We start from the raw sequence: 57,671 nt of genomic DNA on the forward strand, positions 1-57,671 counted from the left end.
AGGTTTATCGTTGACCATTTGTTTAAATATTAAAACCTTGCGATATGAACAAGAAAGTTATTTCTGATTTTCAGAAGATGATAGATGTCAATACACCTATCATCTATATCAACGACTATGATTTTGTACGTATAGACGAAATTATAGTTGAGATAGTGGGCAATAGTAAGGTATTTGAATGGAATCCTGCAACAGGCACAACCAACTTTAAAACGAAAGAAAGTCAAGGCTTGGGAGAGAATGATACACTGGAGCAATTCTTGCGTGATAAATATACTATTGATGTCAATCTAAAGGAAAAGTTCTTGGTGTTGAAGGATATTCAAGATTTTATTGAAGAGCCGGCAATCAAGTCATTGCTTCAGTTGATAGCCCAACGTAAGTTGTATGATAGGGATTACAACACAACCGTCATTATAGTTTCTTCTGTTCTTAAAGTACCGCAAGAATTGGAGAAGTATGTGTCCTACTTGGAAATTCCGTTTCCGGAAGATGATGAAATCAATCAGCTTATAGACGAGCATGTAGAGGTGAACTGCTATGACAATTTCAAAGATGAGGACAGAAAGAAACTGATGCCATCTTTGAAGGGTATGACGAGCTTTGAGATAGACCGAATGCTTGATATGGCGATGAGCAGCAATGGCTCGTTGAGTGCAGAGGATACTGAAATGATTCTTCAACAGAAGAAGGCGATGGTTAAAAAGTCTGGCTTGTTGGAATTGATTGACACTCCTGCGTCCTTGAATGACATCGGTGGTTTGGATGTTTTGAAGGATTATCTGCTGAATAAGTCGCGAGTGATTGCTGACCTGCCTAAAGCTATTGACTTTGGCGTGTCGATACCAAAAGGTGTGTTTATCGTAGGTATGCCAGGTTGTGGAAAATCTCTTTGTGCGAAGGCATCTGCTGCATTGTTTAACACTCCTTTGCTGAAACTCGACATGGGCAGTATGATGGGAAAGTATGTAGGTGAGAGTGAAGGCAACTTGCGTAAGGCTATTAAAATTGCTGAGGCTGCTGCGCCTTGTGTACTATGGATTGACGAGATAGAGAAAGCCTTTTCTGGTGTCGACGGCAACAACGACATCATGACTCGTATGTTCGGCTATTTCCTTTCGTGGATGCAGGAGAAGAAGAGTTGTGTTTATGTTATAGCCACTGCCAACAAAATAAAAGATCTACCTCTTGAGTTGAAGCGTAAAGGACGCTTTGACGAAATATTCTGTGTTAACTTGCCGAACAAAGAAGAACGAAAGAAAATATTCAAAATCCATATTGGCAAAAAGAATAAAAGCCTTGACGAAGCGGCATTAAATTCTGTCTGTCAGATAACCGAAGGTTTTAATGGCGCAGACATTGAGTCTGTTGTGAACGAGGCAATGGAGAAATGTTTTATAGATAGTCTGGATAATAAAGGCACAGCCTTTGATGGGAAGCTTTTTAAGGATATCGCAAGTAAGACTATACCTCAGTTCGGGATAATGAACTCTATCTAAAGGCTTTATAATGTTTTTATATAAGGGATACAGAGGCTTGGCAACCATCTATATATCTTGGATGGTTGCTGAGACAAAATCCTCCTGTAAAATATGCAATGTTAGAAAAGACTAAGCTGTTTCGTATCTTCGATAACGTATCCAGTAAGTGCCTTGGGCTTGTTGTCAAAGAAACAGTATGCCCCTAATGCAGAAATAATATTTATGATGAAATTCGCAACAGACCTGTGACGTGAATGTACTATCTGAGCCGTATTTTTCAACAGGTCATTAATCGTTTCAATGATGTATCTTTTGCGTAGCATCATCTTGTCATAGAACGGCATTAGTTTGTTCTTCATGTTCACTCTCAGTCCTGTTACCAACTGGATGCCTTCCTCAAAAAGCGAATCGAAGAGTTTTTGCGAGATATAGCCTTTGTCAGCAAACAGCTTGCCATACAGACGTTTAGCCAACACATCGAATACCGCTGGATCTTTGTCGCTGACGTTTGCACCAGTGAGAACAAAAGCAATTATCTCACCTCTATCATTACAAGCCAGATGTAGCTTGAACCCATGACACCATCCCATTGTTCCCTTTCCGTTTGTGGCAATGCCTTTGAACACTTTGTTGGCATAACGCCTGAGATTGTGGCATATTGGTATCATGGTTGAATCAACAAAGGTTATACCTGTACATCTGCCAAAAGCACGGAGATTCAGGAAGAACATGAGAGGGAAGAATACGCGACTTTCAAGTTCTACAAAACGGTTATAAGACACCGCATTTGGAAAATATGACTTCAAAGTTCCTCTAATAAAGAATAGGTAATAATGCTTGAAGTTTCGGAACGAGCCGAAATGGAAATACAGCAAAATCGTCATGATTTCACTATCAGATAAAGAGGCTTTACGTCGTCTGCGCTTTACTCCATCTTCACCCAAAAGCAATTTTCCTGCATTTTCAGCATCAAAAACTTTGTAAAATTCATCAATAATACAAAATAATTCTGTAACTTTGTCCTTGGTAATCTCCATAATGATATCTTTTTATGTTTGTAACTAATTGGATTTCAACTACAAAGATACAAAAAATATCGGAGATTACCAACTTTTTTAGGCACTATTTCTTATCCCGAACTGAGGTAAGACTATAAGCATTTCAGAATCAGATAAGCAACAGATTGAGAATATGAAGAAAGCATTCAAGGAGAATAACTTTAAGGATGCTACAACTGGTGATATAACAACCTAAAAAATGAAGCATTATGGCAAAGAATGAAAATAAAATATTGGATGAACTGAGACGAAGAGGCAAGATTTATGAAGATCCTGCTCCTAAAGTCGGAGGCTTTACTGGCTGGTTGATAAGCTTGTTTACCAAGAAAAAGTAAGCCGCATATACTTTTTTCTTGATGTTCTGTCACCATTTGACATATCTATATAGTTATTTCGCAGCCGAAATCAAATGTATAACTATATAAGGTAAAGTAAAAATGGAAAAGAACATCAGGAAAAAAGTGTGTTGGTTGGCTGCGGTATTGAGTGCCGTGCTGGTTGTGTTATTTGGCTATTGGTTCTTCTTGAACCCTCATGGCTATTGGCAAAAGAAGAAGGAGGCAGAGAAGAATGAATATAAGGATAGGAGGATGCTTTGGCGGAAGTCGGAGAAAATGACCATGCAACAGATGTTGTCGGACATGACGCTAATGGCTAAGGGGGATTCGGTCCTGGTTTGTTGGCTAACTGGTCTCTCGCTTCCTGTTTATCGTGACTTCATTCATGGTACTGCGCAACCTACAAGGAATGCTTGGGCTGAGACAAGATATTGGTATATGTCTTCTCTCGCTAAAGGCAGAGAATGGATGGAGGAACGTGCCAAGACGAGGATTCACAAGAGCCTGATCTTTGTGGAAACGAGTAGATTTCAGGTGCAGAAGGATTCCTTGAAGGATTATCGTAAAGAGAAACTTACTCCAACTGAGATTAGAAACAACAAGATGTATCTAAAAGATAGTTGTCTGTATAGATGAAATCATAGCATAAATAAAGTATAACGAAATATGAATAAAATTATAGGGCTTCTTGGAATGGTTTTCATGTTCCTACCCTGGCGACTAATCGTTGCAATAGTGGCTGCAGTATTGTTTGTCAACATCAATGGTACGGAATTGTATGGATGGCAAGCAGGTTTGGCGCATGGATTGTTCTTCCTGCCTAATCTGGTGAGGCATCTCTTTGACGGCGATGTCCTTTTTAAGGCTACCAATTGTACTACAGGTTATCATGTTGCCTGGTGGATAGCTACAGTCGGTTCGTGCATTGGTTGGCTCGTTGATGCAACCTTCTCTTTTATGAAGGCATCGGTATTTGTAGGTAGTGATAAAGAATAAATAAAAATAAATACGATGAATAGTATGGTTAATAAAAAAGCTGCAAAGCGTGAGAAGATGATGAACATGCCATCATATCGTCTGATGGTAGGTACGGCGAAGTATATGGACAAGTGGTTCTTGGATCCTATCCTTGGCTTCATCCTTCCTGTCGGTATTGGTGATGCTTTGACGAGCGTGTTTGCATTCCCATTTATCTATTACAGTCTTTGTGTGGTTAAGTCGATTCCGCTGACTTTGGCTGTCATCTATAATATCTTGATGGATGTGCTGATTGGTGCCATACCTTTCTATATAGGTGATGTGCTGGATGTATTCAAGCGTTCGTATGTAGAGAACCTGAGATTGGTTACCGGGTATATCGAGGATGATAAGGAGATTATCAATAAGGTGAATAAGAAGGCATTCTGGACGGCTGTGTTCATCGTCGTGCTTTGCTGGTTGATTTATGTGGTGATATCATGGGCCATTCGCTTGGGAACCATGGCTTATGATTGGATAGTTTCATTATTTTAAAATATGAATAGCAACATTTTCTTTCAACCCTTCGTTGGCAAGGATTATGCCAACGGGGGGATATTCGGCAAGCGAATCATGATATTGGGCGAGAGTCATTATTGTGATGAGAGTTGTGCGGATTGCGGTGATTGCCGTCTGCATCGGGAGTGTATGAACTTTACGCAGCAGGTGCTTGGTGATTATCTCAATGAGAATAAGGAACGGCAGAACTGGATGCGGACTTTCCTGAAGTTTGAGCGTTCGTTAGTGGGTGAGGAGACAGATCAGACGATGAGGCTGAAGATCTGGAACTCGGTCATCTTCTTCAACTATCTGCAAGTGGCGATGGGTGGTCCTCGTGAGGCAGGCACTGGGGAGCAATATCGCCAAGCAGGCAAGGCTTTCTTTGAGGTTATCGAAAAGTATCAGCCGGAGTATGTCATCGTCTGGGGCAAGCGACTTTGGAACAATCTTCCTAATGTTGGCTGGCAGGATGGCGACGACATCGTAGTGGATGGTTATCCTGTTGCTACAGGTGCTTACCTTCTGAGTAATGGCAAACAGGTGAAAGTGATGGCGGTGAATCATCCTTCCGTAGGCTACTCCTGGGACTATTGGCACAAGGTGATACAAAGATTTTTGAGATAATTTTCTCGCTTGTGTCACGATTTGACATACCCAACCTGTACCTTTGCAGCTGTAAACATAAAACAAGAAATTATGGCACAGATTACAATCAATATCCAGACTTTGGACTGGACAATGGGGGAGACCGTAGGCTTGCACTTGATGCTGAAGAAAGGCAGCAAGGCAAGAATCGCTTGGGGCGATGGAAAGGTACAGGTCGTGACAGGTAAACAGAAACCTGCTTCCGAAAAGATGGCTTGGGTGGAGGCAGGTCATGCCTATCCGGAGAAGGGCATGTACTACACCATTACCATCTGTTCGGAAGAGGAGGATGCCATTATCGGATTTGATGGATGTGGCATGTTCGAGGTGAAAACCTTAGATGTGATTCTCACGGAATGTCCTAACTTGCGTATCTTGGGCTATTCTGGGTATGGCGAGGAGAAACTTGACGTGAGCAAGAATCCTTTGCTGGAGTTCATCGACTTCCACGAGATAAGAAACGAGAAGTTGGATTTCTCTGCTAATCCACTCTTGGAGGAGTTGCATATCGAGGGTGCCAAGGACTTGGTGTCTTTGAATTTGAGTAAGAACGACAAGTTGCGTCGCTTGGACATCTTCATGTGTCACAATCTCCAGCATCTTGCCCTGAGCAATCAGTCACAACTGAATGAGGTGGATTTCGCTCTCACTCATCTCCGTCCCAAAGACTTGGAGTATTTGGAGAAGACGTTGAAGCGAAACTCTCCCTACAAGATACGGGGAGGAAGTTTTGGCGATGATAAGATAATAGAAGTTAGTAATGGTGAAATCGTAGGTGAAGATGAAGGAAAATTGGATTCAACTTATCGATACAATTGAGAAAGATCCGTTTGAAACGGAGGCTTTCTTCGCTTTGATGGAGTATGTGGGCGAAGCGTCGGATGATGACAAGCGCAGAGTTGTACAAGAAGTAGAGCGTCGCATCAAGATGATTGCCCGTTATGATGCGGACAAGAGTTTCCGCTTCCGTAAGTTCAGTGAACAGGAGCGGGAGGTGCTTGATTCCCTTTGGAGTACTCGGGTAAAGATTCTCAATGTGATGATGTTAAATCCTACAGAGGAAGAAATCGAGCGTTTGGGACATCAGAACGATAAACTTCATGAACTGTCGAAGGATGCCTTTGCGCAAGGTCGCAACCTCTGGAAGTCTTTGTTGCACTCACCGAGCTTGATGGCAAACGAGGATTATTATGATGTGGAGGAGCACGTTGATTTCAGTTGGAATGATGAGGATTCCGTCCTCAAGATGGATAATGATGACTATTATGGCTCAGACTTCGAGTATATGCTCCATTTTCATTGCAATTTTAGGGATAGTGGGCGGTATTCGTATGGGGAACCTTTAGTGGCTGATGATGGGACCAACTGGAATTTGGATTATCTCGACAATCAGGCTTTCGACAGATTTTGCATCTGCCATCTCCTTCACTCGCTCCATAGTCATGAGCATTACTCTTTGCCAGACATCCTCCGTATGGATGATTTTTGGACGGATGTCAGCTTGAGATATGAGCGAGAGGTGTATCAATGGAAAAAAGGAAACGTATTCTTTAAAGAGGAAGTAAATGGAAAAGGAATGGAAAAAACTGATAGATGATGTAGAGAACGACCGTAGCTATAGTTCGGAGCCTCACTTCAAATTTATAGACTTTATAAGAGAAAAGTCTACGATAGAGGATAAGCGTGCCATCGTGCAAGAGGTGGAACGTCGTATCAAGAAGGTGGTGAATCGTGAGGATAATAATCCAGATGGGTTCTTCCGTAACTTCAGTGATACGGAGCGGGATTTGCTGGACGATTTGCTCGGGCTTCGTGAGGTGACGCTCGACGAGATGATGCTTCATCCTACTGCTGCCGAGGTGGAACGATTGAGCAAGTTGAACGACAAACTCTACAAGCTCACCTTGGAGTGTTTTGAGCAGTGCCGTAACCTTTGGCTTACGCTCTACCGTTCGCCATACAAGGTGGACGACCGTTTCAGGTACGACTTGGACAGTACGCTTCGATTCGAGTATGCTGACAAAGACTCGGTCTTGCATCTGGAGAATGATGACTATTACGGTTCCGACTTCGACTATATGATTCATCTGACAGATGAGTTGCTCAGTACAGGACATTGCAAGATGGATACCATCGTGAATGGTGCGTCTGCCAACTTTTTCGGCAACGAAGAGGATACGTTGAGAGAGTTGACTGATACGCTCGACGATGGCACGTCGTGGGCGGAAGGCTATCTGCACAACAAGGCGTACGACCATTTGTGTATCTGTTATGCGATGCATGCCTTGCATACTCATGAGCCTTGGTGCCTGCCAGATATTCTTCGTATGGATGACTTCACGGTGAGTGTGGAACTGAAATACGACCGCAATATATCCGAACAGCGAGATATTCGTTATGCTGATGATGGAAATGAAACCGACCCTCATTGGTCTGAGGATGTGCCTTGCTTGGGTAGAACACAAAAAGGCTGAGACCTTGACATAATAAAACAAGAAGTTTAACGATATATATAAAAATAGAAGATTATGAAGTTAGCAGAAGCATTGAGTATCAGAGCCGACTTGCAGAAGAGAGTGGCTCAACTGAAAGAACGTATCAAGGAGAGCGCCAAGGTACAGGAGGGCGATGAACCTTGCGATAACGTGGAGGAACTGTACAAGGAACTGGATGAAGCACTCGTCCAGTTGGAAGACTTGATTTATCGCATCAACATCACCAACGTTCAGATAGTTCAGGACGGAGACTCCTTGACTCGATTGATAGCCAAGAGAGACGTCTTGTCGATGCGTGTCAAGGCATTGAAAGAGGTGGTGAACTACGTAGCTGCCAACGATACTCGCTTTGGCAGAAATGAACTGAAATATGTTAGAACCATAGATATAAAGGCTCTTCGCAAGGAGGCTGATACCTATGCCAAGCAGTATCGGGAACTCGACCTGAAAATTCAGAGTTTGAACTGGACTGTAGATTTGGTGGATTTGCAAGACTTGCCCCGATAATGGAGCGAGGATTGAAATTTTCATTAAGTAGATTAAAATTTTCGGAGAAAAGATAGAGGCAGCAAGAAACTGACATCAGGCAATAGGTCTGTGTTAGCATTATTAAAAATTCATGTGTTTCATGCAAAGAGACGAGTTTGTTCACAGTTCATTTCAAGCATCGGGCACAAGAGTATCGCGCATTGGTATATGACAAAAGTCAGAAACGCCAGCATTTAGCATTACCATTTTGTTGGCTATCTTTTCTCCTTTTCTTTTTAGGCATTTCTCGTAAATATTCATTAGATTTTTAGAGATTATGGACAATCGTGTAAAATTCTATAGTTGGCTGATAGGCCTCTTGGATCGTAAGCATCTTACCTTTGAGGAGATTGCTAATGAGTGGCGTGATGCCAACGCTAATCAGGATGAAGATGAGCTGGACAAACGTACCTTTCATCGTTATCGTGAAAATATCCAGTCGCAGTTTGGCATTACTGTGGAATGCGACAAGAGCGACGGCTATCGGTATTATCTGAAGCGTGATCCGATCGCTAATGATGATGTGACGGAATGGATGCTGAGTTCCCTGCGGTTGGCTTCGCTTGGTGATATGCTGAAGTATCATAACAAGGTGATGCTTGATACGCCGCCATATAACACGGAATATCTGGATGATATTCTTGCAGCGATAGATAAGCAATATCTGCTGAAGTTTAAGTATGTTTCGGGATTTGGAGCGGAGAGTGATATTATTCTGCAACCGGCTTTCGTGAGATATTTCAAACAACGGTGGTACGTTGTGGGAGTGAAAGTGAAGAGTGAAGAACGAAGAGTGAAGAATTCAAGTGCTGAGGTTGATGGAGATGCTGATTTGAATGCTGAGGTTGATGAGAAGAAGCTCGTTCGCTGTCTTCCTTTCGACCGCATCAGTTTCCTGAAGCTTATTTGCGAGAAGCATCCGTTGCCGGCAAAGATGAAGAAGTTCCTGACTCCAGAGAATTATTATGAAGATTGCTTTGGCATCTATCGGATGGAAGATGTGCCGGTGGAGAAAATCCGCATCCGTGCCTTCTATCCGGAATACAACTACATCGAGGAGGTTCCGCTGCATGAGAGTCAGCAGAAAGTAAAGGAGTCGAAAGATGGAATGTATCGGGAGTATACCCTCACCGTCCGTCCCAGCCGTGATTTCCTTCAGGAACTGTTATGGCATGGCAGAAATATCATCGTACTGAAGCCTGAAAGCTTGAGGCTGGAGATGATTGGTATCTTAAAGGATATGGCGAAGAGCTATGAAACGGGCGAATGCCTGAATGGGGAGGAATAAAAGAATCCTCAGATTGGGAACACACTGTGTGCCCAATCTGAGGATACGATGACTGTCTCCTTACCAAGATACTTTTCTATCTTGTCGATATATGATTGACGAATAATAGTTTCCATATTACTTATAAATGAAATTTTCTGCAAATATACGATTTTTATCTTTTATAATGGATGAAAATCCTAAATATTTTGCTTTTATCTTCTATAAAAGATAAAAAATGGCGTTTTATTCTCATTTTATGATAATCATAAAGTGATTATTTATCTTCCTTCAGATACCAGTCTTTAATGTATCCGGAATAATGCTTGGCAAATTCTTCGGCTTGGCCAGGAGCACAGACCTTCACTTTTTTGGCTGGAATACCCGCCCAAATCTCATGTGCAGGAACCTTGGTGCCATGGGTAACTACAGCACCTGCAGCAATAATAGCCCCTTCTCCAATGTCAGCCTTGTCAAGCACAGTGGCATTCATGCCGATGAGTGCCCCTTTTCTAACGGTAGCTCCATGAACGATGGCCCCATGTCCCACAGATACATCATCCTCCAAAATGCAAGGCATCGTACCGGTTTGATGGATGCAGGCGCAATCCTGCACATTTACCCTGTTTCCACATCTGATGGCATCCACGTCAGAGCGCAATACCGCACTATACCAGATGCTGCAGTCATCACCAAGAATACAGTCGCCGGTCAGTACGGCATTCTCAGCGATAAAACAATTCTTTCCCCATTGAGGTGTTTTTCCTTCTACAGTCTTTATAATAGCCATATTGAATATATATTTAAATTTTGGTGCAAAGGTAGCAAAAAATATTGGAATCACCTTATACTATTTCAGATACTTCTTCAGCCACAAATCGAAGAACTTGTCATATACCACGTAGGCATCATTCTGCTGGGTGATGAACTCCTTCTCCAGCAATCCCTTCAGAGCTGAGTTCACTGAGCTTGGTGACGGGAGATGATATTTCTTGGCGAAAGCTCCGCTCTTTACGCTTCTGGCTTTGCCCTCTGCAGAGATGGCGATGAAGACGTTGCGCTGCTTTTCTGGCATCTGGCGCAGAAGGGTCTCGTAGGTGTCTGATGCCATGTTGAGATTGTAGTTGATGGCATCATCTACCATATCCAGAGTGCAGGTACCTTGTTCGGGAGTCTTGAGGAAGAGGACATTCATTACTCGCTGGATGTATGAGGTGATACCATCGAAACGGGTGAAGAGTTCTTTGATAATGGCAGTATCTAGATGTTTGTTGTGCTCCTCGAACTTGGTTGTGGCAAACTCCTTGTATTTCTCAATATCCAGCGGCTTTAGGTTCATCAGTGTTACGCTCTGATAGAAAGGGCGGGCAGGGGATGTGAACATCTCTGCCATTAGATGGCGATGAGAACCCGAGAAGATGAAGTGGGCATTGGTGCATCGCTGGATATAGGTACGGAGCAATGCCTCTATCCGATTATCGGCATAGTTGGTGATTTGCTGAAACTCGTCGATGGCAACAAGACATGGCTTGTCGGCTTGGTTGAGATAAGAGAATATCTCATCAAGCGTAATTTCGGGATTTACTATGTTGCCGATGCCTATTCCCCAAACAGGAGCCCCGTTGATATCGAAAGAGATTTCTGAACGGAGAGAAGAGAGTGCTATCAGGAATTTCTCCCAAGCGCTTCTGCCTTTAGGGCGAAGTTCATCAATAATGGCTTTGCCGAACATATTGACCAGATCGCTGACGGAGTTGGTTGAATAGATGTCTATGATAAAAGTATAATAATCTTTTTGGATGACTGGCTGGGCAAAGCAATGGTGAATCAGCTCTGTCTTTCCGATGCGTCGAGGGGAAATCAGAGCCATGTTATTCTCATTGGTCAGCATCTCTGTGATGTGCTGGGTTTCTTCCTTACGGTCGCAGAAGTATTCCGGACCGGCATAACCGTTCGTGACAAAAGGATTTTTCATTACCATATCTATACCTTATTATATATTCTACGGCTGCAAAGATACAACTTTTATTCCAATTATCATAAAGTGATTATCATAAAATGATAATGAAATGTAGAATTTTATCTTTATCGTGGATAAAAACTGGAAATTAACTGCTTTTGTTCATAACATCACTTTTTTTTTGTTAAAACATGCAAGCAATTCATTTCTTTTATTTATCTTTGCAATCGAAGGTGGGGCAAGTGATAACAAGGCCTATCTTCTATAAAGGTATCTCAATTATGGCAAAAGAACTTATCAATAGACTGAAGTTTCTTTGCCCCTGAATAAAGACACATTATAATTATATATATATATGAAGGATGTGATTTTTGAAAATACGCTGATGAATGTCGGTGACGGCACTAAAGACGGATACTTGTGCCATGCCTACTGCCATGAAGGGGAATGCAGTTTCTCTTTCAATGGCAAGAGATATGTCATGAGGGGAGGCGACTGCCTGATAGTGCGTCGCAGCGATTTGCTGAAAGACATACGGGAGAGCAGCGCCTTTAAGGTTGATGTATTTTATGCCACTCCTCAGTTCATCGCAATAAGCACACCGCATAGCAACTATGGTACCCGTGGAGGATTGTCCTTATTTAACAATCCGATCATGCACCTTACGCCGGAAATGCAGCAGGTGTGCGCACTCGATTTCGATAATATCCGCCGTCGTCTTGCTTTAACGACTCACAAGTTTCATCGCGATGCAATGATCAATGCCGTTCAGGCGATTATTATCGACTTCTTTGATTTCCATGCCACGCTCTATGGCACTGACGACACCGTTACTCAACTCTATTCCTCTCTGATGAACAGGTTTCTGGCTTTGCTCGAACGTGGCGACTATCGCAAGAACCGTGAGATTGGGTATTATGCCGACCTCCTTTGTGTTACTCCGAAATACTTATCAGAAGTATCGAAGAAGGTAAGTGGCTATCCGGCAGCCTTTTGGATAACACGTTATACATCGCTCGATATTGCCCGTCTGCTCAAGAGCAAGCATCTTACCTTTACAGAGATATCTGACTTGTTTGGCTTTTCGTCAGAGTCGTATTTCAGCCGATACGTACAGAAATATCTTGGAGCACCGCCTTCAAGTTTTGTTGAATAGGCAGTGAATCAATCTTTTTCGGAAAAATTGTAAATAATCCCCGAAATCTGTGTCCAAGCAGTTTCGGGGATTGTCTGTATCTTTGCACCCGAAATCAGACACATTGAATTATGGAAGAAAAAGTTTTGACACGCCGCACGGCTCTCAAGATTATGGGAAGTGCTGCATTGGCTACAGTGATGGCAACATCAGGAGCTTCTGCCCTCACTTCTTGCATCGAAGGCAGGAAGAAGAGAGTGGTATTGTATTTCACAGGCACAGGCAACTGCCTCTATGTCGCTCGCCAACTTGCTGGTAAAGAGGGTGAGATACTCAGCATCCCGCAACTTATGCGCAAGAAGCAGTTCGAGATTGAGGCAGATGAGATAGGACTGGTATATCCTATCTATGGTCACATGCCGCCCAATATGGTGCGTGAGTTCATCAAGAAGGCACAACTGAAAGCTGAATACAAGTTTGCCGTGCTGATCTATGGTATGCGCAAGTGCAACGCCGTGGAGATATGGGATGGGATTTCCCGAAAAGCGGGCAATGTATTCGATTATATTGGTACTATCGTCATGGTGGACAACTGGCTGCCCAACTTCGACATGAACGATCAGATGAAGATAGACAAGCACATACCAGAGAATTTGGCAAAGATAACTTCTGACCTCAGCAACCGCCGCCGTTGGCATGAGCCGGTGACACAAGAAGAGCGTCGGCAGCATGAAGGCTTCATGAGTCTGAGCGGTCTCGATCCTGAAGTAGGATTTCTGATGAAGGCTGATAGGAGTTTCAGGGTGACAGATGACTGTATCCACTGTGGTATATGCACATACGTCTGTCCTCGCGGCAACTATCAACTTACCGGTCAAGGGGTAAAGATGCAGGGCGACTGCGAGTTTTGCTTTGCTTGCATCCAGAACTGTCCACAACGGGCGATACAGTTCAAGAAGAATGAGGACGGCACATGGCCAGATGGTTCGGAGAAGAACCCTAATGCACGCTATCGCAATGAGAACGTGTCGCTGATGGAGTTAAAGTTGGCCAACAACCAGAAAGTATGACAATAATGCCCCGATGATTATGTTACGTAAAATTAGAATAACCCTTGCCGTACTGTTCTTCGTAGCGGTCACGGCATTGTTCCTCGATTTCACTGGTACAGTTCATGCTTATCTCGGTTGGACAGCAAAAATGCAGTTTCTGCCTGCCCTGATGGCAATGAATGTGGGAGTTGTATCACTGCTACTGCTGCTGACCTTAGTTATAGGCAGGGTGTATTGTTCCGTCGTCTGCCCATTAGGGGTGATGCAGGACATCATGTCGTGGCTGAGCGGAAGGCGCAAGAAGAAAAAGTACCGCTTCACCTATTCTAAGGAAGTTAGATGGTTGAGATATAGTGCGCTATGTCTGTTCATAGTCAGTGTGATACTAGGCATACATGCCATTGTGGTGTTGCTTGCTCCCTACAGTTCTTATGGTCGCATTGCCTCCAACCTCTTTGCGCCTGTCTACGACTGGGGCAACAACCTTTTGGCAATGTTGACCGAACGTGCTGAAAGCTATGCTTTCTACGAGACGGATGTTTGGATAAAGGGCGCAACATCCTTTGCCGTTGCCACCATCACTTTTATTATTGTAGGTATATTGGCATGGAGAAACGGCCGAACCTATTGTAACACGATATGCCCTGTGGGCACTGTGCTCGGCTTCTTTTCTCGTTTTTCACTATTCCATCCTGCCATAGACAAGACAAGGTGCAAGAACTGTAGTCTATGTTCACGCCGTTGCAAGGCTGCCTGTATCGACTACGCACACCACCAGATTGACCTAAGTCGTTGTGTGGCATGTATGGACTGCATAGATACCTGCAAACACGGAGCGATAAAACTGAGGAGAAGAACGTTCTCGGGAATCAGCGGCAGGAAAGACAAGGAAAATGTGCCGTCTTCAACATCTTCAGTAAATGACAAACAGATAGACAACGCGCGTCGCAGTTTCCTTTCTGCTACAGCTTTGGTAGCCGTCACTTTGGCAGTAAAAGCACAGCAGAAGAAGGTGGATGGTGGACTTGCGGTCATTGAAGATAAGCAGAGACCTCAGCGTGCCACACCTATACTGCCAGCAGGTTCACTGTCTGCACAGCATTTTGCCGGGGCTTGCACGGCCTGCCAGTTGTGCGTTTCGGCATGTCCCAATGAGGTGTTGCGCCCTTCCACCAATCTGCATACGTTTATGCAGCCCGAGATGTCATACGAGCGTGGCTACTGCAGTCCGGAGTGCAACCGTTGTTCCGAGGTATGTCCTGCGAAAGCCATCACTCCGATTGGCATTGCTGAAAAGTCATCCACACGCATAGGCCATGCAGTATGGATTAAGAAGAATTGCATCCCCATAGCCGACGGTGTATCTTGCGGCAACTGCGCCCGTCATTGTCCGTCGGGAGCCATACTGATGGTGCCTTCTGACAGTGAAAACCCTGATTCACTGAAGATTCCTGTAATCAATGCAAAGAGGTGTATCGGCTGTGGCGCATGTGAGAATCTATGTCCTGCCCGTCCGTTCAGTGCCATCTACGTGGAGGGGCATGAGCTACACAGCAAATAAGCCTCAATCGCCATGTATCACAATTCAGAATTTTCGCATCGGCATCTCTGGCATGGCACTGCAAGTGGCAGGTGGCTATTACTTCATCAAATATATACAAAAAAATAAAGTTGTAAAGAAATGAAAACATTATTATTTATTGGAGGCATTGGTATGCAGGAAGTGCTGCTTATCGCATTGGTTATATTGCTGTTCTTTGGCGGTAAGAAAATTCCGGAACTCATGAAGGGACTTGGCAAGGGTATCAAGTCGTTCAAGGAAGGAATGAGTGAGGTGACTAAAGACATGGAGGACGAAAAGAAGGATGGAAACAAATCTGAGCTTTTGGGATCATCTCGACCAGCTGCGGACGACAATCATTAAGATTATATGTGTGGCTGTCATAACAGGAATCATCGCATTCTTTTTCAAAGATGAGTTGTTTGGCCTGTTGCTTGCACCCCGTACATCTGGCTTCATCACCTATAGGCTGCTTGAAGCCCTATGTTCCTGGGTGGGAATATCTCAGCCAGACACGTTCGAGGTATTGCTCGTCAACACAGGACTGGCAGAACAGTTCATAATACACGTCAAGACAGCCATGTGCATGGGTGTGCTGTGCTCCTCGCCTTACATTGTCTGCGAGCTATTCCGTTATGTCTCTCCAGCCCTATACGACTATGAGCGTCGCTATGCAGTGGCAGTGATCAGTAGTGGCTATGTGATGTTTATGATTGGTGTCGTGGTGTCATATCTGCTCATCTTTCCGCTCACATTCCGTTTTCTTGGCACTTATCAGGTGAGTGTAGATGTAGCCAATATGGTTACCTTGCAGTCATATATGAGTACGCTCATGATGATGAGTCTTACTATGGGTTTGGTTTTCGAGTTGCCAGTGGTTATCTGGTTGCTCTCACGCATGGGAATAGTCTCATCAGGCTTTCTCAGGAAATACCGCCGTCATGCAGTAGTAATCATCCTTGTTATTGCAGCTGTCATCACTCCAACCTCTGATATCTTTACGCTGTTGTTGGTATCACTACCAATGTACATGCTTTATGAAATCAGTATTTTAATCAGTAAACAAAAAAAGTAATATACAATGGAATATTTAAAATTGAACAATGGTGTTATGATGCCACAAATAGGATATGGTGTCTATCAGATAGCACCGGATGTGTGTGAACGTCATGTGGCTGAGGCATTGAGCGTGGGCTACAGAATGATTGACACGGCTCAGGCTTACCACAACGAAGACGGTGTGGGTAGAGCTGTGGCTGACTGTGGAATCAGTCGCGACGAGATTTTCCTCGTTAGCAAAGTGTGGATTTCCAACTACGGCTATGACAAGGCGAAAGCTTCCATCGAGGAAAGCCTTAGCCGACTACGCACTGACTACATTGACCTTATGCTCCTCCATCAACCTTTCTGCGATCGTTATGGCGCATACCGTGCTCTGCAGGATGCCTATCGAGAAGGTAAAGTGAGAGCTATAGGCGTGGCAAACTTCTATCCCGACCACTTCATCGACCTTGCTGAGAACATGGATATCGTTCCGGCAGTAAACCAAGTGGAGACGCATGTGTTCTGCCAACAGCAGAAGGCGCAAGTCATCATGCGGGGATATAGCACCCAAATCATGTCATGGGGACCATTTGCCGAAGGTCGCAACAATCTTTTCGGGAATGCCACACTGAAAGAGATTGCAGAGCGACATAATAAGACTGTTGCTCAAGTTGCCCTTCGCTGGCTGCTGCAACGGGGCGTTGTCATTATCCCTAAGACAACCCACGTTGAACGCATGAAAGAAAATTATGACATCTTCGATTTCGTTCTGTCTGATGATGATATGGACTTAATCGCTACCCTCGATACAGGCAAAAGCCTCTTCTTTGACCATCACTCGGCAGAGGCGGCAAGGATGTTTATGGGGTGGAAATAACAAGAAGATTATATTATGAAAACGATGAAGAAAATATTAATTTTGATGTTGGGCATATTGACTATCATCAGCTGCTTGGCAGGTACAAAAAAAAGTGACTCTAATAACAATGAAGTAGAAATGGAAAAGATTCTCTTTATCAACGGAAGCCCAAACCGCGACGGCAATACCGCCGCTTTGGCAAAGGTGCTGCTTGAAGGCAGAAAGTATGAAACGATTAATCTCAACGACTATCGCCTCAACTTCTATGGTCAGAAGCTTGAGGGAGACCAGCTTGACGAGGTAATAGCCAAAATGAAGGAGGCAGATATAGTCGTGATGGGTTCGCCAGTTTATTGGCACAACATCTGCGCCTCGGTGCGCACGCTGATGGAACGTTTCTACGGCTATGTGCCAGATGGGGAGTTCAAGGGCAAACACCTGTTCTTCGTATATCAGGGTGCTGCTCCCACAAAGATGATGATAGATGATGGCGAATACAGCATGAGCCGATTTGCTGGTATGTATGGTTTCTCCTACGAGGGCATGGCTACCTGCAAAAGCGAGGCTAAAACATTAAAAGGTAAGTTGAAATGAAGAAGATTATCATGACAATGGTAGGCTGCATCTGGATGATGGCAGCCTACGCACAGGGACCGATGGTCCGATTGAGTAATGGTATTGAGATGCCACAGTTTGGCATCGGAACATTTGCAGTGCCTTCAAATGAGGCTTGCAAGGAAGCTGTACTTACGGCTTTGCGTGCTGGATATAGACATATCGACACGGCTCATGCCTATATGGATGAACGTGGCGTTGGCGATGCCGTAAATGAATTCATTACAGAAGGAGGTTGCAAGCGTGAGGATATTTGGGTGACGAGCAAGATATGGCCGTCGGAATATGCTGACCCTACAGCCATCGACCGCATGCTTCGCCGACTTAACCTTGATTATGTTGACCTTGTATATCCGCATCAGCCTGTAGGAGACATCAAGGCGGCATGGCATAACTTGGAGTTAGCTGTGAAGCAAGGCAAGGTGCGCACTCTTGGTCTCAGCAACTTTGAAGTGCCTGGAGCTGAGGAGTGGTTTCAGTGGTGTGTGGATTCCACTGAGATAAAACCAGTAATCATGCAGATGGAATGTCACCCGTATGCACAGCGCATCCAGAAGCGCAAGTTGGCAGAGAAATACGGCATGAAGGTGGAGTGTTGGTTCCCCCTTGGCGGAGCCATGAGCCAGGGTGCATTGCTCAAAGACCCTGTAATCATGAAGATTGCCAAGGCACATCATGTAAGTCCTGCGCAAGTGATCCTCAGATGGGAGATACAGGAAGGACTGCTGACCATTCCTGGAGCCACCAATCCTGATTATATCCACGAGAACATCGCAGCTGCACAAGGCGAGGTTGGCGGCAAACCGTTCGCCCTCATGGCAAAGGATATGAAGCAGATAAGGAAACTGAATAAGGAGCAGCGTTTCTTCAATGCCGCATACGGAGAAAGGATGAACTACCTCAAATGGAACGTTGCAGATTCTATTGAGCGAGCAGAGGCAGAGCTCACAGCCCTCTCTGCAAAAAAATGGGAGTGGATGGCGGAGAAGAACGTCACTGAACTCGCCCGACTATTCCACAAAGATGCCATGTTCGTACACATGGGTGGAGCATGGGGACGAACGGCTGAACTTATGACAATAGAAAAAGGTTCCATCTGGTACAAACATACCGATATACATCGTGTTGAGCCGCGTATCAGTGGAAACACCGCCGTGGTATATAGCGAACTACAGTTGACGAGCGAGGTAGGAGGTCATGAGGTCTCATTCCCATTCTATGTCAGTGAAGTCTATATCAAAGAAGGAGAAGATTGGAAACTCCTCACATTGGCTTTTACCAAGAAATCGTAGAAATTCCGGCAAACAATAATCATATGATAGCCGATACCTATCAGACGATGATGACAGAGAGTGGAAGTTCTCCGTAGTCCCATGTGAAGACATTGGACAAAAGCGGTGACGAATAGCTAGAAGAAGTGAGTGACGAAGAGTATCATAACATACATCAGTAAAGAAAAACTTAACCGTGTCTGCCTTGTATATACTTATCACTCAGTGGTATATATCAAGGCGACACGGCTGAGTTTCGGGTGTAGGTTTGCATCACTTCCTTCAAGAATGCCAACCTGTCGAGATGCGTTATCAGATAGTTCTTCTCCATGTGACTTTTGCTATAGTAGTTCCTGCCGCCAATCCTCCAAATCTTTCCTTATTTATGCTTCTGGTAATAAGCAATGCCACGCGTTACATTTTCCTTTACGGCTTTGCTGGAGAAGGTGGCACCCGTAACGCCATCTACATGGGCTGTAGCAGCCTTGCTGGCTTTCATGCCATTCCATTTGTTGAGCAGACCCTGTTTTACTTTATTGAAGTAGTTGGGAGTCTCCTGGTTGGCAAGCGGCTTGATTTCTACAATTTTACCTTTCTTGATATAGATAGAAAGGGGCGTATTTTTCATCGGATTTTCTCCTGTTATTCTTATTATTAATTTATATACCCAACAAGTATGACACTAAAATGGAGTTAATTCGACACGAAAAGAGTCATGGTTTCTTTAAGGAGAATTTTAATGAGTTGACTGGCAAGTGTTATCCAACAAGTAGTTTCGTGGATTATCGGTCAGATGTAGAAGTGCCATTGCCTATGATTTATCAGAGTGGCTATCTTGCGATAAAGGATTGGAACATGAATATGGTATCTTTTGGATTTTCCGAATGATGAGGTAAAAAATGGTTTCCTTACTTTGATGGCTACTAGCTATTTACAGCCAAAAGAGTCGACTGATGCTTTTGTTTTACAAGTGGTGAGTGCTATGGACGTGGGCGATTGTAAACAGTTGGAGAAACTGCTCACTTCCTGAAGCAGATAGAGGATATGGACTACGCCAGGGAATATGCGGCAGATGGCAGAAAGTTTTATCAGATAGGCTGCAACTTCTCGTCGAAGACGGGAAGCATTGGTGGGTGGAAAATGAAGTAGGTGATTTGCAAGAATATCCTGAAGATGTAGTGATGCGGCTTTGTTAAGAATGAATCTTCTTTACATTAGCTTGCCTGAGATTCTCGTATTTTCAGACGTTTATTATTTCTTTGAGAATATCGTAAATATGAAGAAAACCGGAAAGGTGTTGGTAATCAGGCGCTTGTGATTTTCTGACAAGATGGTGGCGTTGAGGAAAATCTATAGTTGTACGACTATAACCCCTATAGTTGTACAACCATAACTCTATAGTTGTACAACTATAGCATGTATAGTCGTACAACTGTAACTTTATAGTCGTACAACTATAGGTCTTATTCTTAATAGAGAGCAGAAAACAGAGGATTCAGGCCTCTCAATCCTCTTATTTTTGTCGCTAGATTCAAAAAATGTAGGTATATGAATTATGAGTATAAATTTTGACGGGAGGTATCTTTACAGTTATGATTTGAACTAAAAATGGAGGAATAATGATATGAATACAACAAAGTTAAGAAGAAGCGTTGCGCCGTTGGAATGCTTCTAAGGCTGAGCCGATAAATATTCGTTCATTGTCTGTTATCTTTTTTAAAAAGAACAGAAGATAACTGAATTTAATATATTACATCCACAAGCTTTTGCAGGTGACCCAGAAGTTGTGGTTATCATAAATCATTTATATTCCTTCTGTCAGAAACTTGCGAAGATGCAGGTGCGTGATGCCGTCATCATCATTTTTGGTGAGCAGAGGAGTCATGGAGATAACGTACTTCGGATAGTTGTCTTTGATGGCACGGAGATTGCCAAACTCACGCTCTCTGGTTGCATCGTCAGCTATGATGTAGGAAGCTTGCACGTAGATGCGTTCGCCTCCTGGCTTGGTACAAACAAAGTCGATTTCTCCAGCTTGCAGTTGTCCTACATAAATTTGATAGCCCAAGCGTATGAGGTTCTGATAGATGGTGTTATTTCAATGATATTATCACCAAGGCAACAAAAATATTGAAATTATGCGCAGGTTTCGCATAAAAAATAGTATCTTTGCATTCAATAAACAAATAACATTATGAATATCAAGAACATCCATTTGGCCTATTATAGCGCCACTTTTTCAACAAGGCGCATCGTTCGTGAGATAGCTTCCCAGTTTGAGAAGCCTATCAAGGAGTATGACATCACTTCTGATGTTCCGAAGAATGATATTTCGCTCGATAGCGATGGCGACCTGCTGATTGTGGGCGTGCCTTCCTATGCCGGAAGAGTTCCGGAAATGGCAGCCCGCTCTTTGAAGCGCTTTCTTGGGAACAATACCCCAGTCATTATTGTGTGTGTCTATGGCAACAGAGCATACGATGATACGCTCATAGAAATGAAGGATATAGTGGAAGCACACGGCTTCAAGCTGGTATCTGCTGCAGCCGTCGTAGCCCAGCACTCCATATTTCCAAAAGTGGCAGAAGGGAGACCGGATGCGGATGATATGGAAAAGCTCCATAGCTTTGCAGCAAGGAGTAATGACATTCTATCCCAGATTTCAAAGATGTCTGCCGTCAGTCGTCTGATGGTGAATGGTAATCGCCCTTATCGTGATACCAAGTTGATTCCTCTGCATCCTGAAGGAAGCAAGAGCAAATGTACATCCTGTCATGCCTGTGTAAAGATGTGCCCGGTGGGAGCTATCTCCATGGAGGAACCTTACAAGACAAACGAAAAGAAATGTATCTCTTGTGGAAGATGCATCGTGGTTTGTCCTGAGCATGCCCGCCATTTCGGAGGACTGCTGTACAAGACTGCCAGCTGGAAATTTGAGAAGGACTATGCTGAGCCTAAGCAGCCCGAGTTTTTCTATGTAAAAAGTTGAATGAATAGATACTGATAGCTATTAGCAGATAATAAAACTCGGTTTCTTACCACAAATAATAGGATAAAAAACAACGGAAAAAGGGTTGCAATCCTCGAAAAGATGGATTGCAACCCTTTATACATTATTATATATAAGAGTTAAGATAACTCTATCATATACTTTTGGGGGAACTTATTACAGCTGAGCCAACTCTACAACCTTATCTACTGCAGCGCTCAAGCCGTCCTTGTTCTTACCGCCAGCCTGAGCATAGTGAGGCTGACCGCCACCGCCGCCCTGAATCAACTTGGCAGCTTCGCGAATCATCTTACCAGCGTTCAAACCGTGATCCTTAACCATATCATCGCTGAACATCACGCTGAGCATAGGTTTATCGTTGAAGTAAGAACCTACTACGCAGATCATGTTCTCTGACAATGCCTCGCGAACCTTGAATACCAAATCCTTGGCAGCTGCTGGCTCCATTGGCAATACGGCGGTAACAACCTTCACGCCGTTAATTTCCTTGGCATTCTCAACAAGCTTATCCTTGGCACGCTCTACAGCCTGAGCCTGGAACTTCTCAACATCCTTCTTCAAGGCATCGTGCTCGTCGATGTACTTTCTGATAACACCCTCGAGATCCTTGGCGTTGTTGAACAAGCCCTTCAAGGCTACGATGGTATCCTGCAAACCGTAGATAGCCTCCTCGCATGCCTTACCAGTCAAAGCCTCGATACGGCGGATGCCGGCTGCTACGCTGCTCTCAGAGATAATCTTGAAGAAACCGATCTTACCAGTGCTCTTGGCGTGAATACCACCACAGAACTCGGCAGATGGACCGAAGCGAACCACACGAACCTTGTCGCCATACTTCTCACCGAAGAGGGCGATAGCGCCAAGTTCCTTAGCCTCCTCGATAGGAGTATCGCGGTGCTCATCCAATGGATAGTCGGCACGGATCATCTCGTTTACCATGTGCTCTACCTTGCGGAGCTCCTCATCAGTTACCTTCTGGAAGTGAGAGAAGTCGAAACGCAAGGTGTCCTTATCTACATAAGAACCCTTCTGCTCTACGTGGTCTCCCAAAACCTGCTTCAGGCAGTAGTCGAGCAAGTGGGTAGCTGTATGGTTGGCTGCACTTCCCTCGCGGTTCTCGATATCTACGCAAGCCATGAAATCAGCGTTTACATCCTTTGGCAACTCCTTTACGATGTGGATGCTCTGGTTGTTCTCGCGCTTGGTGTCGATAACCTGGATGGTCTCATCCTCGCTTACGAGCACACCCTTGTCGCCAACCTGTCCACCCATCTCACCATAGAATGGAGTGTTGTCGAGTACCAACTCATAGAAAGAGTTCTTCTTCTGAGTCACCTTGCGGTAGCGCAGGATGTGGCACTCATATTCTGTATAGTCGTAACCCACGAAGTTCTGGTCGCCTTCTTTCAAAACTTCCCAGTCGCCGTTCTCTACAGCAGCAGCATTGCGGGCACGTTCCTTCTGCTTCTTCATCTCCTCGTCGAAGCCTGCAGCATCTACGGTGTAACCATTCTCACGGCAGATAAGCTCTGTCAGGTCGAGAGGGAAACCGTATGTATCGAAGAGGCGGAATGCGCTTACGCCATCAAGCTGAGTCTCGCTATGAGCCTTGAGCTCGTCCATATCGCCATTGAGGAGGTTGATACCCTTCTCCAAGGTGCGGAGGAATGAATCCTCTTCCTCTTTCATCACACGGGTGATGAGCTCCTGCTGGGCAGGCAACTCTGGGAAGGCTGCACCCATCTGCTCTACCAATACATTGACGAGCTTGTACATGAATGCCTGCTTCTGGCCGAGGAATGTGTAAGCGTAACGTACGGCACGGCGCAAGATGCGTCGGATTACGTAACCAGCCTTGGCGTTGCTTGGCAACTGACCATCGGCGATAGAGAAGGCTACGGCACGGAGGTGGTCGGCGCAGACACGCATAGCGATGTCAATCTTCTCCTGCTCATCCTTACCCTCACCATTCTCACCAGTAGGAGTAGTGAAGCCATACTTCTTGCCAGAGATAGCCTCGATTTCCTTGATGATTGGCTGGAAGATATCTGTATCATAGTTAGAGTGCTTGTCCTGCAACATGCGAACCAAGCGCTCGAAGCCCATACCTGTATCGATAACGTGCATTGGGAGTGGTTCGAGAGAACCGTCAGCCTTGCGGTTGTACTGCATGAACACGATGTTCCAGATTTCGATGACCTGAGGGTTATCCTTGTTTACCAACTCACGGCCTGGCACCTGAGCCTTCTCCTCTGGAGTACGAGAATCCACGTGAATCTCTGAGCAAGGACCGCAAGGACCTGTTTCGCCCATCTCCCAGAAGTTGTCGTGCTTGTTACCATTGATGATGTGGTCGGCTGGCACGTGCTTAGCCCAGTAACCTGCAGCCTCGTTGTCGCGTTCCAGACCTTCCTCCTTGCTACCCTCGAATACGGTAACGTAGAGATCGGCAGGGTTGAGTTTCAAAACTTCAGTAAGATACTCCCATGCCATATCAATGGCACCCTCCTTAAAGTAGTCGCCGAAGCTCCAGTTACCGAGCATCTCGAACATGGTGTGGTGGTAAGTATCGTGACCCACCTCTTCGAGGTCATTATGCTTACCGCTTACACGGAGACATTTCTGAGTATCAACACGACGAACATCCTTGCCTGGGTCTTTTGTACCGAGGATGATGTCTTTCCACTGGTTCATACCAGCGTTTGTAAACATCAGCGTTGGGTCATCCTTGATAACCATAGGTGCTGATGGAACAATCTTGTGGCCTTTACCTTCGAAGAATTTCTTGAAGGATTCGCGCACTTCATTAGCTGTCATCATATCTTTTTTATATTTATCTTTAATTTCTTTTTCCTGTTTTGAAGAGGGGATTGAGAGTCCTCTCAGAAAATATTTTTGCCCTTTAGGGCATTTTCTTCCGAAAATCTTTGCAAAGATAAGAAGAATTGTTTAATTTTGCAACTAAATTAATTATTTTTGAAATTAAAGACGGAAAAAATGGCAATAATTCCAGATAAAACAACGAAATTGTACTATTCTATCAAGGAAGTAGGTGAAATGTTTGGTCTAAACGACTCTACGTTGAGATATTGGGAAAAGGAGTTTCCTTTTCTCAAACCGAAGGTTGCTGGCAACAAAGTGCGCCAGTATACTGATAAGGATATTGAGCAGGTAAGGCTCATCTACAACCTTATCAAGGTGAAGGGATTGAAGATTGCGGCTGCCCGTAAGTATCTGAACCAAAACAGAACGGGTGCCGAGAAATCTTCTGAAGTTCTCGACACCCTTATTTCTGTAAGAGATCAGCTCAAAGAGCTCAAAAAGCAGCTCGATGGACTGGTTTAGTAACTTTAAACTTTATGGTTAGTCAGGGTTACCACGCTTCTTCGCCGAAGACATTCTTGATGGTAACTTTAGCTGCTTCTTTCTTGGTGAGCTGGCGGCTCCAGGCTACGCGGCCCTTGGTTGCAGCACCTGCACCATGGTTGTTATATTCGCTGTAGCGGGCTGTCTGTTCGTTGCTCTGCTTGCCCCAGTTGTGCCATCCTTCAGGACGGATGTGGCTGCCCATTTCGCAATTCATGAAGAGGGTAGCTGCATAAGGGCGCCATGGACGGCCCAGATAAACCTTGTCTACGCCTGGCTCGGCGGTAAGTTTGCACTTGTTGAATACATAGCCATATTCCTGACCGGCTGGGCTGGAGGCAGCTGTAATGTAGCTGTTGGCCTTGCTGCGAATCTCACAATTCTCAAACCATGCTCTTCCCGGACCAAAGATGAAATCGGTGGTTCCTTCGATGTAGCAATCGTAGAAGGCTGAACGGTTGTTGGCTATACCTGTATAAACGGTATCCTGATTGCCCAGCAGACGGCAGTTCTGAACCAGGATATGTTCGCCTTCAAGATGCAGGGAGACAGCCTGTCCCAGTTTGGCTGCATTGTTCTCGATGGTGATGTTTTTCAGGGTGATATAACTGCCCTGTACCTTCAGGGTATAAGTGCGGAATGTGCCCATCGGTTTACCCTTTACAGCAGCTTCTGAATCGAGTCCACCTACAGGCATCTTGATGTTGGCATGATCGTCCCATGTGATGATAGTGTTATCACGGTCTTCACCACAGATGGTGATGTTGGTGAGCCATGAAGGGAGGATGAGTTTCTCCTTGTATACGCCTTTCTTAACGTAGATTACCTTGCTGTAATCCATGAAAGCGCGACATACTTCGATGGCTTCGTCGATGGTGCGGAATTCGCCGGTACCATCACGGGATACTACAATCGTGTCGGGGTTGTCATACTTGTTGGCTGCTGCCAGAGGCAACAGGGTCAACATCATTAAAAATGATAAGAATAATTTTTTCATATTGTTTTTAAGCTTGTTTTTTTGAATCTGTTTTTATAAGATGTTGAAATCTGTATGATTTCATGGAAAATCGCCAGATTTAAAATCCGGCGATTCTCTATTATTTATCTTTTCTTTATTATCATAAACTCCTAAGTTACAGGATTCTCTGTACTTCCTGCAGATCATCGATATTTCGGAGTTGGTTCATAATGGTTTTGACTTCTTCGCGGTCGTGAACACGGAGTTCGATGGTTCCGTCGAAGATGCCGTTATCACTACTGATTGTTATCTTGTGGATATTGATACCTAACTGGTCACTAATCACCTTACTTACATCCAGCAGCATGCCCTTGCGGTCGATACCCTTGATTTCGATGGTAGCATCGAAGAGTATCTGCTTGTGCATATCCCATTTGGCATCTACGATGCGGTTGCCGAAACTGGACTTCAGTTTGGCTGCTATGCTGCAAGAGCGCTTATGTATTTCGATGCGGTTCTTGTTGTCGATAAAGCCCATAACGTCATCGCCAGGAATCGCATGGCAGCAGCTAGGGAAGATAAACTGGTTGATGTTCTCCTCGGTCAGGATGAGTGGCTTCTTCTTGTTGAAGTCCTTACCTACCACGAAAAGATCCTGAGGTTTCACGATGCCTTTTTCTGGAGCCTTCTCCTTACTCTTGCCCAGGAATGGAATATAATTGCGCCAGCTGCTGGCCTGCTGTTTCTTAGGCTTGCCCTGCAACTCATCGAAGTCTTTATCGCCCAGGATAATCTGATGGTCGCCCAATGACTGGAAGAGGGTTTCAGGCTTCTGGATATTATGAAAATCGCATAGGCGGTCTACCACCGACGCACTCATCTCGATGCTGTTCTTCTTGAGCCATTCGGTGAGTATGTTTTCTCCCTTCTTCTGAACCTCTCGTGAATCGCGGCGCAGGATGGCCAGAATCTTGCTCTTTGCCTTGGCCGAACTGACGAAGTTGACCCATTCTTCCTGTACATGCTGGCTTTTGGAAGTAAGAATCTCAACCTGGTCGCCACTTTGCAGCTTATGGCTCAGCGGAACCAGCTTATGGTTTACCTTGGCTCCGATGCAGTGGCTGCCCAGGAAAGTATGAATCTGGAAGGCGAAGTCGAGGGCAGTACAGCCTGCCGGCATCGTCTTGATTTCTCCCTTTGGTGTGAAGACGAAGATTTCTGAAGCATAGAGGTTCAGCTTGATGGCATCGAGGAAGTCCATGGCATCCGGTTGCGGATCGTCCAGAATCTCCTTGATGGTGCTAAGCCAGTCGTTCAGTTCGTTCTCATCTTCTGAGTATTCACCCTCGTTTCCTTCTTTGTATTTCCAGTGGGCAGCAAATCCCTTTTCTGCTACCTCGTCCATACGGTCGGAACGGATCTGCACTTCTATCCATCTTCCCTGCTTACTCATCAGGGTAACGTGGAGTGCCTGATAACCATTTGCTTTCGGATGGTTCAACCAGTCGCGTAGACGGTCAGGATGGCTCTTGTAGATTTTGCTGATGGCTACGTAGATATTGAAACATTCGTTTACTTCGTTTGCTCTTACCTTTGGCGTAAAGATAATGCGCACAGCAAGAATGTCGTAAATCTCATCGAAGGTAACGTGCTTATTTTGCATCTTATTCCATATAGAATAAGGGCTCTTCACACGTGCTTTAATCTTGTATTCTACACCTAACTTGTCGAGTTCTTCGCGGATAGGTGCAGTAAAACTCTCGAAAAGGGTATCGCGCTGCGATTCTGTATCGACAAGCTTATGCTCAATATTGGCATACTCCTGTGGATGGTCGTAGCGGAAGCTGAGGTCTTCGAGTTCGATCTTGATTTTGTTCAAGCCCAATCGGTTAGCGAGAGGTGCATAAATATACAAGGTTTCGCCCGCAATCTTGTATTGTTTGTTGGCTGGTTGCGATTCCAGCGTGCGCATGTTGTGCAGGCGGTCGCAAATCTTGATAAGGATAACACGGATGTCATCGCTCATAGTGAGCAACAGTTTTTTGAAGTTTTCTGCCTGTGCTGATGCCTTATCGCCGAAGATTCCACCACTGATTTTGGTGAGTCCATCAACGATTTGTGCCACCTTGGCTCCAAAGATGTTTGAGATATCTTCTACGGTGTAGTCGGTATCTTCTACCACATCATGAAGCAGTGCGGCACAGATGCTCGTTGAGCCGAGCCCCATCTCCTCGCAGGCTATCTGAGCCACGGCGATAGGGTGCATGATATATGGTTCACCCGAGAGGCGGCGCACACCTTTGTGCGCCTGTCGGGCGAAGTTGAATGCCTTGGTCACTATATCTACCTTCTTGCGGTGTCGTGAACTCAGGTAGGTGTCAAGCAGGTGTTGAAAGGCATCGCCAATCAACTGGTTATCAGCCTGCTCTCTTTCGAGGTCTTTCAAGTTCTGGTCATCCATAGTAGGGTCCCTCCAATAAATTTTGTTCTTAATTAGACTGAAAAAACTACAGCGGACGTAGTTCTTTTATTTCACTTTGATTTTCTTTCCAGCACGGATACTGTTACCCTTGATGCCGTTCAGTTTGCGCAGTTTCTTAACGGTTGTTCCGTGGCGTGCTGCTATTTCAGAAAGGGTATCACCATTCTTGATGGTTACACTCTTGCTGCCTTGTTTCCTGTTTCTGCCTCGCTTGCTGCTCTTCTTGCTGCGTGAAGAAGCACTGTGGCGACTGTAGCTGCTTCGTGGGCGGCTATAGGTAGGCTGTGCATCATTGACATCTACGGTAGCGCGCTTCAGGAAGAGTTCATCAGCTCTGTAAGCACAGATGCTGTCCTGCTGGTCGATGAAACTGCCGATGAGGGTAGATGGAAGACGCAATGCCATCGGATGGTTCAAACCGTTGATGATATCATGACGGTACTGTGGATTCAGATTGCGCAGGTGCTCGATGTCGATGTTCAGCACTTTGGAAATCTGTTCCAGGTGGATGTCTTTTGATACTATGATGGTATCTGTCTTTACTGGCAGTTCGCTTACCATAGGGCAGATGTTATGATCGCAGTAGTAGTTCATGATGTAGTTGGCAGCGATGAAAGCTGGTACATATCCACGTGTTTCCTTTGGCAGATATGGATAGATGTTCCAGTAGTCGGCGTTGCCTTTTGCACGATGGATGGCCTTGTTGACATTGGTTGGACCGCAGTTGTAAGCTGCAATCACGAGGCTCCAATCGTCGAATATTTTGTACAGGTCGCTCAGATAGTGGGCTGCTGCATAGGATGCTTTTACCGGGTCGCGGCGCTCATCGATGAGTGAGTTTACCTCCAGACCATATCGCTTGCCAGTAGGCAGCATAAACTGCCATAAACCTGTGGCACCAACGTGTGATACAGCTTTAGGGTTGAGTGCCGATTCAATAACTGGCAGATATTTCAGTTCCAGTGGCAGGTTGTAAGCCTCTAATGCCTCTTCGAAAATTGGCATGTAGAAGTTACTTGCTCCCAGCATGAAACTTACAGAACGGCGTAGTTTGCCGCTGTATCGGTCTATGAATTTCTGTACTACCTCATTGTATGGCATTTCGATGATGGTAGGCATTCTCTTCAGACGGTCGATATACACTTCCTTCTCGAAGACAGGGTTTACATCGCGGTATTTGCAGGTTGTATCTGCCATCATGTAAGTCTGTGCATTGTAAAGGTGGAGCAGGCTGTCGAGGTTATCTTCCATTCCCTCGGGTACTTCGATTTCCTCCTGCTTTCCGTCTTTGTCGGTAACGGTGATGATATCATCGCTATCTGTTTCTTCTGTAACGTCGGTTTGGGCATGAATGCCTTGTAAGCTGAACAGCATCGCTGCTGCCATGACTAGTATTTTCTTCATATTGATGTTTTATCTCGTCTATGTTTCTAATTTCTATTTTGCGTTATAATATATAATAGGTGTATTCTAACTCCTCACGCATTAAAATGTGAGTGAGCAACTTACGCCGAGGCTTCCAGACCGCAGCGGATTGGCAGTCTTGTTGCCGTTATTCAGCATGGTAGGCTCTATTCTGAGCGAGAGATCATCGGAGATGTCAAATTCCGAGAGCGATGCATCTACGTAGGCATCAATCACTGAGAAGGCATAGATGCCTATCATGACGAAGGTTCCCATGTCTCTCCAACGGCGATATTTATCTTTTCGCTTGCGGAAGATTTCCTTATAGCGTTCTATGTTCGATTCGTTGATCTGGGCGCCCAAGTGCAGAAATTGATTGTAGCTTTGGGTGTTGGGGTCATCGTCCATAATATCCATGTAGGCTTGCGAATAGTCGTGATACATCTGGTTGTTCCAGGTGATGGCGTATGTACAGCCTACGAAACCGCCATAGATGAAAGGCAGTTTCCAATATTTGCGATTGTATATCTGTCCGGCACCAGGCAATACCAGTGCCAACCACATGGCGCGCTTGGTGTCTGGTCGCCAGGTAGCCCAGTTGCGCTTTTTGCGTACAGGCTTTACTGGTTGGTTAAGGCTTGCCAGTTTGCTGCTGTCTTGTGCGGTAAGCATCGAGTCGATGGCTATTTTTGCCGAGTCGGCTGATGCAATGGTTGGCACATCGGTCACTTGTTTCTTTTGTTTCGACTTCTGTGCCTGTGCGCCCATCGGTGCCAGAAGCAGCAGGGTTGCCAAACAGATTTGTGATATACTGAGTTTCACTTTTATTCTTGCTTTAACTGATCGAAAACATTCATGATGTGCTCCAGCTCCTCTTCGTTGGCGAATGGAATGCTGATTTTTCCCTTGCCCTTAGCAGAGCAGGTGAACTGCACTTTGGTATTGAGAAACTGTGACAGGCGGTTTTTGAGTTGTGTAAATTCCTCAGGCATCTGAGCCTTAGCCGTGATGGTTTTCTTACCGCTCTCGATGTCTTCTCCGCTCTTGAGTCGCTGTACCATCTCTTCAACCTTTCTTACTGAGTAGCCGTTCTTCTGTATCTCCTTGAACAACTTGATTTGCAGCGAAGGTGAGTCGAGGGCCAGTAGGGCACGGCAATGACCCATGTCGATTTCTTTCTTCTGTAGTGCCATCTGCACCTGGGCAGGAAGTTTGAGCAGTCGCAGATAGTTGGCGATAGCTGCACGGCTCTTGCCCACACGTTCTGAAATTTTCTCCTGTGTCATACCCTCGTTTTCCAGAAGGTGTTCGTAGGCGAGTGCTATTTCTATGGCGTTGAGGTCTTGGCGCTGGATATTCTCTACGAGCGCCATTTCCATTATGTTCTCATCGCTGATGGTGCGGATGTATGCAGGGATAGCTGTCAGCCCCGCAAGTTGTGAAGCGCGCCAGCGGCGTTCACCGGCGATAATCTGGAATCTGTTTTCTGAAACCTGTCTTAAGGTGATAGGCTGGATGATGCCTATGGCCTTGATGCTTTCGGCGAGCTCATGTAGGGCTTCGTCATCAAACTCCCGGCGTGGCTGATTGGGATTCGCCTCAATCTGGTCGAGAGGAATTTCATTGATGGTACTGCTGCCCTGGGTGCGCACTCCCTCGGTAGAGATGAGGGCATCGAGTCCGCGTCCTAAGGCGTTATTCTTTGTACCGTTGTTGTATTTCTTGTGTACTGCCATTTTTTTACTTTTAATTTTGAACATTGAACTTTCTAAAAGGGTTCAATTTCCAAATCTTAACTATTCTTGTTGATAATCTCCTTTGCCAAGGCCAGATGGTTCTTGGCTCCATTGCTTTCTGCATCGTAAAGGATAACTGGGAGACCATGGCTCGGACTCTCGCTCAGCTTCACGTTGCGCTGGATTACGGTCTTGAACACCAATTCCTGGAAGTGGCGTTTCACCTCGTCGTATATCTGGTTGGCAAGGCGTAGACGACTATCATACATGGTGAGCAGGAAACCTTCTATCTCGAGTTTCGGATTCAGCTTGCTCTTGATGATCTTGATGGTATTGAGCAATTTGCTGATACCTTCAAGAGCGAAATATTCACATTGAACTGGGATGATGACACTGTCGGCTGCCGTCAACGAATTGACGGTGATGAGACCGAGCGAAGGCGAACAGTCTATCAGGATGTAGTCGTATTCGTCACGGATAGGCTGCAGCAATGTCTTAATCACCTTTTCGCGATTTTTGAGATTCAGCATCTCTATCTCGGCACCTACCAGGTCGATATGACTAGGAATGATGTCGAGTCCATCAATGTCGGTGGTGTAGATGGCATCGCGCACGTCTGCATGGTCGATGATGCATTCGTAGAGCGAGCAGTCTACCTCGCTGATGTCCACGCCCAATCCACTGGAAGCGTTTGCCTGTGGGTCGGCGTCCACTACGAGTACAGTTTTCTCTAGCGTGGCAAGCGATGCTGCCAAGTTAATGGTGGTAGTAGTCTTTCCTACACCGCCTTTTTGGTTAGCTAATGCGATGATTTTTCCCATTTTCTTAGTAAATTTTCGGCAAAGATACAAAAATATTGTGAGAAAGTCGCTATCTTTAAAGGTTTTTTCGTACTTTTGCACCAAAAAGAAAGATATTTTTATGGAAAATAAGAAACCGTTAGTATTAATTTCGAATGATGATGGCTATCATGCCAATGGAATCAAGACCCTGGTGAGCTTTCTGAAAGACTGGTGCGACCTGCTGGTTGTAGCACCGGAAAGTGCCCGTTCGGGATTCGCCTGTGCCTTCTCGGCTACAACTCCCTTGCGCCTGAAGCGTCGCCACAATATGGGGAATGATGTGGAGGTTTGGTCATGTAGCGGCACACCGGTTGACTGTGTGAAACTGGCATTGGATCAGTTTCTTGCTGATCACAAGCCAGATCTGATTATCGGCGGTATCAATCATGGTGACAATTCGAGCGTGAATAATCATTATTCGGGAACTATGGGTGTAGCTAAGGAGGGCTGTATGCAGCATATTCCAAGCATAGCCTTCAGCAGTTGCAATTATGATGAAAATGCTGATCTCACTCCTTTGCACGATGGGGTACTGAAGGTTGTTAAGATGGTGCTGGAGAAGGGATTGCCAGAATATACCTGTCTGAATGTCAACTTCCCGGCTTTGCCTCCGTTCAAGGGTTTCAAGGGTTGCCGGATGACTCATGGCTCCTGGATCAATGAGGTGGATCATCGCACTCATCCGCATGGATATGATTATTATTGGATGGTGGGTGAATACCGTAATGACGAACCTGAGGCAACGGATACCGACCAGTGGGCTGTGAATCATGGTTACATCGCTATTACCCCAACTAAGATTGATGTAACGGATTATGATTGGTTAAAGAATTTTGAATTATGAAGTATTACCTGATAGTAGGCGAGGCTAGTGGAGATTTGCATGCCAGCAGATTGATGCGCTCGTTGAAAAAAATAGACGAGTTTGCTGAATTCCGCTTCTTCGGCGGTGATTTGATGGCTGCTGAAGGTGGCACTCGCGTCAAGCATTTTAAGGAGTTGGCTTATATGGGCTTTGTGCCTGTACTGCTACATTTGGGTACCATCTTTTCGAACCTGAAGAGATGCAAGGAAGATATTGTGAAATGGAAGCCGGATGTAGTGATACTGGTAGATTATCCAGGATTTAATCTCAAGATAGCTAAGTTCTTGAAAAAGAATACCAATATCCCTGCCTATTATTACATTTCTCCTAAGATATGGGCATGGAAGGAGTGGCGGATCCGCAGCATTAAACGTGATATCGCTGAACTCTTCTCAATCTTGCCATTCGAGGTGCCGTTCTTCGAAAAGAAGCACCGTTATCCTATTCACTATGTAGGTAATCCTACGGCTCAGGAAGTAGGGGAGTTCAGGTCGGGATATCATCAGAGTTTTACGGAATTCTGTCAGGAGAATAATCTTGACACTTATCGCCCTGTTATCGCTTTGCTGGCAGGAAGCCGTCTGCAGGAAATCAAAGACAATCTGCCGGCGATGATTGAGGTGGCTGAGCGTTTTGAAGATTATCAGATGGTGCTTGCCGGTGCTCCTTCGATAGACGATGCTTACTATGAGAAGTTTATCAAAGGTACACCTGTCAAACTGGTGCGTAACAAGACTTATCCGCTCTTGTCGCATGCTTCGGCAGCTCTTGTTACCAGTGGTACCGCAACTTTAGAGACGGCTCTTTTCGATGTGCCTCAGGTGGTATGTTATGAAACGCCTGTACCTCATCTCATCCGTTTCGGTTTCAAGCATATCATCAAGGTGAAGTTTATCTCGCTGGTGAATCTTATCGCCAATAAGGAGATTGTGCCGGAGATGCTTGCCGACCGCTTTTCGGTTGATGGTATTGCCAACGAACTTTATCAGATTCTTCCGGGAGAACCTGGCAGGGATAAGATGTTGGCAGAATATCAGGAAGTTCGAACTCAGTTAGGCGATAAGGTTGCGCCGGATGAGGCTGCGGGCATCATGTTTGATCTTCTGGTTAAGCGTAGGGAAATGCTTCTCCGTATGGCTCGTGAGCGTGCTGAAGCTGAAGCCAAAGCTGCAGCTGAGGCTGCAGAACGTGCGCGACAGAAGGCGATAGCTGAAGCCGAAGCTGCTAAGAAACGTGCCGAAGAGGAAGCTTTGGCGGCGCAGAAACGGGCAGAAGAAGAGGCTGAACTGGCAAGAATAAGAGCAGAAAAAGCCCGACTGGCGGCTGAGGCTAAGGCACGTGAGGCTCAGCAGCGTGCAGCCCAGGCACAGTATGAGGCGCAGGAAGCCCAGAAGGGTGAACGCTTTGAAGAAGAACAGGAAAAAGGTGAAATGTTTTGATAAAAAGCAATCTCTTTCAGTTCTGTAGCGGATATCAATCCGCTGCAGAACTGCTGACTAAGGCTGATTTGTAATCTGCTACCTATGTAGGAGTATTAGCTATCCTAAAAAAACAAACCCAAAAATATATATTTAATTTTAAACCCTAAAAAAATGAAAAAACTAATGACCCTCATTTGTGCCCTCTTTTGTATGGCACAAGTGTATGCAGCAAACCCTGTAAAGCAATGGGGACAGTTGCAGGTAAAAGGTGCGCAGCTTTGCGACCAGAGTGGTAACCCTGTAGTGTTGAGAGGCGTGAGTCTGGGATGGCACAACATCTGGCCTCGGTTCTACAACAAAAAAGCGGTGAAATGGCTTGTGCAAGACTGGCATGCCAACATCATCAGAGCAGCCATGGGAATTCAGATAGACGACAACTATCTGGAAAATCCAGACTTTGCTCTGAAATGCATTATCCAGGTGGTAGATGCCGCCATCAAGAATGATACCTACGTGATTATCGACTGGCATGCACACAAGATGCATACAGCCGAGGCTAAGGCCTTCTTCGGAAAGATGGCGCAGAAGTATGGTAAATATCCTCATGTGCTTTACGAACTCTACAATGAACCTGTTGAGGATAAATGGGAAGACTTGAAGGTATACGCTAAAACCATCATCACGGAAATCAGAAAGTATGATCCGGATAATATCATCCTGATGGGCTGTCCGCATTGGGACCAGGATATTGATATCGTAGCAAAGAGCCCTATCGAGGGTGTGGAGAATGTGATGTATACCCTTCATTTCTATGCAGCTACCCATAAAGATTATCTGCGTGATAAACTGGAGGCTGCCGTGAAGAGCGGTTTGCCGGTCTTTGTATCAGAATGTGCTGGTATGGAGGCTTCGGGTAATGGTCCTCTGGCTCCTGATGAGTATCAGAAATGGCTCGATGTAATGGAGAAAAACAAGGTGAGTTGGGTAAACTGGTCGGTTTCGGATAAGGATGAAACCTGTTCCATGATTTTGCCACGTGCCAAGGCTACCGGCAACTGGACAGATGATCTCATCAAGCCATGGGGCAAGATGGTGAAGCAGGCACTGAAGAAATATAACAGATAACAGCATAGTTTATCGCAAGTACTTTCGTGAGCCAGCGAAGCTACTTGTGTTTTTTTATGGTGATATGAAAAAAAGAAAGGCAGGGGTTCTTTGAGGAATCCCTGCCTTTCTTTGTGCTTGGCCAAACTGTAGGTTTGGCCTTTATCTCATAAAAGATGTATTATCCAAACAACTGGATGGTGTATAGGTAGATTACTGCTGCCGGTATCGCCATGAGCGAAGAGTCGAAGCGGTCGAGCATGCCTCCATGTCCTGGCAGGATGTTGCCGCTATCCTTTACTCCGAGGGTACGCTTGAAGAGGCTTTCTACCAGATCGCCCCATGTGCCGAAGAATACCACAACCAGACCTAAACCTTCCCAACCGAGAATGCTGAGACGGTGGGCTTCGCCATCGTTGGCGATATAGCCGATGATGCCTGCTGCTATCAGTACGAATATGCCTCCGCCTATGCTGCCTTCCCAACTCTTGGCTGGACTGATGCGAGGAAAGAGCTTATGCTTGCCGAAAAGCGAACCGCTGCAATAGGCACCGGTATCATTGGTCCAGAGGAAAATGAAAATGCTCAAAGGCAACAGCATGTCGTAATGTATCTGGCCATCGAAAGCTGATGTCTCGAAACTCAATACATTGATCATCGAGAAAGGCAAGGCGATGTACAACTGAGAGAGCATAGTGTAAGCCCAATCGTTGATGGCATCCTTGTTGCCTGTATACAGTTCGCTGATGAAGAGATAGAGGATGGTGAGCAGATAAGGTACGAAAACCACAAAATTGCCCACAATGCCCATGCGGAAACCAGCCACGGCAAGGAAGAAGTAAACACCCGCCACGGTGCTGATGAAACGGTTTACCGTAACATTCTCCTTCTGGTTTACCAGTCCGCAATACTCCCAGATGCTCAATCCGGTAATGAGGGCGAACAGGATAACCATTGCCCTGGGATTGAGAAAGCAAGATACCATGCACATCACGAAAAATACGCCTGTGATGGATCTTATCACTAGATTCTTCTGTTTGTCAGTCATATCGGTTTGTTTTATTCGTTCTTGTTTTCTTCCGAACCTTCATCCTTCTTGGAAGTCTCATCAGAATCTGCATTCTTCTTCTGGTTCTCTTCATGCTCCTTGATGGCAGCCTGAACTTCAGGAAGTTCCTTTACGGCGTCATCGTCTATCTTAGGCTGTTCATCTTCCATGATTTCCTGCGAACGGCTCAACCAAGGGCGTTTGCCAAAGATATGTTCTACGTCTTCTGCCATAATCACCTCTTTCTTGATCAGAAGTTCTGCTAAGGCATTGTGGCCTTCCTTGTGCTCCATCAGAATGTTCTTGGCACGGGTATACTGCTCGTTGACAATCTTCAGAACTTCCTGGTCTATCTCGCGGGCTGTAGACTCAGAGTACGGACGCTGGAATGCATATTCGTTCCGGTTGTAAAAGCAGATGTTTGGCAACGTCTTGCTCATACCGAGATAAGCTACCATACCATAAGCACTCTTTGTGGCACGCTCCAAGTCGTTCATGGCTCCTGACGAAATATGACCGGTGAAGAGTTCTTCTGCGGCACGTCCGCCCATTAATGAACACATCTCGTCGAGCATCTGTTCCTTGGTGGTTATCTGGCGCTCTTCTGGCAGATACCATGCAGCACCGAGAGCCTGACCACGAGGTACGATGGTAACCTTGATGAGAGGGTTGGCATACTGGCAGAACCATGAGATGGTTGCATGGCCTGCTTCGTGGAGAGCGATGCTACGCTTCTCGTCGGCAGTCATCACCTTGGTCTTCTTCTCTAAACCGCCAACAATACGGTCTACTGCGTCGAGGAAATCCTGTTTGCAAACAGCCTTCTTGTCGTGGCGTGCGGCAATGAGGGCTGCCTCGTTACAAACGTTGGCAATATCTGCACCCGAGAAACCTGGAGTCTGGCGTGCTAGGAGATCAACATCTACAGTTTCGTCAATCTTGATAGGTTTGAGATGCACTAGGAAGATTGCCTTACGTTCGTTCAAACCAGGGAGATCTACGTGAATTTCGCGGTCGAAACGTCCGGCACGGAGCAAGGCGCTGTCGAGCATGTCTACACGGTTGGTAGCTGCAAGGATGATGACACCACTGTTGGTACCGAAACCATCCATCTCTGTAAGGAGAGCGTTCAAGGTGTTCTCGCGCTCATCATTACCACCCATGGCTGGGTTCTTGCTGCGGGCACGGCCTACAGCATCAATCTCATCGATAAAGATGATACAAGGTGATTTCTCTTTAGCCTGACGGAAAAGGTCGCGAACACGTGAGGCACCTACACCTACGAACATTTCAACGAAGTCAGAACCGCTCATAGAGAAGAAAGGTACGCCAGCCTCGCCGGCAACAGCCTTAGCCAAGAGGGTCTTACCAGTTCCCGGAGGGCCTACGAGAAGGGCTCCCTTTGGAATCTTACCTCCCAAATCGGTATATTTCTGTGGGTTTTTCAGGAAGTCTACAATTTCCTTCACTTCCTGCTTGGCACCTTCCTGTCCGGCAACATCTTTAAAGGTGATGCCGATTGTATTTCCCTTTTCGTACATCTTAGCTTTGCTTTTGCCCACGCTGAAGATGCCGCCGCCCATACCGCCGCTGCCCATACCGCCGCTGAATCTTCCTGACATCCAAAGGATGAAAAATACGAAGAAGAGCAGAGGTGCCAGATTGAAGAGTGTACTTAAGAAGTCGTTATCCTTCTGGTTGTCGTAGCTGAAGGAGCGAATCTTCTTTTCCTTCAACATCTGGTTGGCATAGCGTTCCACTTCGTCAACCGAACCGAACTGTACTTTTACGTATGGGTTAGGACCTACAGACTTTGCCGGCATATTGTATACATCGCGCGTATATTTCGGGTTGATGTATATTTTGAGGGTGCTTTCTGTTTTATTGGCCACAACACTGAGCACATAACCCTTGTCTACATACTGTTTGAACTGGGTGTATGTGGCTTCCTTGGCAGCGCTGCCTCCAATCGCATCGCCTCCTCCTGTAAAGAAGAGGATAATCATGGTGATGAGGCAGATGGTGAAAAGCCAGGTCATATTAAATCGTGGCATCTTTGGTCCGCCATTGCCACGAGGCTTCATATTATTGCTTTGTTCCATTTTATTTTATATGTATAACTTTTAGTCGAAAAACAATGTCTGATCCATCATGTAGGATGGGAGAGACTGACTAGTCGAGATTAGGTATATGGGTAAGCTTTGCATCCTCCCATAAATGTTCGAGGTCGTAATAAGCACGTACTTCCGGAAGAAAAATGTGTACTAATACGTCAACAAAGTCCATTGCCACCCACTGGTCGTTGCCGAGACCAGCTACATTTACAGGTTTTTCTTTCAGATTCTTGCGCACGATGTCTCCCACAGAACCTGCGATAGCTTCAACCTGAGTAGGGCTTCCTCCCTGGCAGATGATGAAGTACTTGGCAATGCTTCCATCGATTTCTGTCAGGTCGGCGATAACAATGTCTTGACCTTTCTTTTCTTGTATACCTTCTTTAATAGTCTCTACGAGTTGTTTAACTGTGTTCATTTATCTTTTCTTTCTTACTTAATTTATATTCTCTATTTTTCTGCAAAGATACATTATTATAATGGAAAATCGACTTAAAAGGCAAAAAAAATGTGGAAAATTAAAGAAATTGCGTTTTTTTTAGAAAAAAGTGCCGAAAAATTTTGTAGGTTCAAAAAAAACTAGTACCTTTGCACTCGCAATTGAGAAAGGAACATCTCGTTTGCTGATATTGGGATATGGTGTAATGGTAACACTACAGATTCTGGTCCTGTCATTCCTGGTTCGAGTCCGGGTATCCCAACTATCAAAAAGTTCTATTTTAAAGTTTGGGATATGGTGTAATGGTAACACTACAGATTCTGGTCCTGTCATTCCTGGTTCGAGTCCGGGTATCCCAACTTATGCGGCAAGGCATCTTTCAGTAATGAAAGATGTTTTTTTTGTTTATAGAAATTCTATTTTATGGAGTATTCATAACAATACCCCCCAAAGCTTTCGCCTGGGGGTATTGTGTTTATTTTTTCTCGGCATCAATAGCCTTGATTTTCTGCTTTACCATATCAAGGTCAGCCTTGAGTTTCTCAATCTTACGGTTCATTTCTTCTACCAGACTATTGCCCTTTTTACTGGCTGTGTTGAAGAAACCGAGGTTGTTCTCGTACGTAGTAATCTCGCTGCGCAACTGGTCGTAGCGGCGCAAGAGTTTGCCACGCTCATTGCCGAGTGCATTGCCGCCTTCCTTGGCAACATTCTTCAAGTTGTTCTTGAAGTTGTCAAAGTGGCGCTTGGCATTGGTGGCGTGAAGTTTCTCATAGGCTGCATCGATAGCCTCATGATACTCTTTGTAGACCTTGTCTTTCTCTTTGAAAGGAACGTGTCCGATAGCACTGTATTGCTTGGCAAAATCCTTGAGTTTCTTCTGAAAATCATTGTCGGTAATCTCTGCAACTACAAGTTCCTTGAGCTGGGCAATAATGTTACGCTTCTTGTCCAGATTGGCATGTTCCTCGCTGCGTGAACCGGCATTCTGCTTGTTGCGGGCTTCGAAGAACTTGTTGCAGGTATCCAGAAATTCCTTCCAGAGCAATTCGCCTTGTTTATGAGGTACGGTACCCACCTTCTTCCATTCTTTCTGGAGAGCGATGAGTTTGTCGCCAGTTTTCTTCCAGTCTGTACTGTCAGCCAGTTCCTTTGCCTTGTTTACGAGTTGCTGTTTCTTTTCGAGATTGGTAGAGTAGGTATCTTTCAGTCCTTTGAAGAATTCAGCCTTCTTGTTGAAGAATTCATCGTTGGCGATGCGGAAACGCTCAAAAATTTTGACGTTCATTTTCTGAGGGGCAAAACCGATAGTGCGCCACTCTTTCTGAATCTCTATGATTTCCTGGGTAACCTTTTCCCAGTCCTTGGCAGTCTTGTATTCTCCTTGGTTGGCAGCCTCTACCTTTTCGCAGAGGGAAGTTTTCTTGGCGAGGTTTTCCTCTTCCTTGGCACGCAGGTCTTCGAAGTGCTGCTGGTGCTTCTTGTTGATAACAGTGCTAGCAGCCTTGAAACGTTCCCAAATCTGCTCTCTCAACTCCTTGGCAACAGGACCAATCTCACGATATTGCTGGTGGAGGTCCTGAAGCTGGTGGAAGGCAGAAATAACATCCTCTTCTTCATTGAGTTTCTCTGCAGCCGCGCAGAGTTGGGTCTTGGCTTCAAGATTCTTCTTGAAGTCATATTCGCGAGCTTCGCTGTTCAACTTGAGCATGTCGTAGAACTGCTCTACATAGAGCTGATAGTTCTTCCATACCTCGTTTGCCTTGTCTGCAGGGATGTTTTTGATTTCCTTCCATTCCTGCTGCAAGGCCTTGAAGTCCTGATATGATTTGTTGGCCTCCTCCGGTGAGGTGGTCATGGCCTTTATCTTTTCGATAATTTCCTCTTTTTTGCGGAGATTATCTTGTTTTTCTTCTTCTTGTGCCAGGAAGATCTTGGCTCTTTTCTCCTTGATGAGTTGCATCTCAGCCTTGAAGGCTTCTTCGGTGTCATCCGGTAGAAGGATATACTTCTCTGGGTCACCGCCTTTTGCGAGATACTCTTTCATCTGTGCGTCTCTTTCTGCGAGATGAATCTTGTAGAAAGTAGTCTTGAGTAGGTCGAGTTCCTCCTTGTTTGGATTTTCGCTGCTATGAGCGATTTCCTTTACTCTTTCGAGCACTTCCTGCTTGGTGGCATAAGCCTTCTTGGCAGGGTCTTCCAGGGTGCTCTGCTGCAACAGAGCTTTTTCTTGAGAGTCCATCATGTCACTTTGTTTAGTTTATGATTCGAGTTTCTTGGGCCGATAGTCGCTTATCCGCAATTCGACCCCATACAAAATTATATTATTAATAAGTTGCAAACTTAAAAAAAAAAATCGAATATCATGCCATGATATTCGATTTTTTAATTTTTTTTGTATTTATATTTGTCTTTTGTAACTACTCAGCACCCCTATAGAAAACTTCTCGTTAATAAAGCATAAACTTGATTTTGCTTATTTTCATCATCATTACAAACTCTTTAATGATTGAGTGGGTGAGGACGTAGGTTGTTTAAAACAGCTCATTTTGCGAGTTCTTTTTCGGTGATGCTGCCAGCAAGTCTCCTTTGGCTATTATCGCCCTTCAACAATTTATCTGGCAGGAGATACGTTTTTGCATTTTCCACAAGTCAAAAGTCTGCGTTAAGGGATGTAAATCGTGATTTTGCCATGTGGATAAAAATGCTTATCTTTGCACCAAAAACAATGGCAAACGACTGTACTGACATAGATATTGTTTTGCGCCAGATAAACCAGCGTCTGCGCAAGCTTGAGAAGTCCGACTCCGAGAAGACAGAGGAGATCGGACGCCTCAATCGTGTCATTAACCAGAAGGACGTAGAGATACATAATCTAAAGACAGAACTTGCCGTTGCTAAAGAGCGCATCAAGGAACTCGAGGAAGCTGCTGACGATACGTCAAGTACACCAGGGAAGCCCGAGAAAAACAGCAGCAACAGTAGTATCCCTCCATCCCAAGAAAGTATCGCTTCCCGTGAGCAGCGCAGGACAAAGTCTCTTCGCAAGCCAAGCGGAAAGCCGAGCGGTGGACAGCCTGGCCACAAGGGGCACACACTACAGACTGTTGCAGAACCAGACGTAATTGTAAAGCACGAACCAGTCTATTGTAAATGCTGTGGTCGGCTCTTGATTGATATACCATGCCAGAAGATCCGTAAGACACAGATTGTTGATATCAAGGTGGTCGTAGAGACCTGTGAGGAACAGTATTACGAGAAGGTCTGTGAATGCGGTTGCGTAAACAACTGCGAAGCTCCCAACTGTCGTATCAAGTATGGTGACAACCTCCGTGCACTGGTGACATACCTCAATGTAGTGCAGTGTATTCCGTTCAAAAGGATTGCAGAACTTATATCCGACCTGTCCGGCCAGAATATAAGTGAGGGAACAGTGCAGAACATACTCAAAGAGAATAGCGGCAAGGCAGATAGTGCATACGAGGAAATACGCAAGAGGCTGGAAACAGCGTCTGTCGTAGGAGCCGATGAAACAGGTGCTGCGGTAGGAAAGCATCTGCATTGGAACTGGATATTCCAGAACGACCTGCTTACATACGTGTTCCAGTCAGAATCGCGAGGTCAGAAGGCCATAGATTCCAAGTTTCCAAAGGGACTTCCCTATTCGACACTTGTGACAGACAGACACCAGAGCTACTTCAAGATGAATGTTAAGGATCATCAGGTCTGTCTGGCTCATCTCCTTAGGAATGCAGAGTATCTGAACGAATTGGATTCAAACCAGGACTGGGCACGGAGATTCATCCAACTGATAGAACACTCTATAAATCTCAGAAGAGAGGGCAACATTACCTCTAGAAAGATAAAAGTACTGAAGACTAAGATGAAGAACCTCTTGGGTGAAAGCCTCACGCATTTAGATAACGAGTTTGAGAAATTCAAGAGAGGTATCCTTAAGGTCAAAGACTACCTGTTCACCTTTCTCTCCAATCCAAGTGTGCCATACGATAACAATGCCAGTGAGCGGGGAGTTAGGAAAATCAAGATAAAACAGAAAGTCAGTGGTTGCTTCCGAACAGACGGCGGTGCCGATGATTTTGCCAAGCTGCACTCCATCGCTGAAACTGCTATGAAGAACGGAAATTCGAAATTCAATGCAATTCTTGCTGTAGTACAACAGTAAGACGATTACTCATGCCCATAGGGGGTGCTGAGTAGTTACTGTCTTTTTCTTGCAAATCATCGTTTTATGTGCTCTTTCGGGTTACTTAATGCATATCAGAGTGGTATATGCTTAGAGCAGGCGCTTGTATCTGAGGAAACCCCATGAAAGTGCAGAAACGAGCACGGAGATAACTAGGGCAATGGCAAATCCGTAATGGCTGTCTTCCATACCGTTGATTAAGTTCATACCGAACAATGAGGAAATCAGCGTAGGCAACATCATGACGATACTGATACTGGTCAGGGTACGCATCGTGGTATTCATGTTGTTGTTGATGATGCTCGAATAGGTATCCATCGTCGACTCCAGAATGTCGGAGTAGATGCTTGTAGTTTCGCGTGCCTGTGTCATCTCGATGTTTACGTCTTCGATGAGGTCGGCATCAAGTTCGTCCACCTGCAGCTTGAACTTCAACTTAGACAGGAGATTCTCGTTGCCTCGGATAGAGGTGATGAAGTAGGTAAGGGAGTCCTGCAGGCGGCTCAGGCCAATCAGACTCTCATTGTTCACACCATGATCGAGGTTTCGTTTTGCCTTTTCTATGAGCGAATTGATCTGTTTCAATCGCTTCAGATACCAAACCGCTGATGAAAGGAAGAGACGGAAGGTCATGTCTACATAGTCGGTGAACCCCTCGCTGCGCTTCTGCTGGTAGCTTACGAAATCAATCATCATATTGGTTTCATAATAGCATACGGTGATGGTAACATCGCGCTTATGGATGATACCCAGAGGCACGGTGGTGTATGGGGTACGGCTGCGTATTTCCTTGACATAAGGGATACGGAGGATGATGAGCATCCAGCCATCGTCATATTCATAGCGGGCACGCTCATCGGTATCGCTGATATCCGAGAGGAAATAATCAGGGATCTTGAATTCTTCTTCCAGCAAGCGCTGGTCTTCATCAGTTGGACATGTTACCTGTATCCAGCAGTTTGGCTGCCACTCATTGAGTACAGTCAGATTCTTGTCTATATTCCAATAAGTCTTCATAGTTTGCTAATCTCCACATAATAAAAGTTTGGGGTATGGAGACTAGCGCTTGGGTACAGCCTACAGAAAGGCTTCGTCGTTGCTGAATCTCCACGCCTTACAATTCATTATTGTTCTCCGCGTGATAATCGTCCATTTTGGTGTTATTTTAATGAAACTTATGCAAGTGAATTTGTATGATCTGCTACAGAGATTTTACAAGACTTGCGAAATCGACTGCAAAGGTAATGATTTCTTTTGAAAACTGGAACAAAAAAGCCGAGAATTTTCACTCTCGGCTTTCTTTTTTAATCTTTTTGTAATTTCGTTCCCCATTTTTTTACTTTGCAGGAATCTCTGTCAGGAGCTGCTTGACGAGGTTCCAGAAAGGAGCTACGCAACTGATCTGGCAACGTTCATTGGCTGTGTGAGGACTAAGAAGAGTAGGACCGAATGATACGACATCGAGGTTAGGATACTTGCTCAGGATGATAGAGCACTCCAGACCTGCGTGAACTGCCTGTACCTTACCGTCTGTGCCGTTCTGCTCTTTGTAAACCTTCAATACGTGTTCCAGAATGTCGCTCTTAGGGTTAGGGTTCCATCCCATATAGCTGCCGCTGAATTCAACCTTCATGCCTGCCATGTTGAAACAGCTCTCTACCATTGTGGCAAGATACATCTTGTAGTATTCGTGGCTGGAACGGGCCAGAATCTTGATGGCAGCCTTGCCCTCACCAATCTCAACGATTGCGAGGTTTGAAGAGGTCTCTACGATTTCAGGCATAGATGGAGCCATACGCAATACGCCATCGTGGCAAGCGTAGATTGCATCTACAAGGTTATCCTGAATTTCGGCAGGAACCTGCATCTTAGGAGTCTCTATATTCTCAGCGAAGAACTCGATGTTCTCTGTTGTTTCAATGCCTTCGAACTCATCACAGATTTCGTCCTTCCAGTCTGCTACCAGGTCATTCAAAGCTTCAATGTTCTCCTTAGGCAGGGTCAGAACAACCTCAGCCTGGAATGGGATGGCATTGCGCATGTTGCCGCCCTGCCATGAAGCTAGACGGGCATCGAGTTCTGAAATAGCTTCACGCACGAAACGAACCATGCACTTGTTGGCATTCGCTCTGCCTTCGTTGATCTCGATACCGGAGTGACCGCCCTTCAATCCCTTGAGGGTTACCTTAACGGCAGCATCTTCCTTGTCGGTTTCTACCTCTTTATAGTCGAGAGTTGCTGTGATGTCGATACCGCCAGCGCTACCGATAACGAACTCACCCCAAACCTCGGTATCGAAGTTCAAGAGAATGTCGCCGTTCAGTTCGCCTGCTGGGAGATCGTTGGCACCATACATGCCTGTCTCTTCGTCGGCGGTAATCAAGCCCTCGATAGGACCATGCTGCAAATCTTTTGATTCCATTACAGCCATGATTGTAGCTACGCCAAGTCCGTCGTCGCTACCGAGTGTTGTATGATTAGCACGTACCCAGTCGCCATCGATGATGGTTTCGATAGGGTCTGTTTCGAAATTATGCTTGCTGTCTGGTGCTTTCTGAGGAACCATGTCCATGTGCGCCTGCATAATAACACCTTTGCGGTTCTCCATACCTGGAGTAGCAGGTTTGCGCATCACGATGTTGCCTGCTGGGTCTTGGAAAGCCTCTACACCTGCTTCTTTTGCCCAATCGAGCAAATAAGCCTGAATCTTTTCCAAATGTCCTGATGGACGTGGAACTTGTGTTAATTTGTCAAAGTTACGCCAGATTTCAACTGGGTTCAAATTCTTAATGTCAGCCATAATATTTTTATTTTAATGTTAAATGTTCAATGTTAAGTTGGGCATACGCCCTAAAGCAAGAGGATTCTTCACTCCTTACTCTTCACTCTTCACTTTCCCGGTAAACGCCAGTGCTATCCAGGCATAGATTCCCAAAAGGACTACAAGCAGGGTTTGCACGGAGTGTACGATGAGAACGAAGAAGAGGGCATCGTTTGCCTGAATGCCATAGAGAATGAGCATTGTCTTGACGGCAAAATGCCAAGGTCCGGCTCCGTTAGGAGTTGGTACGATGACCGCTATGCTGCCCACGATGAATGTCACCAGACCGCACATCAGATTGAGATGGGAGGTTGCTTCGAAGCATTGGAAGGTGAGATAGTAGTGGAAGAAATAACTCAACCAGATACCCAGTGTAAGGGTGATGTAGAGCGGTACATTCCTGACACCTTTCAGCGAGATGATACCTTGCCAGAGTCCTCCCAGTGTTGCTTTCACCTTATTATATATAGCGAGTCGCTTGAGCAGATAGTGAGCAAGGATGAGTACTGCTATGCCACAGATAGCTGTCACTATGTAACCTGTGGCTGTAAACTGACAGAGTAAACTGTCCATGCTCGTACCTGTTTTCTCAAAGAAATTGAGAAATACCGGAATCTGCATTACAAAGACCAGCGCCGTAATCAACAGCACGAGGAGTGAATCGATGGCTCTTTCTGTAACGACGGTACCCAAGGCTTTCGGAAACGAAACATCATCCCATTTCTTCAATACGCCGCATCTGGCAAACTCGCCCGCACGAGGAATTACAAGACTCAGAGCATAGGACAGGAAGATGGAGTAGACGCTGATACTGGAGCGGGCCTTCTCGCCTAATGGTTCCAGCGACTGTTTCCATCTCCATCCTCTGAACACCTGGGCAGAGATGCCAAAAGGGAACGACAGCAGCATCCAGGTCCAACTCATCTTGTGAAGCAGAACATCTTCTACTTGCTTGAAGTCGAATCCGCGATACATCCAATAAAGGATGGCGCCACCCAGAATGAGCGACAAAGCCACCTTCCATATGTTGTTTGCTATCTTCTTTATATCCATAATTAGATGCAAAGATAATACTTTTATTGACAATATCGTTCGAATCTGCATATTTTTAGCATAAATAAACGCTTGGGCGCCATTTATGGCTAAAAGTATAGCCTTTTTTTTAAGAAACAAGTGGCTCTTTCCCTTTTTTACCCAAAAAGATAAAAAAAATCGCATACTTCGTGTGGATTCTCAAAAAATAATCGTATTTTTGCAAAATATATAATATAAAGATAAGATATGAAAGCTGTAAAGCCTAAGAAGAATCTCGGTCAGCACTTCTTGACCGACCTCAATATAGCAAAGCGCATCGCCGATACGGTGGATGCCTGCCCGGATATACCTGTTCTCGAAATCGGACCAGGTATGGGCGTTCTTACCCAATATCTCGTAGAGAAACTAAGACCCGTCAAGGCAGTGGAAATCGACTCGGAGTCGGTGGCGTATCTTCATGAGAATTTCCCGACACTCAAGGATAATATTATCGGTGAAGACTTCCTGAGAATGGATTTGAACCAGATATTCGATGGAAAGCAGTTTGTACTGACAGGTAATTATCCATACGATATCTCATCGCAGATATTCTTCAAGATGCTCGATTACAAGGATCTCATTCCTTGCTGTACCGGAATGATTCAGCGCGAGGTGGCATTGCGTATGGCATCAGAACCAGGCAACAAAGCCTATGGTATCCTCAGTGTGCTCATCCAGGCATGGTATGATGTGGAATATCTCTTTACGGTAGATGAGAATGTGTTCAACCCACCACCAAAGGTAAAGAGTGCGGTAATCCGTATGACTCGTAACAAGGTGACTGACCTTGGCTGTGATGAAAAACTGTTTAAGCGTCTGGTAAAGACAGTCTTCAACCAGCGTCGCAAGATGCTCCGTGTAAGCCTCAAGCAGATGTTCCCGGGTGTAACCCCACGCGAGGATTTCTATACCGCCGACATCATGACCAAGCGTCCTGAGCAGCTCACTATCCAGCAGTTTGTAGAACTCACCAACTATGTGGGCGAAGAATTGAAAAGATTAGAATTAATAAAATAAAAACATATAATTATGATAGACGTTAAAGAAACTTTGAATTCTGCAGCAGAGCGTATGGAGATGGCAGCAATGTATCTCGCAGAGGAACTCTCTCATGTTCGTGCTGGTCGTGCTAATGTAGCCATCCTCGATGGTGTGCGTGTAAATAGTTATGGCAGTATGGTTCCTCTGAATCAGGTAGCTACAGTTACAACCCCTGATGCCCGTACTATCGCTATCCGCCCTTGGGACAAAAAGGCTATCAAGGATATCGAAAAGGCTATTATGGATAGTGGTGTAGGTATCACTCCTGAGAACAATGGCGAAATCGTACGTCTGGGTATTCCTCAGCCAACAGGTGAGCGCCGTAAGGAACTCGTAAAGCAGTGTAACAAGATTGCTGAGCGTGCTAAGATTGAGGTGCGCAACGTGCGCCAGGAAATCAAGGAGAAGTTGAAGAAAGCTATCAAGGATGGACTTTCTGAAGACTTGGAGAAGGATGCTGAGAACGATTTGCAGAAACTCCACGACAAGTACATCAAGCAGCTCGAAAATCTGATGGACGAGAAGGAGAAGGAAATCATGACAGTCTAAATCATTCTGGACTTACATTATTTAATAAGTGATAATGAGAGGACTCGTTATTAAAAATACAGGCAGCTGGTACACCGTCAAGACAGACGATGGCCAGCTGATTGAAAGTAAAATCAAGGGCAATTTCAGATTGAAGGGCATCCGCAGCACCAATCCTGTGGCTGTAGGTGATTATGTGCAGCTTATTACCAACCAGGAGGGTACGGCATTTATCTCTTCTATCGAAGACCGCCAAAACTATATCATTCGTAAATCACCTAACCTCAGTAAGCAGAGTCATATTCTGGCTGCTAATGTAGACCAGGCGCTGCTTGTGGTAACGGTGAATTATCCGCAGACATCTACTACCTTCATCGACCGATTCCTGGCTGGCGCTGAGGCCTATAGAGTGCCTGTTATCATCATCTTTAATAAAAGTGACATACTTTCAGAAGAAGAATTGCATTACGAGAAGATGATGTGCACGCTCTATGAGACCATCGGATATAAATGTATCGAATTGTCGGCAGCTACAGGTGAAGGAGTTGAACTGTTGCGACCTCTTATCAAGGATAAGAAATCTTTGTTGAGCGGCAACAGCGGGGTAGGAAAGTCAACCCTCATCAACCAGCTCATTCCTGATGCAGAGCAGCGTACCGCAGAAATCAGCGAGGCGCATAATAGCGGAATGCATACCACAACCTTCAGTGAGATGCTGGAACTGCCGGAAGGTGGTTATCTCATTGATACTCCGGGCATCAAGGGTTTTGGTACCTTTGATATCGAAAAGGAAGAGCTGACCAGCTATTTTAAGGAAATTTTCAAGTTCTCTCAGGATTGTAAGTTCTCTGACTGTACCCATACCCACGAACCGGGGTGCGCGGTAATCAAGGCGGTTGAGGAACATTATATTGCAGCTAGCCGCTATCAGAGTTATCTCTCAATGTTGGAGGATAAGGACGAAAATAAATACAGAGAGGCTTTTTGATAGGGAAGAGTGAAGAACGAAGAGTGAAGAAATTTAAAAATCATATTAATGAAAGAACAGAAGGACGTCAGGCAGCGTATCGAAGAAGGTGAGTTTGCACAGAGTGCAGAAATCAGTGCGAGCTATCTGGATGAGGACATCTTGATTATAGATAATGTCAAGGTGTTGCAGAACCCCGACCCTATGAGATTCCAGATGAACATGATTGCATCCTGTCAGAGAGGCAGCCTGAGAGCTGAACTCAACGGGCGGGAATTCACCGTGGAGAAGGGCGATATATTTATCAGTCCGCCTAACTCTATTCTCGACATCAAAGAGGTGTCGGAAGATTTTGCATGCACAGCCATGTGTGTCAGCAATCACGGCTTGCTTGGTATTCTTCGTTCTCATATCTCGGTATGGAACCGTGCCATGTATGTGAGCAAGGTTTCGGTGTTGAAGATGAACGAGGTGGATATGGTATTCTATTCTAAGTTTACCGACTTGGTGCGCCTCTGTCTGGATCCTAAGTTCAACGACCGCAGTTCGTGGAAACCATATCGCCGTGAGATTGTGGAGACGCTCTTGAAGAGTGCTCTCCTTGCCGTGAGCAATCTTTTGCTGACAGATCTCCCGAAAGAAACTTTGGGAACCAGTGCCAGCGATTTCTTTGATAAGTTTCTGGAGATGTTGCAGCAGAGCGAAATCAAGCATCAGCCTGTAGAATATTTTGCGCAGCAGCTTTGCATCACGCCAAAATATCTCTCCATCATCTGCAAGCGCCATTCCGGCAAGACAGCCATTGAGTGGATTACAGAGTATACGCTTGCTGATATCACCTATTATCTCCGTTCTACAACGAAAATAATCAAGGAGATTTCAGGTATACTGGGCTTCTCCAATACCTCATTCTTCGGTAAATATGTAAGAGAGCATCTGCACATGTCACCTCTGAAGTATCGTGAAAGTTTGAGAAAACAATAACAGCAAAATAAAAGAGGGTGTGTCATAAGTCTGTGACGCACCCCTTTTTATTTTTTGCCTTTTCACAGATACGAAATCTTTAAAAAACATTTTTATTTACAACAAAGCCCAAACTTTCACAAGCTCGGGCTTTGCCTTTCCGCAAAAGATTTGTATCTTTGCAGAAAACTTCTTTAAGTATGGCAAAGATACAAATAAAATCTGAAACTCGGCACGAATTGAGCTTTTTTCCTAACTCTTTCGATGATTATGTGCCAAAAGACAGCAAAGTTCGTATGGTGGATCGTATTGTTCGCAGTATGGACATCAACCCTCTCATGGATACCTATGATGGGATTGGTGCTCCTCCTTACAGTCCGAAGATGCTTCTAAGTTTAGTTGTTTTTGCCTATATCAATGGCGTTTATTCCTGTCGTGGCATAGCGGACGCACTTAAATACGATGTTCGCTATATGTGGATTTGTGGAGGTAAGCAATTATCTTTCGCAACAATCAACCGCTTTAGATCCAATCATATGATTAAATGCATCGACTTTTATTTTGATGCAGTCGTCTCCATATTGGTTGAAAAGGGCGTGATTAGTCTGGAGGAACAATATGTTGATGGCACTAAGATAGAGTCGAAAGCAAACAAGTACACGTTTGTATGGAAGAAGACTGTGGAAAAGAACAGGGCTAAGCTCTTGGAAAAGACCTCTGCTGCATTGGCTCAGATAAAAGAACAAATTCGCCTGAATGGCGGGAGTGACATTAAGGAAGAAGACAGCGAGCCAGCCACTTCCGCCAAGGATGTAGAGAGAAGTGCACGTTTGTGTGAGAGGCAAGCTAAGAACCTTCCTAAGGCAAAGCTTACAGGAAGAGAGAAGCAAAAGCTAAATACTCAGATAGATCACTTGTTCAAAGCCTCGGACAAACTGTGCGAGTATGAAAAATCACTGGATATACTGGGCGAGAGAAACAGTTACTCCAAGACTGATCCCGATGCGACCTTCATGCGCCTCAAGGAAGATGCCATGAACAATGGGCAGACAAAGCCTGCCTATAACCTTCAAATTGCGACAGAGAATCAATATTGGACGAATTTCGCCCTTTATCCCAATCCAACAGACACCCTGACCTTCAAGCCTTTTTTGGATAAGTACAAGAAAAGATATGGAAAGCAATCCAAGAGCGTCACCGCAGACTCAGGGTATGGCTCGGAGGAGAACTACGAGTACCTAGAGATGGAAGAAATGATGGGTTATGTAAAGTACAACTGGTTTCACAAGGAACAGCATAAGCCTTTCAAGGAGGATGCCTTCAACCAAGCGAACTTCTACTACAACAGGGATGATGACTATTATGTCTGCCCCATGGGACAACACATGGAACCTTGTGGACAACGGCAAACGAAAAGTGACTCCGGCTATGTGTCTGTCATTACATTATATAGAGCACAACGATGTGATGGATGTCCGCTTGGAAGTCTCTGCAAGAAATCCAAAGGCAACAGAACCATATATGTCAACCATAAACTGAATGCATATAAAAAGGAAGCCTTCCTGCTACTAACGTCTGAAGAGGGCTTGAAACACAGAAGCCAGCGACCGATAGAGCCGGAAGCTGTATTTGGGCAGATGAAGGCGGATATGCATTATAAGCGATTCAGGCATTTTGGAATGGACAAGGTTTATATGGATCTAGGATTGTTCGGAATGGGATTCAATTTGAAGAAATATTTGGGTATAAAATGATAAAACTCAATTTTGGTTGTTTTATCGTCAGGGATAACTATGCCCTTTTGTGAACTTCTTGCCTGTTTATAATAGAGAAGATCGGAAAAAGTAAAATTTGCAGACGATATAATATGATTCCCTTTTTGGAATAGGCTACGATACTTCTAGGATTATGCAATAAATAACATAAAAGAGGGTGCGCGTAACTACTCAGCACCCCCTATGGGCATGAGTAATCGTCTTACTGTTGTACTACAGCAAGAATTGCATTGAATTTCGAATTTCCGTTCTTCATAGCAGTTTCAGCGATGGAGTGCAGCTTGGCAAAATCATCGGCACCGCCGTCTGTTCGGAAGCAACCACTGACTTTCTGTTTTATCTTGATTTTCCTAACTCCCCGCTCACTGGCATTGTTATCGTATGGCACACTTGGATTGGAGAGAAAGGTGAACAGGTAGTCTTTGACCTTAAGGATACCTCTCTTGAATTTCTCAAACTCGTTATCTAAATGCGTGAGGCTTTCACCCAAGAGGTTCTTCATCTTAGTCTTCAGTACTTTTATCTTTCTAGAGGTAATGTTGCCCTCTCTTCTGAGATTTATAGAGTGTTCTATCAGTTGGATGAATCTCCGTGCCCAGTCCTGGTTTGAATCCAATTCGTTCAGATACTCTGCATTCCTAAGGAGATGAGCCAGACAGACCTGATGATCCTTAACATTCATCTTGAAGTAGCTCTGGTGTCTGTCTGTCACAAGTGTCGAATAGGGAAGTCCCTTTGGAAACTTGGAATCTATGGCCTTCTGACCTCGCGATTCTGACTGGAACACGTATGTAAGCAGGTCGTTCTGGAATATCCAGTTCCAATGCAGATGCTTTCCTACCGCAGCACCTGTTTCATCGGCTCCTACGACAGACGCTGTTTCCAGCCTCTTGCGTATTTCCTCGTATGCACTATCTGCCTTGCCGCTATTCTCTTTGAGTATGTTCTGCACTGTTCCCTCACTTATATTCTGGCCGGACAGGTCGGATATAAGTTCTGCAATCCTTTTGAACGGAATACACTGCACTACATTGAGGTATGTCACCAGTGCACGGAGGTTGTCACCATACTTGATACGACAGTTGGGAGCTTCGCAGTTGTTTACGCAACCGCATTCACAGACCTTCTCGTAATACTGTTCCTCACAGGTCTCTACGACCACCTTGATATCAACAATCTGTGTCTTACGGATCTTCTGGCATGGTATATCAATCAAGAGCCGACCACAGCATTTACAATAGACTGGTTCGTGCTTTACAATTACGTCTGGTTCTGCAACAGTCTGTAGTGTGTGCCCCTTGTGGCCAGGCTGTCCACCGCTCGGCTTTCCGCTTGGCTTGCGAAGAGACTTTGTCCTGCGCTGCTCACGAGAAGCGATACTTTCTTGGGATGGAGGGATACTACTGTTGCTGCTGTTTTTCTCGGGCTTCCCTGGTGTACTTGACGTATCGTCAGCAGCTTCCTCGAGTTCCTTGATGCGCTCTTTAGCAACGGCAAGTTCTGTCTTTAGATTATGTATCTCTACGTCCTTCTGGTTAATGACACGATTGAGGCGTCCGATCTCCTCTGTCTTCTCGGAGTCGGACTTCTCAAGCTTGCGCAGACGCTGGTTTATCTGGCGCAAAACAATATCTATGTCAGTACAGTCGTTTGCCATTGTTTTTGGTGCAAAGATAAGCATTTTTATCCACATGGCAAAATCACGATTTACATCCCTTAACGCAGACTTTTGACTTGTGGAAAATGCAAAAACGTATCTCCTGCCAGATAAATTGTTGAAGGGCGATAATAGCCAAAGGAGACTTGCTGGCAGCATCACCGAAAAAGAACTCGCAAAATGAGCTGTTTTAAACAACCTACGTCCTCACCCACTCAATCATTAAAGAGTTTGTAATGATGATGAAAATAAGCAAAATCAAGTTTATGCTTTATTAACGAGAAGTTTTCTATAGGGGTGCTGAGTAGTTACGGGTGCGCCATAGACTTATGACACACCCTCTTTTTGTTTCTATCAAATAGGGTGGAGCTGGAGGGATTCGAACCCTCGTCCGCACAAGGAAACCATACGCTTTCTACATGCTTATTCCAGCCTTCGGTTTTCGAGGCATGACAGGACCTGGACCACCAATCATACCCTTATCCTCTAAAAATTCATCCATGCAACGAGGCGTACATGAACTATTTCCGATTTACCTGCACCGCTTGATCAACAAGATTCGGAACAACATCCGTTGAGCGATGTCTCGTTCCAGCACCCTGTGCTGGAATAAAGCTAGTTTACTATACTTCGACTAGGCAGCGAGAGCGTAGTTATTTTCGCCAATTAATTTTTTGTTCACTAGGATTTAGGAGGTAGCCAACGAGCCTCCGCATGCTTACGTACCATTTCATCTCGCCGTCAAATCCAGTCAACCCCGAGAATTTTCTGATATTGGGTGCAAAGATAAGGCGAAAATTTGAAATTACCAAATATTTTTAGGGAAAAAACTGCCAGCATCCTCATTTTCATTATTTTTAGGTATTGCATACCTTCTTAGAAATATGTACCTTTGCAGCCTGATTTAAGATAGTAATAATGATTATGAATATGCTAAATAAGAAAATAACTTGGAGAAAACAACATAAATGGTTAGGTATCGGTATGAGCTTTTTCATGCTGATGTTCTGCTTGTCGGGTATTTTGCTCAACCACCGTTCGCTTATCAAAGATGTGGACGTGAGCAGGAAATATCTGCCAAGTCGCTATGAATTTAAGAATTGGAATGGCGGGTTGCTGAGGGGAACGCTTGCTTTGGATGATGCCATATTGATGTATGGAAACGGGGGAATCTGGCAAACGGATTCTACAGCATCCACATTCAAGGACTTTAATAAGGGGATTCCAGCAGGAGCAGACTGCCGACAGATAAGAAATGTTATCAGAACGGATGATGGTTCTGTCTGGTCGGTATCTCCATTTTCACTCTACCGGTTGGGGAGTCACAAAATATGGAAAAGCGTAACTCTTCCAACAGAGCCGGAAGAGAAGTTGAGCGACATTTCTGCTCATGGAGATACGCTTTTGGTTCTCAGCCGTTCCTATGCTTATGTTTCCTTGCCACCTTATCAGAACTTCCACCGGATAGAATTGCCTATGCCAAAGGAGTATGATGGGAAGGTTACAGTCTTTCGTACGATATGGCTGCTTCACAGTGGAGAGTTGTTTGGCAGCATTGGTAAACTCATCGTAGATGGCATTGCCATCATCCTGGTGTTGCTCTGCATCTCAGGTCTTATCTTCTGGTTAAAGCCTAAACAGAAGAGGTTGCTTCGCTTTTCGCTACAATGGCATGACAAAATAGGCCGATACACCATCATGCTTACTTTGTTGATAGCCCTGACAGGTTGGTGCCTTCGTCCACCTGTGATGATAGCCTTGGTGTTGAACAAGATGCCGTCTATTCCTGGGACGACGCTTCATAGCAAGAACCCTTGGAATGACAAACTCCGTGTGGTGCGTTATGATGAAAAGTTCGGTGACTGGCTCTTGTCAACTTCGGATGGTTTCTTTTCCGTGAATTTCCAGACAGGAAAGTTGGAGTCAATCCCCAATACTCCACCAGTCAGTGTTATGGGATTGAATGTCCTTCAGCAAAACAAAGATGGTAAATGGTATTGCGGTTCGTTTAGTGGTCTCTTTGTTTGGGATAGAGTAAAGGGGACAACCGTTGATTATTCTACCGGGAAAGCTGCTTTAAAGAACGCTGGCGCACCATTCGGAAAAAAGGCGATAGCAGGTATGAGCCAGGATTTCTCTGATACGCCTGTCATTGCTGAGTATAATGAAGGAACCGACTTTGCGCCACAACCCGCTTATATGAACCAACTGCCCATGTCATTATGGAATGTGGCTCTGGAGGCTCATAGCGGTAGAATCTTCATAGGTAGTATTGCTACATATATATTTATCTTCGTGATGGGAATACTTGCCGTATGGTGCCTTTGGTCTGGGTATGTCATTAGACTGGTGAAGAAAAAATAAAAAAAAGTTTGAATGCGTTGTTTTAATTGCCATATTGCCATATTGTATGTGTAAATGGTTGATACTCAACGTAAAAGTACGTATGGCAATTCTCGGAAAAGCGCCGGAATTGCCATATATTGTTATTGTGAGAATTAGTACCCTCATTTTCGTCGCGACGTATCTGATGCTGCGTCGTGACGCAGTTGTTGTTACGTCGCGATGTATCAGATGCTACGTCGGGACGAAATTTCTTCCGCATCGATGGCGAAGTTATGAATAAAGATTGTTCATGGCAATATATGGCAGATAACCCCTAAAAATAAAGAATTGCCATACCCTTAACAGCTTTGTAATCAGAGAGATTACTGGCTGATATGGCAATATGGCAATTCTTGAAAGAAAAATATTTAAAAATAAATCTTGTTACTTCACGCTCCACTCAAACAAACCGCAGGAATGAGTTTCTGGCTGCTTCAGTTCGAGCTTAACTGCCTTGGTCTTCACTGGGTCGAAATTCACGATGCAGGCTACACCACGCTTGCATGGATAAGCATCGGCTCCTGGAACTTCCTTCCAGTTGCCTGCCTCGTCCTGATAGTAGAGTTTCCAGCTGTCTGGTACCTTGCAACCGCCCCATGGCTGGTCGTCGTACCAATATACGGTGCTGGTCTTGATTTCC

At 45.1% G+C, this 57,671-nt stretch carries 53 protein-coding genes, 2 tRNA genes, 1 other RNA gene and 1 pseudogene (2 of these 57 running past the window's edge); 35 read left to right on the plus strand and 22 right to left on the minus strand.

The genetic code is table 11. The annotated features are described in order from the left end of the window. Positions 1-33: the 3' portion of a hypothetical protein gene (locus tag ONT08_RS13825; RefSeq protein ID WP_264960225.1), read on the plus strand. It extends 1,062 nt beyond the left edge of the window; only the last 33 of its 1,095 coding nucleotides appear in the window; its start codon lies off the left edge, out of view; it ends in the stop codon at positions 31-33. Positions 34-44: 11 nt separating this feature from the next. After that, positions 45-1,499 carry an AAA family ATPase gene (locus ONT08_RS13830; protein WP_264960226.1) on the plus strand — a complete coding sequence of 485 codons (1,455 nt, stop codon included), beginning with the start codon at positions 45-47 and terminating at the stop codon, positions 1,497-1,499. A gap of 101 nt (positions 1,500-1,600) precedes the next feature. Here the strand turns inward: ONT08_RS13830 and ONT08_RS13835 are convergent, their stop codons facing one another. Next, on the minus strand, positions 1,601-2,518 hold the full coding sequence (locus ONT08_RS13835) for an IS982 family transposase (protein WP_264960227.1): 918 nt from the start codon (positions 2,516-2,518) through the stop codon (positions 1,601-1,603). Positions 2,519-2,748: 230 nt separating this feature from the next. Between ONT08_RS13835 and ONT08_RS13840 the strand changes: the two genes are divergently transcribed. From ONT08_RS13840 to ONT08_RS13885, 10 genes are all read left to right on the plus strand, one after another. Continuing rightward, positions 2,749-2,874 (plus strand): hypothetical protein, encoded by a 126-nt coding sequence (locus ONT08_RS13840; protein ID WP_264960228.1) that lies wholly within the window; start codon positions 2,749-2,751, stop codon positions 2,872-2,874. Between the two features lie 102 nt (positions 2,875-2,976). Next, positions 2,977-3,513 carry a hypothetical protein gene (locus ONT08_RS13845; RefSeq protein ID WP_264960229.1) on the plus strand — a complete coding sequence of 179 codons (537 nt, stop codon included), beginning with the start codon at positions 2,977-2,979 and terminating at the stop codon, positions 3,511-3,513. Positions 3,514-3,543: 30 nt separating this feature from the next. Continuing rightward, a complete protein-coding gene (locus ONT08_RS13850) occupies positions 3,544-3,873 on the plus strand; it encodes a hypothetical protein (RefSeq protein ID WP_264960230.1) in 330 nt (109 codons plus the stop codon). A gap of 24 nt (positions 3,874-3,897) precedes the next feature. Next, positions 3,898-4,389 carry a DUF4112 domain-containing protein gene (locus ONT08_RS13855; RefSeq protein ID WP_264960231.1) on the plus strand — a complete coding sequence of 164 codons (492 nt, stop codon included), beginning with the start codon at positions 3,898-3,900 and terminating at the stop codon, positions 4,387-4,389. A 3-nt stretch (positions 4,390-4,392) separates the two neighbouring features. Continuing rightward, entirely contained in the window at positions 4,393-5,019 is a 627-nt protein-coding gene (locus ONT08_RS13860; protein ID WP_264960232.1) for a hypothetical protein, read from the plus strand. A gap of 72 nt (positions 5,020-5,091) precedes the next feature. Then, positions 5,092-5,859, plus strand: coding sequence for a hypothetical protein (locus ONT08_RS13865; RefSeq protein ID WP_254973901.1), 768 nt, complete (start codon positions 5,092-5,094; stop codon positions 5,857-5,859). Continuing rightward, positions 5,822-6,637, plus strand: a complete 816-nt coding sequence (locus ONT08_RS13870; protein ID WP_254973903.1) for a hypothetical protein — start codon at positions 5,822-5,824, stop codon at positions 6,635-6,637. Before ONT08_RS13865 ends, ONT08_RS13870 begins: the two co-directional genes overlap by 38 nt. Further along, a complete protein-coding gene (locus tag ONT08_RS13875) occupies positions 6,606-7,514 on the plus strand; it encodes a hypothetical protein (protein ID WP_254973904.1) in 909 nt (302 codons plus the stop codon). Before ONT08_RS13870 ends, ONT08_RS13875 begins: the two co-directional genes overlap by 32 nt. 54 nt (positions 7,515-7,568) lie before the next feature. Next, the gene (locus ONT08_RS13880) at positions 7,569-8,042 is read left to right on the plus strand and encodes a DIP1984 family protein (RefSeq protein ID WP_118078751.1); all 474 of its coding nucleotides are present in this window, start codon (positions 7,569-7,571) and stop codon (positions 8,040-8,042) included. A 298-nt stretch (positions 8,043-8,340) separates the two neighbouring features. Further along, positions 8,341-9,351 carry a helix-turn-helix transcriptional regulator gene (locus tag ONT08_RS13885; protein WP_118201513.1) on the plus strand — a complete coding sequence of 337 codons (1,011 nt, stop codon included), beginning with the start codon at positions 8,341-8,343 and terminating at the stop codon, positions 9,349-9,351. Between the two features lie 256 nt (positions 9,352-9,607). Here ONT08_RS13885 and ONT08_RS13890 read toward each other — a convergent pair whose 3' ends face one another. Both ONT08_RS13890 and ONT08_RS13895 read right to left on the minus strand, forming a co-directional pair. After that, positions 9,608-10,120 carry a gamma carbonic anhydrase family protein gene (locus ONT08_RS13890; RefSeq protein ID WP_118200054.1) on the minus strand — a complete coding sequence of 171 codons (513 nt, stop codon included), beginning with the start codon at positions 10,118-10,120 and terminating at the stop codon, positions 9,608-9,610. A 60-nt stretch (positions 10,121-10,180) separates the two neighbouring features. Next, positions 10,181-11,305: an AAA family ATPase gene (locus tag ONT08_RS13895; RefSeq protein ID WP_264960233.1), complete on the minus strand. Its 1,125-nt coding sequence runs from the start codon at positions 11,303-11,305 to the stop codon at positions 10,181-10,183. Between the two features lie 340 nt (positions 11,306-11,645). Here ONT08_RS13895 and ONT08_RS13900 point away from each other — a divergent pair, with 340 nt between their 5' ends. The 8 genes from ONT08_RS13900 (at position 11,646) to ONT08_RS13935 (ending at position 18,848) form a co-directional block, all read left to right on the plus strand. Next, positions 11,646-12,446, plus strand: coding sequence for an AraC family transcriptional regulator (locus ONT08_RS13900; RefSeq protein WP_264960234.1), 801 nt, complete (start codon positions 11,646-11,648; stop codon positions 12,444-12,446). Between the two features lie 110 nt (positions 12,447-12,556). Next, entirely contained in the window at positions 12,557-13,495 is a 939-nt protein-coding gene (locus tag ONT08_RS13905) for an EFR1 family ferrodoxin (protein ID WP_301331971.1), read from the plus strand. Between the two features lie 19 nt (positions 13,496-13,514). Then, positions 13,515-15,038 (plus strand): 4Fe-4S binding protein, encoded by a 1,524-nt coding sequence (locus ONT08_RS13910; RefSeq protein ID WP_264960235.1) that lies wholly within the window; start codon positions 13,515-13,517, stop codon positions 15,036-15,038. Positions 15,039-15,158: 120 nt separating this feature from the next. Further along, complete coding sequence (locus tag ONT08_RS13915) at positions 15,159-15,401, plus strand: Sec-independent protein translocase subunit TatA/TatB (RefSeq protein ID WP_218435137.1); 243 nt, start codon at positions 15,159-15,161, stop codon at positions 15,399-15,401. Next, positions 15,343-16,113 carry a twin-arginine translocase subunit TatC gene (gene tatC, locus ONT08_RS13920; RefSeq protein WP_264960236.1) on the plus strand — a complete coding sequence of 257 codons (771 nt, stop codon included), beginning with the start codon at positions 15,343-15,345 and terminating at the stop codon, positions 16,111-16,113. The genes ONT08_RS13915 and tatC overlap by 59 nt, the downstream gene beginning before the upstream one ends. A gap of 6 nt (positions 16,114-16,119) precedes the next feature. Next, entirely contained in the window at positions 16,120-16,959 is an 840-nt protein-coding gene (locus ONT08_RS13925) for an aldo/keto reductase (RefSeq protein WP_264960237.1), read from the plus strand. A gap of 24 nt (positions 16,960-16,983) precedes the next feature. After that, complete coding sequence (locus ONT08_RS13930) at positions 16,984-17,535, plus strand: flavodoxin family protein (RefSeq protein WP_264960238.1); 552 nt, start codon at positions 16,984-16,986, stop codon at positions 17,533-17,535. Further along, a complete protein-coding gene (locus ONT08_RS13935; RefSeq protein WP_264960239.1) occupies positions 17,532-18,848 on the plus strand; it encodes an aldo/keto reductase in 1,317 nt (438 codons plus the stop codon). The genes ONT08_RS13930 and ONT08_RS13935 overlap by 4 nt, the downstream gene beginning before the upstream one ends. Positions 18,849-19,206: 358 nt before the next feature. Here ONT08_RS13935 and ONT08_RS13940 read toward each other — a convergent pair whose 3' ends face one another. Continuing rightward, the gene (locus ONT08_RS13940; protein ID WP_264960240.1) at positions 19,207-19,455 is read right to left on the minus strand and encodes an FMN-binding protein; all 249 of its coding nucleotides are present in this window, start codon (positions 19,453-19,455) and stop codon (positions 19,207-19,209) included. 59 nt (positions 19,456-19,514) lie between these two features. Between ONT08_RS13940 and ONT08_RS13945 the strand changes: the two genes are divergently transcribed. Continuing rightward, the gene (locus tag ONT08_RS13945; RefSeq protein ID WP_264960241.1) at positions 19,515-19,715 is read left to right on the plus strand and encodes a hypothetical protein; all 201 of its coding nucleotides are present in this window, start codon (positions 19,515-19,517) and stop codon (positions 19,713-19,715) included. Positions 19,716-20,631: 916 nt separating this feature from the next. On the opposite strand, the gene ONT08_RS13950 is transcribed toward ONT08_RS13945, so the two are convergent. Next, positions 20,632-20,895: a hypothetical protein gene (locus tag ONT08_RS13950; protein ID WP_264960242.1), complete on the minus strand. Its 264-nt coding sequence runs from the start codon at positions 20,893-20,895 to the stop codon at positions 20,632-20,634. A 126-nt stretch (positions 20,896-21,021) separates the two neighbouring features. Here ONT08_RS13950 and ONT08_RS13955 point away from each other — a divergent pair, with 126 nt between their 5' ends. Continuing rightward, positions 21,022-21,816, plus strand: a complete 795-nt coding sequence (locus ONT08_RS13955) for an EFR1 family ferrodoxin (protein ID WP_264960243.1) — start codon at positions 21,022-21,024, stop codon at positions 21,814-21,816. A 177-nt stretch (positions 21,817-21,993) separates the two neighbouring features. Here the strand turns inward: ONT08_RS13955 and alaS are convergent, their stop codons facing one another. After that, positions 21,994-24,657 (minus strand): alanine--tRNA ligase, encoded by a 2,664-nt coding sequence (gene alaS, locus ONT08_RS13960; RefSeq protein WP_264960244.1) that lies wholly within the window; start codon positions 24,655-24,657, stop codon positions 21,994-21,996. A 177-nt stretch (positions 24,658-24,834) separates the two neighbouring features. On the opposite strand from alaS, the gene ONT08_RS13965 reads away from it, so the two are divergent. Then, a complete protein-coding gene (locus ONT08_RS13965) occupies positions 24,835-25,182 on the plus strand; it encodes a MerR family transcriptional regulator (protein ID WP_022121419.1) in 348 nt (115 codons plus the stop codon). Positions 25,183-25,210: 28 nt separating this feature from the next. Here the strand turns inward: ONT08_RS13965 and ONT08_RS13970 are convergent, their stop codons facing one another. The 6 genes from ONT08_RS13970 to ONT08_RS13995 all read right to left on the minus strand — a co-directional run bounded on the left by ONT08_RS13970 (position 25,211) and on the right by ONT08_RS13995 (position 32,604). After that, on the minus strand, positions 25,211-26,200 hold the full coding sequence (locus ONT08_RS13970; protein WP_254973908.1) for a pectinesterase family protein: 990 nt from the start codon (positions 26,198-26,200) through the stop codon (positions 25,211-25,213). A gap of 136 nt (positions 26,201-26,336) precedes the next feature. Continuing rightward, positions 26,337-28,622, minus strand: a complete 2,286-nt coding sequence (locus tag ONT08_RS13975; protein WP_264960245.1) for a RelA/SpoT family protein — start codon at positions 28,620-28,622, stop codon at positions 26,337-26,339. Between the two features lie 66 nt (positions 28,623-28,688). Further along, complete coding sequence (locus ONT08_RS13980) at positions 28,689-30,047, minus strand: lytic transglycosylase domain-containing protein (RefSeq protein WP_254973911.1); 1,359 nt, start codon at positions 30,045-30,047, stop codon at positions 28,689-28,691. A gap of 81 nt (positions 30,048-30,128) precedes the next feature. Then, a complete protein-coding gene (locus ONT08_RS13985) occupies positions 30,129-30,815 on the minus strand; it encodes a DUF5683 domain-containing protein (RefSeq protein ID WP_117586047.1) in 687 nt (228 codons plus the stop codon). Between the two features lie 56 nt (positions 30,816-30,871). Beyond that, positions 30,872-31,783: a ParB/RepB/Spo0J family partition protein gene (locus ONT08_RS13990; RefSeq protein ID WP_264960246.1), complete on the minus strand. Its 912-nt coding sequence runs from the start codon at positions 31,781-31,783 to the stop codon at positions 30,872-30,874. 56 nt (positions 31,784-31,839) lie between these two features. Then, on the minus strand, positions 31,840-32,604 hold the full coding sequence (locus ONT08_RS13995) for a ParA family protein (RefSeq protein ID WP_117586026.1): 765 nt from the start codon (positions 32,602-32,604) through the stop codon (positions 31,840-31,842). Between the two features lie 100 nt (positions 32,605-32,704). On the opposite strand from ONT08_RS13995, the gene surE reads away from it, so the two are divergent. The 3 genes and pseudogenes from surE to ONT08_RS14010 all read left to right on the plus strand — a co-directional run bounded on the left by surE (position 32,705) and on the right by ONT08_RS14010 (position 36,036). Then, on the plus strand, positions 32,705-33,469 hold the full coding sequence (surE, locus tag ONT08_RS14000) for a 5'/3'-nucleotidase SurE (RefSeq protein ID WP_254973914.1): 765 nt from the start codon (positions 32,705-32,707) through the stop codon (positions 33,467-33,469). Continuing rightward, positions 33,466-34,605: pseudogene (lpxB, locus tag ONT08_RS14005) on the plus strand (lipid-A-disaccharide synthase); the annotation flags it as partial. The gene surE and the pseudogene lpxB, both read left to right, overlap by 4 nt. 477 nt (positions 34,606-35,082) lie before the next feature. After that, a complete protein-coding gene (locus ONT08_RS14010) occupies positions 35,083-36,036 on the plus strand; it encodes a glycoside hydrolase family 5 protein (RefSeq protein WP_254973915.1) in 954 nt (317 codons plus the stop codon). A 160-nt stretch (positions 36,037-36,196) separates the two neighbouring features. On the opposite strand, the gene ONT08_RS14015 is transcribed toward ONT08_RS14010, so the two are convergent. The 3 genes from ONT08_RS14015 to rsfS all read right to left on the minus strand — a co-directional run bounded on the left by ONT08_RS14015 (position 36,197) and on the right by rsfS (position 39,595). Next, positions 36,197-37,063 carry a phosphatidate cytidylyltransferase gene (locus tag ONT08_RS14015; RefSeq protein ID WP_118255520.1) on the minus strand — a complete coding sequence of 289 codons (867 nt, stop codon included), beginning with the start codon at positions 37,061-37,063 and terminating at the stop codon, positions 36,197-36,199. Positions 37,064-37,074: 11 nt separating this feature from the next. Further along, complete coding sequence (ftsH, locus tag ONT08_RS14020) at positions 37,075-39,165, minus strand: ATP-dependent zinc metalloprotease FtsH (protein ID WP_118200060.1); 2,091 nt, start codon at positions 39,163-39,165, stop codon at positions 37,075-37,077. 70 nt (positions 39,166-39,235) lie between these two features. Next, positions 39,236-39,595 (minus strand): ribosome silencing factor, encoded by a 360-nt coding sequence (rsfS, locus tag ONT08_RS14025; protein ID WP_117586022.1) that lies wholly within the window; start codon positions 39,593-39,595, stop codon positions 39,236-39,238. Positions 39,596-39,807: 212 nt separating this feature from the next. On the opposite strand from rsfS, the gene ONT08_RS14030 reads away from it, so the two are divergent. Together ONT08_RS14030 and ONT08_RS14035 are read left to right on the plus strand one after the other, a co-directional pair. After that, positions 39,808-39,878: transfer RNA gene (locus ONT08_RS14030), tRNA-Gln, on the plus strand. A 26-nt stretch (positions 39,879-39,904) separates the two neighbouring features. Beyond that, a tRNA-Gln gene (locus tag ONT08_RS14035) sits at positions 39,905-39,975 on the plus strand. Between the two features lie 116 nt (positions 39,976-40,091). On the opposite strand, the gene ONT08_RS14040 is transcribed toward ONT08_RS14035, so the two are convergent. After that, a complete protein-coding gene (locus ONT08_RS14040) occupies positions 40,092-41,861 on the minus strand; it encodes a DUF349 domain-containing protein (RefSeq protein ID WP_264960247.1) in 1,770 nt (589 codons plus the stop codon). Between the two features lie 483 nt (positions 41,862-42,344). Here ONT08_RS14040 and tnpC (ONT08_RS14045) point away from each other — a divergent pair, with 483 nt between their 5' ends. Beyond that, positions 42,345-43,799, plus strand: coding sequence for an IS66 family transposase (gene tnpC / locus ONT08_RS14045; protein ID WP_264960248.1), 1,455 nt, complete (start codon positions 42,345-42,347; stop codon positions 43,797-43,799). A gap of 111 nt (positions 43,800-43,910) precedes the next feature. Here tnpC (ONT08_RS14045) and ONT08_RS14050 read toward each other — a convergent pair whose 3' ends face one another. From ONT08_RS14050 to ONT08_RS14060, 3 genes are all read right to left on the minus strand, one after another. After that, positions 43,911-44,837 (minus strand): magnesium transporter CorA family protein, encoded by a 927-nt coding sequence (locus ONT08_RS14050; protein WP_022121433.1) that lies wholly within the window; start codon positions 44,835-44,837, stop codon positions 43,911-43,913. 319 nt (positions 44,838-45,156) lie between these two features. After that, positions 45,157-46,620 carry an aminoacyl-histidine dipeptidase gene (locus ONT08_RS14055; RefSeq protein WP_118200061.1) on the minus strand — a complete coding sequence of 488 codons (1,464 nt, stop codon included), beginning with the start codon at positions 46,618-46,620 and terminating at the stop codon, positions 45,157-45,159. A 75-nt stretch (positions 46,621-46,695) separates the two neighbouring features. Continuing rightward, on the minus strand, positions 46,696-47,694 hold the full coding sequence (locus ONT08_RS14060) for a lysylphosphatidylglycerol synthase transmembrane domain-containing protein (protein WP_264960249.1): 999 nt from the start codon (positions 47,692-47,694) through the stop codon (positions 46,696-46,698). A 228-nt stretch (positions 47,695-47,922) separates the two neighbouring features. Between ONT08_RS14060 and rsmA the strand changes: the two genes are divergently transcribed. From rsmA to ONT08_RS14085, 5 genes are all read left to right on the plus strand, one after another. Continuing rightward, complete coding sequence (gene rsmA, locus ONT08_RS14065) at positions 47,923-48,732, plus strand: 16S rRNA (adenine(1518)-N(6)/adenine(1519)-N(6))-dimethyltransferase RsmA (protein ID WP_264960250.1); 810 nt, start codon at positions 47,923-47,925, stop codon at positions 48,730-48,732. A gap of 12 nt (positions 48,733-48,744) precedes the next feature. Then, positions 48,745-49,305 (plus strand): ribosome recycling factor, encoded by a 561-nt coding sequence (gene frr / locus ONT08_RS14070; protein WP_006847159.1) that lies wholly within the window; start codon positions 48,745-48,747, stop codon positions 49,303-49,305. 34 nt (positions 49,306-49,339) lie between these two features. Then, positions 49,340-50,272 (plus strand): ribosome small subunit-dependent GTPase A, encoded by a 933-nt coding sequence (gene rsgA / locus ONT08_RS14075; RefSeq protein WP_006847160.1) that lies wholly within the window; start codon positions 49,340-49,342, stop codon positions 50,270-50,272. Positions 50,273-50,320: 48 nt separating this feature from the next. Then, positions 50,321-51,235 (plus strand): helix-turn-helix domain-containing protein, encoded by a 915-nt coding sequence (locus ONT08_RS14080; RefSeq protein WP_264960251.1) that lies wholly within the window; start codon positions 50,321-50,323, stop codon positions 51,233-51,235. Between the two features lie 179 nt (positions 51,236-51,414). Next, on the plus strand, positions 51,415-52,968 hold the full coding sequence (locus tag ONT08_RS14085) for an IS1182 family transposase (protein ID WP_264960252.1): 1,554 nt from the start codon (positions 51,415-51,417) through the stop codon (positions 52,966-52,968). Between the two features lie 223 nt (positions 52,969-53,191). On the opposite strand, the gene tnpC (ONT08_RS14090) is transcribed toward ONT08_RS14085, so the two are convergent. Further along, positions 53,192-54,646, minus strand: a complete 1,455-nt coding sequence (gene tnpC / locus ONT08_RS14090) for an IS66 family transposase (protein WP_264960248.1) — start codon at positions 54,644-54,646, stop codon at positions 53,192-53,194. A gap of 361 nt (positions 54,647-55,007) precedes the next feature. Further along, positions 55,008-55,405, minus strand: a transfer-messenger RNA (tmRNA) gene (ssrA, locus tag ONT08_RS14095). Between the two features lie 159 nt (positions 55,406-55,564). On the opposite strand from ssrA, the gene ONT08_RS14100 reads away from it, so the two are divergent. After that, positions 55,565-57,010: a PepSY domain-containing protein gene (locus ONT08_RS14100; protein ID WP_264960253.1), complete on the plus strand. Its 1,446-nt coding sequence runs from the start codon at positions 55,565-55,567 to the stop codon at positions 57,008-57,010. Positions 57,011-57,415: 405 nt separating this feature from the next. On the opposite strand, the gene ONT08_RS14105 is transcribed toward ONT08_RS14100, so the two are convergent. Beyond that, a protein-coding gene (locus ONT08_RS14105) for a glycoside hydrolase family 127 protein (RefSeq protein ID WP_264960254.1) crosses the window boundary here: on the minus strand, positions 57,416-57,671 show its end. 2,219 nt of this gene lie beyond the right edge of the window; the window shows 256 of its 2,475 coding nt (coding positions 2,220-2,475); its start codon lies off the right edge, out of view — the gene reads right to left on this strand; the stop codon is at positions 57,416-57,418.

It is taken from the genome of Segatella copri (genome assembly GCF_026015465.1).
GTDB lineage: Bacteria > Bacteroidota > Bacteroidia > Bacteroidales > Bacteroidaceae > Prevotella > Prevotella copri_E.

Coding starts and splice junctions, on each gene's coding strand:
- ONT08_RS13865 (WP_254973901.1), top strand. CDS start 5,092: ATGGCACAGATTACAATCAATATCCAGACTTTGGACTGGACAATGGGG.
- ONT08_RS13830 (WP_264960226.1), top strand. CDS start 45: ATGAACAAGAAAGTTATTTCTGATTTTCAGAAGATGATAGATGTCAAT.
- ONT08_RS13900 (WP_264960234.1), top strand. CDS start 11,646: ATGAAGGATGTGATTTTTGAAAATACGCTGATGAATGTCGGTGACGGC.
- ONT08_RS13940 (WP_264960240.1), bottom strand. CDS start 19,455: ATGAAAAATACGCCCCTTTCTATCTATATCAAGAAAGGTAAAATTGTA.
- ONT08_RS14010 (WP_254973915.1), top strand. CDS start 35,083: ATGAAAAAACTAATGACCCTCATTTGTGCCCTCTTTTGTATGGCACAA.
- surE (WP_254973914.1), top strand. CDS start 32,705: ATGGAAAATAAGAAACCGTTAGTATTAATTTCGAATGATGATGGCTAT.
- ONT08_RS13995 (WP_117586026.1), bottom strand. CDS start 32,604: ATGGGAAAAATCATCGCATTAGCTAACCAAAAAGGCGGTGTAGGAAAG.
- ONT08_RS13970 (WP_254973908.1), bottom strand. CDS start 26,200: ATGAAAAAATTATTCTTATCATTTTTAATGATGTTGACCCTGTTGCCT.
- ONT08_RS13975 (WP_264960245.1), bottom strand. CDS start 28,622: ATGGATGACCAGAACTTGAAAGACCTCGAAAGAGAGCAGGCTGATAAC.
- ONT08_RS13910 (WP_264960235.1), top strand. CDS start 13,515: ATGTTACGTAAAATTAGAATAACCCTTGCCGTACTGTTCTTCGTAGCG.
- ONT08_RS13890 (WP_118200054.1), bottom strand. CDS start 10,120: ATGGCTATTATAAAGACTGTAGAAGGAAAAACACCTCAATGGGGAAAG.
- ONT08_RS14080 (WP_264960251.1), top strand. CDS start 50,321: ATGAAAGAACAGAAGGACGTCAGGCAGCGTATCGAAGAAGGTGAGTTT.
- ONT08_RS14040 (WP_264960247.1), bottom strand. CDS start 41,861: ATGATGGACTCTCAAGAAAAAGCTCTGTTGCAGCAGAGCACCCTGGAA.
- ONT08_RS14100 (WP_264960253.1), top strand. CDS start 55,565: ATGATTATGAATATGCTAAATAAGAAAATAACTTGGAGAAAACAACAT.
- ONT08_RS13945 (WP_264960241.1), top strand. CDS start 19,515: ATGGAGTTAATTCGACACGAAAAGAGTCATGGTTTCTTTAAGGAGAAT.
- ONT08_RS13990 (WP_264960246.1), bottom strand. CDS start 31,783: ATGGCAGTACACAAGAAATACAACAACGGTACAAAGAATAACGCCTTA.
- ONT08_RS13870 (WP_254973903.1), top strand. CDS start 5,822: ATGAAGGAAAATTGGATTCAACTTATCGATACAATTGAGAAAGATCCG.
- rsfS (WP_117586022.1), bottom strand. CDS start 39,595: ATGAACACAGTTAAACAACTCGTAGAGACTATTAAAGAAGGTATACAA.
- ONT08_RS13835 (WP_264960227.1), bottom strand. CDS start 2,518: ATGGAGATTACCAAGGACAAAGTTACAGAATTATTTTGTATTATTGAT.
- ONT08_RS14085 (WP_264960252.1), top strand. CDS start 51,415: ATGGCAAAGATACAAATAAAATCTGAAACTCGGCACGAATTGAGCTTT.
- ftsH (WP_118200060.1), bottom strand. CDS start 39,165: ATGGAACAAAGCAATAATATGAAGCCTCGTGGCAATGGCGGACCAAAG.
- ONT08_RS13895 (WP_264960233.1), bottom strand. CDS start 11,305: ATGAAAAATCCTTTTGTCACGAACGGTTATGCCGGTCCGGAATACTTC.
- ONT08_RS13925 (WP_264960237.1), top strand. CDS start 16,120: ATGGAATATTTAAAATTGAACAATGGTGTTATGATGCCACAAATAGGA.
- ONT08_RS13915 (WP_218435137.1), top strand. CDS start 15,159: ATGAAAACATTATTATTTATTGGAGGCATTGGTATGCAGGAAGTGCTG.
- alaS (WP_264960244.1), bottom strand. CDS start 24,657: ATGATGACAGCTAATGAAGTGCGCGAATCCTTCAAGAAATTCTTCGAA.
- tnpC (WP_264960248.1), top strand. CDS start 42,345: ATGGCAAACGACTGTACTGACATAGATATTGTTTTGCGCCAGATAAAC.
- ONT08_RS13955 (WP_264960243.1), top strand. CDS start 21,022: ATGAATATCAAGAACATCCATTTGGCCTATTATAGCGCCACTTTTTCA.
- ONT08_RS14050 (WP_022121433.1), bottom strand. CDS start 44,837: ATGAAGACTTATTGGAATATAGACAAGAATCTGACTGTACTCAATGAG.
- tnpC (WP_264960248.1), bottom strand. CDS start 54,646: ATGGCAAACGACTGTACTGACATAGATATTGTTTTGCGCCAGATAAAC.
- ONT08_RS13935 (WP_264960239.1), top strand. CDS start 17,532: ATGAAGAAGATTATCATGACAATGGTAGGCTGCATCTGGATGATGGCA.
- ONT08_RS13840 (WP_264960228.1), top strand. CDS start 2,749: ATGGCAAAGAATGAAAATAAAATATTGGATGAACTGAGACGAAGAGGC.
- ONT08_RS14015 (WP_118255520.1), bottom strand. CDS start 37,063: ATGACTGACAAACAGAAGAATCTAGTGATAAGATCCATCACAGGCGTA.
- ONT08_RS13980 (WP_254973911.1), bottom strand. CDS start 30,047: ATGAAGAAAATACTAGTCATGGCAGCAGCGATGCTGTTCAGCTTACAA.
- ONT08_RS14055 (WP_118200061.1), bottom strand. CDS start 46,620: ATGGCTGACATTAAGAATTTGAACCCAGTTGAAATCTGGCGTAACTTT.
- ONT08_RS13985 (WP_117586047.1), bottom strand. CDS start 30,815: ATGGGCGCACAGGCACAGAAGTCGAAACAAAAGAAACAAGTGACCGAT.
- ONT08_RS13855 (WP_264960231.1), top strand. CDS start 3,898: ATGGTTAATAAAAAAGCTGCAAAGCGTGAGAAGATGATGAACATGCCA.
- ONT08_RS13965 (WP_022121419.1), top strand. CDS start 24,835: ATGGCAATAATTCCAGATAAAACAACGAAATTGTACTATTCTATCAAG.
- tatC (WP_264960236.1), top strand. CDS start 15,343: ATGGAAACAAATCTGAGCTTTTGGGATCATCTCGACCAGCTGCGGACG.
- ONT08_RS13905 (WP_301331971.1), top strand. CDS start 12,557: ATGGAAGAAAAAGTTTTGACACGCCGCACGGCTCTCAAGATTATGGGA.
- ONT08_RS13880 (WP_118078751.1), top strand. CDS start 7,569: ATGAAGTTAGCAGAAGCATTGAGTATCAGAGCCGACTTGCAGAAGAGA.
- ONT08_RS13930 (WP_264960238.1), top strand. CDS start 16,984: ATGAAGAAAATATTAATTTTGATGTTGGGCATATTGACTATCATCAGC.
- rsmA (WP_264960250.1), top strand. CDS start 47,923: ATGAAAGCTGTAAAGCCTAAGAAGAATCTCGGTCAGCACTTCTTGACC.
- rsgA (WP_006847160.1), top strand. CDS start 49,340: ATGAGAGGACTCGTTATTAAAAATACAGGCAGCTGGTACACCGTCAAG.
- ONT08_RS13845 (WP_264960229.1), top strand. CDS start 2,977: ATGGAAAAGAACATCAGGAAAAAAGTGTGTTGGTTGGCTGCGGTATTG.
- ONT08_RS13885 (WP_118201513.1), top strand. CDS start 8,341: ATGGACAATCGTGTAAAATTCTATAGTTGGCTGATAGGCCTCTTGGAT.
- ONT08_RS13860 (WP_264960232.1), top strand. CDS start 4,393: ATGAATAGCAACATTTTCTTTCAACCCTTCGTTGGCAAGGATTATGCC.
- ONT08_RS14060 (WP_264960249.1), bottom strand. CDS start 47,694: ATGGATATAAAGAAGATAGCAAACAACATATGGAAGGTGGCTTTGTCG.
- ONT08_RS13875 (WP_254973904.1), top strand. CDS start 6,606: ATGGAAAAGGAATGGAAAAAACTGATAGATGATGTAGAGAACGACCGT.
- frr (WP_006847159.1), top strand. CDS start 48,745: ATGATAGACGTTAAAGAAACTTTGAATTCTGCAGCAGAGCGTATGGAG.
- ONT08_RS13850 (WP_264960230.1), top strand. CDS start 3,544: ATGAATAAAATTATAGGGCTTCTTGGAATGGTTTTCATGTTCCTACCC.